Origin of the sequence: Microcoleus sp. F10-B2, assembly GCF_036704965.1 — a bacterium.
Classification (GTDB): domain Bacteria; phylum Cyanobacteriota; class Cyanobacteriia; order Cyanobacteriales; family Microcoleaceae; genus Microcoleus.
This window is the reverse complement of record NZ_JAUBTB010000060.1, coordinates 1-48009: the sequence shown is the minus strand read 5'-3', so window position 1 is coordinate 48009 and position 48009 is coordinate 1. Positions and strand designations below refer to the sequence as shown.

Here is a 48009-nt window from a genome sequence, read left to right as displayed (position 1 = left end):
CAACTAATCAAAAAACTGATTAGTGACCATTTAGACCAACACCCGCACTTAAAACAACAGCGCGAGCTGTTGACTTCTATTGGGTCGTGGCAAGGTCAAAATGCAGGTAATTGGTGCTTTGATGCGGAAATTGGTGCATTTGGCTTTTGGTATTTTAAAATCCCAAAAGCCTTTCGACCCCAATTATGTGAGCGCTACCTCTTGACTTGTCTAGACAGTATCTACCAAATCTGGGTAAAGGTATTGTGCAAAAATACCGGGTTTTCCCCCGACAAGCAGTTAAAAATTAGATTTGGGATGAAAATAACAAAATCAGATTTTGTCGATGGCAAAACGGGAAGGCACTTACTAGATTCTCTCTACGAAAAGTTTGCCAAACCCCAACTGCACGATACTTTTAAACCCAATAATCCTTCTATTTACATTCGGCACGAGTTAGGGCAAGTTATTGATGGAAATTATATCATAACAAAAGTGTTTGAAGACTCTCGCACTGGTTTTTATGCTGAAAGCCGCGTCCCCATTTCTGGCAATAATCCGCCTGTTTTAGTGATTCGCGGCTACGGTTCTTGGTATCCTTTCGATCGCGTTTTGGAAGATACGCCCGATGTATTTATGGCAAAACTAGAACGCCAGTTAAAATCGGCGCAAACTGCGGGTGCTATTGATTGGATAAAGCAGCAATTTTACAGCGGGAATCCGCCGGATGTCATCGGAGAAAGTTTGGGCGGCAAAGTTGCTCAGCAAATAGCAGCAAAATACTCGGATTATATTAGATCTACTGTAGTTTTTAATTCTTTGGGCGTTTCGCAAAAGTTAGCTAAAACTTCCACTGCTAAGAATGTTTTTCACTACTTTACTTTAGGCGAAAGGTATGCTTTTTGGGCAAATGAAGGCGATTACATACCGGGAACGATTTTTGTGATTTCCCCGAAAGGCAACAACTGTTGTTATAAAATCGAAGAGGCGATCGTCCGAATGGCGCGTTTTGAAGGCAAGTTCCTCAAAAGACGCGCGATTGTGGCAATATTGGCTCAGTTGCTTTTGCTAAACAGACACAATGCGATCGTCCTCAACAAGCGACGGCCGGTAGTCGTTCAGATCGATCGCACTCAATTGCAAATTTTCCGAAAAAAGCGCTTTGTGTAAACTCAGACAGAATTGCTTCAGGCCGCAGATGGCTGATTTTCCCGCGCTGCGACTGCCAGAACCAGACAAAGTGCTGCGATCGCTATTAGCAAAATTGTAGCATCTCGATCGCCAAACAAGCATCTAAATCTAGCTGTACATATCTGCGTAAATCTGCGTGCATCTGCGGTTAAATATTCTACACAAATTCTCCCTTAGCAACCATCACCACCTTACCGCCCACCAAAACTGCTATTTCCCCTTCATTTTGGGCTGCTTGTAACAACAGCAAAGAAGGTCGATCGATTTCATAACCCTGCTCAACTCTGACATCAATCTTTGCTGACCCATAATAATCATGTTCTACCAAATATCCAGCCAAACAGCCGTTAGCACTGCCAGTCGCCGGATCTTCAGGAATTCCTAATGAATGGGCAAAAACTCGCACGCTCAAATTATTAATGTCGCTGTATGTTTCTGGGCAAAATATCAAAATTTCTTTCGCTTCCACGGTATCAACTAGCTCAAAATATTTATCTAAGTTGACTTGAGCTTTTTTGAGCGAGGCGAGGGTTTTTAATGGGACAATTATAAACGGCACTCCCGTAGAAACTTCTTGAATAGGGAAGTTGGCATCAATTTCATCGGGTGCTAAATTCAGAACATTTGCCAGACTATCGGCTGATAAAACTTGACCAAAACTAGGCGGGTTTTGTCGCATCCACAAAATATCTGCCGATTCATTTTCATAATTAAAAGTAACTGGAATTTGACCGACGGCTAGATTGAGAATTACTCGATCGACCTTTTCGCGAATCATCTCTTGCTGCAACACAAACGCAGTGCCCAAAGTCGGATGACCGGCAAAGGGCAATTCCTTCTTGGGCGTGAATATCCGCACGTCATAGCCGCCATCTCGCGGATCGGGCGATCGAATAAACGTAGTTTCTGAATAATTGATTTCTCTGGCTATCAGCAGCATTTGGGCCTCAGATAGTTCGGCAACTCCCGCACCGCAAAATACAGCTAGTTGATTGCCAGCATATTTTGACTCCGCAAACACGTCAACTATATAAAAATTCACATTTTCCTCGTTCAACAGTAGTTTGTGTAACAGCGGTTTCAACCGCCGAGTATGATAAAAGAGGTTTTTAACTTGCTATTTCAAACAGCGAATTGCTTCCAACATTCCCCTGGCTTTATTGAGAGTTTCCTCATATTCCAGATCCGGGTTAGAATCAGCCACCAAACCAGCACCTGCTTGCACAGAAACCGAATGTTTGTCACCACCTAAAGAACGAACAACCATAGTCCGAATGGCGATCGCACTATTCAATTGCCCCTCAAAATCATAATACCCGTAAACCCCAGAATACGGCCCCCGGCGACAACCTTCCAACTCGTGCACAATCTCCATCGCCCGAATCTTCGGAGCACCGCTAACCGTACCCGCAGGAAAACCAGCTTTCAACAAATCCCAAGCTGTCTTATCCTGGGCCAATTCTCCCACCACATTGCTCACAATGTGCATGACGTGAGAATAACGCTCAATTTCCATTAATTCGTCAACTTTTACAGTACCGTTTCGGCAAACTCTGCCTAAATCGTTCCTGCCCAAATCAACTAACATGACGTGTTCCGCAATCTCTTTCGGATCTTGCAGCAATTCAGTCGCCAAAGCATCATCTTCTTGAGGAGTTTTACCCCGGCGGCGAGTGCCGGCAATCGGCCGCAAAGTTGCAATTTTCTTGCCATCAGCAGTGTTTTCCGCCTTCACCATAATCTCGGGACTCGAACCGATAATCTGCCAATCTCTGAAATTAAAATAAGCCATGTACGGGGAAGGATTAATCAGACGCAAAGAGCGGTAAAGTGCAAAAGGATCGCCGCTGTATTCAGATTCCAAACGCTGGGAAATAACTACTTGAAAAATATCTCCGGCTTTGATATAATCCTTAGCCTTTAAGACATTGGCACAATACTTTTCACGGGTAATATTGCTCGTGTAAGCCAATTCTGTATGTCCGGTTGTGGAACGGGAATCTTGCCCGTTATTGGGAGGTGTCCATTCTATGAGAGTAGATTGCTGGGAAAGCGGCGATTGCAGCTTCTGAACTAGCTTACCAACGCGATCGCACGCTTGCTGATAAGCATCGGCAAAATCAACGCCAACCTCGCGCAAATCCGCATAGGCGACGGCCCAAATTTTCCGCTTCACCTGGTCGAAAATCAGCAAATTATCAACCTGCATCCACAACCCATCGGGCAAATCATTCTCGCTGGCTGGATGCACGGGAACTCGCGGTTCTATCCACTTAATTAACTCGTAACCCCAAAAACCGAATAACCCGCCAATTCCCGGCGGTAACTGCGGCAATTTGACGGGTTTGTAAGACTGCAAACATTCAGTTAAAGCCGCAAACGGATCGCCCGTAAATACTTTTTCGGAACCGTCGCGGTAAACTTGAGTTGTGCGATCGCCCTTAGCCTCCAAAATCCACAGCGGATCGCACCCTAAGAAACTATAACGCCCAAGTTTTTCCCCACCTTCGACCGACTCCAGCAGAAAACTGTAAGGTTGACCCGCACAAACCCGATACCACGCAGACACGGGCGTATCTAAATCAGCAACCCATTCTTGATACACGGGTACAAAATTGCCTTGTTTCGCCAGTTCCGAAAATTGTGAGAAATCGGGGAATATCATATACTAACTTCGCTATACAATCAATAAACAAAAGACGGCAACCAACATCCTTCCGGCGACTGATACTCGCCAACTGCCATCACCGCCATCGGCTTGAGGGCGCGCAGCCCCTCTTGCAAGCACCAGCGAAACAAATTTGCGTACCTCAGCGGCAAGTGAAAAGAAAGCAATTCTTCGGAACTGTACGCAGCAGCCCCTAAGAGCAAAGCCTGCATATCCGCTTCAGTTTCCGCGACGCTGTGGCTCAAAGCAGACACCGCACAAGTATAAGCCACAATCTGACCTTGCCGGCAGGCAACGAAGGGAGAAAAGTCATTCAGGGCGTATTCAATCTCCGAAGTTCGATCGCACCCACACAGTTTTTCGCACAAAGCGGCACATTCAGCAACATCCTCACTTGTCATCGGCCGCACCTCAAACCCATGCTGCGGCTGGCTGCGAAACTTCCCCTCCATTAATACGAAAGGTTCCTTCACCTCAAAACCCAAAGAAGCGTACAGCGACAGCGAGGCCATATTAAAAGATTCATGAACCAAACGGATGCCCACAGCATCCCGTCCGCGTTCCAGCAAAGCTTTCATGATATCTCGTCCCGTGCCGCGGCCTTGAAAAGTGCGATCGACACTGACGGGCCCGATACCGCGAATCGGGTTGCGTTCGTCCATAAATCCGCAGCCGACAACGGCACCGGAACTCTCGGCTACTATGTCAAAAAACAACGGACTTTCGATCAGAAGGTCTATAATTTCAGTTGAAAACTCCAACGTCGGAAAATCTGTAGGGAATTGGTGGCGATCGGAAATATCTTTAAAAGCTTCATAATTAATGCGAGCGCAAACATCGATATCAGAAGGCTGCGCTCGCCTGATTGCGACATTCATTTTTAATTTAACGATTAACTTTTAATTAGATTAGAAGTTTGCAGTAGTATTTGGGCGCTGCGGGCTTAGCCTCCCGCGCCCAAATACTACTGCAAAAACAAGTTTACAAGCTGAGCCTTACAGGGAATATTACCTATGTTTTGCTCAGCCATGCAGTCATGGTCTAAGGATCGTAAGTTTTCTTACCGGTGAACTTGACTTTAATCGGATTGGGATTGCTGCCAATATTGCGGTCAATCTTACCGTTGTAGGGACGACCTTCGTTCACCTTCTCAGGGAACACGCCATCCTTGGGATGCAGGTACTCAGTAGAACCGTCGGGAAAGACGCGGTAAATTTTGTAGTTCGTGATTTTGAATTTTGCCCGCAGTTGCTGGCCGCCCAAAGCAATGCACTGCTCCTTCCGGGGAAGATGCAGCAAGTTGTCGCCTTGACGCATAATCGCAGCGCCGCCACTCGGCATTTCAAACACCTGTTCCTTGGGGCTAGTCCAAGTGATCGCGTACTTCTCTTCAACTAGCGCCTTGGTCAGCAAGCCGCCGGTGCTGCCGCCGAAAAGAGGGGGTTGTCCAGTGAGTTCTTCTGCCATAAACATATCCAAAGGATTTTTACGGCATCGTATCATCATGACGCGACACGGCTGTCGAAATTGTTAGGAAAGTTAACAGTTTTTGCGCGATCGATCTTTTCTGATAATTGATAATTAGTAATTAATAATTGATAATTGGTAATTTACACCAAAGTTAGAAAACAGAATTAAGAAGCACGAATCGCGAAAAAAAAACAGCAAGGCTTCGGCTGCTTGTGACGCACCCGAAGCATCCCAAATTTCCCGATTCTCCCCAAACGCGATCGAACAATTTACCGAGTCAACCTTAAGTCAAGAACCAATTAGGGTCATAGCCGCGCGGAATTTGACTCAAAGCAGTCCAAGTTTCTCGATCGACAATCCCGTCAGCCTCAATCCCATAGCTTTTTTGAAATGCCCGAACAGCTTTCTCCGTCAAAGTAGAAAACTCGCCATCAACTTTACCGTTATAGTGCTGGGAAATCTTGAGAACTTCCTGAACAGTAGCGACTGCTTTTCCAGAACTGCCGAATCTAACTACCGGCATATTCACTGGAGATTCACTATAAAGCGCCTGCCAAGTCAGCGGTCCGACAATGCCGTCAGGCGACAAGAAAACCCGAAACTGAAACAGTTTTACAGAAAATTCAACTCCTTTGTTGAAAATTCCTTTAGCAGGCTGCCGGTAAACGCGCAACTTCGTTAGCAGTTGTTCTAGTTCCAATACCGCTTTACCTTGAGAACCTAATTGCAGTTGCGGTTTGTTGGCGATAGCTTGGGTAGATTTCATCTGGGTTTTAGGTGACATAATCGATTTTCCTAACCTTTTGGTTTGAGTATTCTTATTGGAAAAAAGTTTTTCCGGGCGAAACATTGGCATCATAAACTTTTCACGAATCTACACTGGCGGTGACAGTGCCTCAACAGATTCGATCGACTTTCACCATCTCAGGACTTGTGTACAGGAGACTTATACCGTTTTAGATTTTAGATTTTAGATTTTAGATTCGGCATGACTGATTACTATCGGGGTTTGCAGCTTACCTACAGTTGGATTCTTTGTTTAAACTGATATTAATTTTCGGCAGCCTCTCTAGGTATTCTGTCGCCAAACCGGGTTTAAGACGGCAAGCGTATCCTGAATCTGCTTCAATACTTTCGATCCTAAAGCTGAACACCGCGTAGCCGCATCACCTTTAAGGCCTATCTCACAGGGTGAAGGTTGAGGGTGAGACGGGGTGTGGCAGCGGAGGCGGGTTCTGCCGTAAAAACTTTTCTGTGCTATCGTGTATCGTCCGATCGATTAACTCGATCGAGATTTGCGCGATCCGACACTCTGAAACCCGATTTTTTCAGTTTTTTATAACTAAAGCAGGCAAAGGTAAGGGATTGAAAATGTTGATTATGGCTCGAACAGTTACTAAAAAACCTTGGGAAATTTGGGAATATTGGTCATTGTTAGAAGGTGGAACAGAGTTGGCGATCGGTATTCCGATTGAGGGTACACCGAGGGGTAGTTTTCAGTCACCACTTATCAATAATTAGTCATTAATTAGCATTAATCAATTGAGTCTAAACAGTGGGAATAGTAAAGTGAAATTCACTTCCTCGGTCTTTTCCTGCCGAATCTACCCAAATTTTACCGCCCCAGCCGGCAACAATCTGCTTGCAAATTGCTAATCCTAAACCCGTACCGCCGGTACTGCGCCGCAAAGCTCCTTCTTCTTGATAAAATCGATCGAACACTACTTTTAAACTGTTCGCCTCTATTCCCCTCCCCGTATCGGCTACGAGCACTTCCACCATCCGAGAAGCGTTACAGTGAGCTTTAACGGTGACGCTTCCCTGGGGTGTCGTAAATTTGCAAGCGTTGTCTAGCAGTTTGGAGAGCACCTCCACCAACCACTCTCCGTCAGCTTGCACTAAAGGCAATTCTGCCGACACTTCGGCGATAATTTCCGGTAACTGTCGATCGACCGCGCGCGATCGCACGCTGCTGAGGGCCAAATCAACGCATTCTTGCAGCGTCAGCGATTCTACATTCCATTGGACTCGCCCGCTTTCTAAGTGAGAAAGAGTTAAGAAATCCTGCACGAGTTTCCGCATTCGATCGGCATCGCCGAGGGCAGTTTCTAACATGATTTGCCGCAATTCTGGGGGCATATCTGGTTCGGAGTTCAAACTTTCCAAACAAACTTGAATCGTAGAAAGCGGAGTGCGGAGTTCGTGTCCGGTGATGGCAATTAGATTGCTGCGAGTGCGGTCTAATGCTTCTAATTGTTGGTTGAGTTCTTCTAAATGAGCATAGGTTTCGGCTTGAATTAAGGCGGCTCCGAGTTGGGTGGCGATCGCCTCTACTAAAGCAATTTCGTCTTCTTCCCAAGGTAAAACCGATCGGCACTGGTGCATTTCCACCATGCCCAAAACCCGCCCCTGATAAAGCACTGGCACCATTAACCAAGAGACAATTTGCCAATTTTTTACAGTTTTTTCCAGGAATTGTGTATTGACAATCAGCGGGTGTTGTGATGTGTCTTGGATGTAAACTCGATCTTGCCGCGCCACCGCGTCGCTCCATATTTGATTTTCCTGCAACGGCCAAGTCTGATCCAGCAGGGAACTAACGCCCTGCCCCAAAAACTCGCGATCGATTTTGACCGCCACATCTGTGGCCTTGCACCGATAAATCAAACAGCGGCTTGCCGACAGGGCAGTACCCAGTTCTTGCACTGCAACTTCGACGATTTCTTGCGGGTTGAGAGACTGCCGCATTGCCGTGGTAATTAAGTTTACCAGGCGTTCTTTGCGTTCCTGAGCGGCGATCGCGCTGTATGCTTTGAGCAGTTTGTGCTGGCCTGCTTGCAAGTAGGTGACTAAGCGTTCGGTAAAAGCATCGCTCAATTTTGGATTGGGAATTTTTGAGTTTTTTGCCGTACTTATGTCGGGTTTGGTGGCTTTGGAAGTGGCGGATTTCCTCGTTTTTTTCGGTGTTTTGAGCTTGTAAGTAGTTCGCGCTCGATCGATCTTTTCGGCCAATTCCGGGCGATAATTGACAATTCTATCGAGCAACAATGCGGCAGCTTTGGAGCTGACCTCGCGATCGAACGTCCATATTCCTTCAAATCTGCGAGCTTGATCCATCAACAGCGGCCCGCGCTCGTCTTGGTTTTCGACCGGCACAATTTTTTCTTGACAAATCAGGCAAGTTGAGTAGTGTTGCCCCAGCACCACTAAGTGCCACTCTTTACTTAATCCGTCCTCCGGTGCAAACGCCACAGTTTCGTGACACTCCGAAGCATTTTTAAAGTCAGTTTCCGGTGCTGCCAGCACGTATACCTGAGAGGAGCGTGAGGCAATTCGCCGGTAGCGGTGAGCTTCCTGGCGGTAGAAGCGCTCTCGCTGAAAGCTGGCAATGACTAACGGTTCGTCGGAACCCGCCAAAACCAAGTCTTCCATCGCGTGAGACAGGGCTGTCATGGAAGATTTGAAATAAATTTGTGCCCGCAGTTGGGGCAAAGCTTGCAGAAGTTCTGCCAGTAGCGAAATAGGGACGATCATCTAGCCTTAAACGTGCATTTTTGCCGATGACAAAACAGGATCGATAGGAGGTTTAGATCGATCCCTTTTCAGTATTTGATACATTTATGCGTCATAACACGACTGTTTAAGTCATATCATGCTACCAATATCACTTAGACGAATCTAAGCGGAGGTATTCCTCCAAGACTTTGATATCATCCAAAGTCACTTACAGCAGGCTGATTTTAGGTAGGGAGAGTACACAGGTGTTAAACCCTTTTGGCAGGGCAGGTACTCACAGCAACCGCCCCTGCTCCAAACTGATTTATTTGTACTTCACCAACCAGAAAAGTGCTGTATAAACACCTATTTTAAAGTCTTGGTTTTGACGCTAACTTATCTATTCAGACCTGGATTCGGGCGTTAGCGCTCCCACCATTGAGACTTGTCAGGCACCGCAAGCGTATCTCTTGCATTATACTATTCTTCAGCTATTTCATATCACTGCCATAAATATCGCCTTTTGGCGATCGATCTCGATACTCGGCAATTAAACTTTAAAAAATCACCATTAATTGGCCATTAGTTAAAAACTAACGACCAATTGTTTTGAGGACTTATCCCAAGAAACCCGGTTTTTACCAAAAATCGATGAATAAACCGGGTTTCTGACACCGAGGGTATAAGTCCTATATTTTTTGAGCAGTTCCCCCCTGAGTATAAATGCTGTGGCTGTGGTCGCTCAGGCTAGTTCCCCCCCTTCGTCGCTGCCGCCCGGAGATGATTTGTAGAGAGCATCTAATTGTTCGCGGGCGTCTTGGACAGTCAGCGAACGCATCACTAACAGGGGTTCGTTAACAATGTTTCCGTATTCGTCTAAAAGTTCTGGATGGGGTACAGCTTGAGAGCGAGGATAGGATGGGTAGCGATTATTTGCCCTGAATTGTTGAGGGCGCTGGGACTCCATACCAACGGTGACTAGACTGCGGATTAAGTTACCGACTGCCAGAAAGGCAAGAACGGTAAAAGCTAAAATATAAAGCAGGTGCAACATTATCTTCTCCTCCGGGCTAAACAGCCACACAGCAATTTACAAATGTGTTTCAGCAAGTATTGACACTCCCGGGCGTAAACGCGGGGATTCTTGGTTCACTGACATACCTTTAAACTATTCATCCCTTCGGCAATATTTAAACCAAAAACCCGTCCAATTGAACGAAGCTTCGAGGCTAATTTGAATAGTCCCAGAGGGCTTGTCTCCCCAAGCGTTAAGGGATCATTCCCTTTGTTCCCGTATGCCCTACGGTACATCTAACTACTAAGATTTTGAGTTTTCTGGTATGGTTGCGGGATGGCTACCCTAGCTATGTTTTTGTGGTTTTCGCCACCCACGAGACATTATTGTTTCCTAGCCAGTCATTTTGGGGTTGGTTATCCAATCGATGCTCGCGGTTATTCTACCTGTATCTATTTGTAGTATAGGGTACTATTTGGGAAACTTTTAGAACTTTTTGGAAATAAAGCCTTCCTAAAAGGACGGGGTTTTAAACCCAATTTTCTGATAACTTATTAACTGGAAATCTGTTTGAGGTTGTCAAGTGGGCCGCGACATTTCCAAAAGTTTGGGATTTGACTGCAAGTTTAACTTGAACTCGCTTCCTTATTTTCCAGGGGGAGCAGACTGCAATGAGCGAAAGCGCGCCGATACTTGCCAGCATTCGGCGAGCAGTCTGTGCCACGGCATCAGGGCTGCCGTTTCAATTGCAACTTGACCTCCGGTTGCTTGAAATAGAGCTTTAGCTGCGCCTACTTCTTGCTGAGCCTGTTTGACTCGCGCCAGCAAGTCAGATTGATCTTCGCCCCTGAGAAAGGGAATTTCCTCAGTTTCTAAGAGGTTGGTCGATCGGTCGAACCAGTAATTGAAATCCTCTAACAGCGGTTCCAGTAACGCTTTGAGCAATTCTGGCTCGGGCAAATTGGAATTAAGCATGGATTAAAATGGGGTTATTTATCTATTATAGTCTTAGACGGTTTTTACAAAATGTAACATATTTTTAACAAAAATTCAATAACTTAATAACAATTAGCAGGTGGGTGTGAATAAATTTAACTGTGCCAGCAGCGATTTTTGAGTCAAAATCCCCAAATTCTGCCAAATTAGTTCGCGAACTCACGGGTGGTTAAAAAACGGGTTTGTTCAGGCAATAGTTCGTTACAGCCCACCAAAATAGTAAAAAATTCAGTTTCTGAGAGTCGCAGTGCGTCCCGCACTCAACGTCGCAACCCTGACGGGCCGTTGCTGTAATTTCCCGGAGTGTCCCCCAGCCGGAAGTCGGCGCTTGCTGTCCCAATCTGAGTAAGATAGAAGCAACTGCAACTAAATTAATTGCTAATTCAGCCGATGTCTAGCTCAGAGTCCATGTCCGCTCCAGAAGAGTCCGTTAAGATTGAGTTGCCCCGCACGAGTGAGTCGGAGGCACTAAAAAAAATTCGCCACACCACCTCCCACGTTATGGCGATGGCGGTGCAGAAGTTATTTCCCAAGGCGCAAGTGACTATCGGCCCTTGGATTGAAAACGGTTTTTATTATGACTTTGACACTCCCGAACCTTTTACGGAACAGGATTTAAAAGCCATTAAAAAAGAGATGATCAAAATCATCAACCGTAAATTGCCTGTAATTCGCGAAGAAGTCAGCCGCGAGGAAGCGGAACGCAGAATTAAGGAGATTAATGAACCTTACAAATTAGAAATTTTGGCAGGTTTGATTGAACCGATTACTCTTTACCATTTGGGTGAGGAATGGTGGGATTTGTGCGCTGGGCCTCACTTGGATAATACCAGTGAGTTGAATCCAAAGGCGATCGAGCTAGAAAGCCTAGCAGGCGCTTATTGGCGCGGCGACGAAACCAAAGCTCAGTTGCAGCGCATTTACGGCACTGCTTGGGAAACTCCCGAACAGCTAGCAGCATACAAACACCGCAAAGAAGAAGCATTAAGGCGCGATCACCGCAAACTTGGCAAAGAATTAGGCTTGTTTATTTTTGCCGATCCGGTGGGCCCCGGTTTGCCTTTGTGGACGCCGAAAGGTACTGTTTTGAGAAGTATTTTAGAAGATTTCTTGAAACAAGAACAAATCAAGCGCGGCTATTTGCAAGTTGTGACTCCCCACATTGCCAGAGTTGATTTGTTCAAAATTTCTGGACATTGGCAGAAATACAAAGAAGATATGTTTCCGCTGATGGCGGAGGATGAGGAAGCTGCAGCAAACGAACAGGGTTTTGTGATGAAACCCATGAACTGCCCTTTCCACATTCAAATTTACAAAAGCGAATTGCGTTCCTATCGCGAATTGCCGATGCGCTTAGCGGAATTCGGCACAGTTTACCGCTACGAACAATCGGGAGAATTGGGCGGTTTAACGCGGGTGCGCGGCTTTACGGTGGATGATTCCCACTTGTTTGTCACGCCGGAACAGTTGGATGCAGAATTCTTGAATGTGGTGGATTTGATTCTGTCAGTCTTCAAGAGTCTGCAACTGAAAAACTTTAAGGCGCGTTTGAGTTTCCGCGATCCGAACAATTTAGAGAAATACATCGGTTCCGATGAAGCTTGGGAAAAGGCTCAAGGTGCAATCCGCCGCGCGGTGGAAACTTTGGGAATGAATTATTTTGAGGGAATTGGGGAGGCGGCTTTTTACGGGCCAAAACTCGATTTCATTTTCCAAGATGTCTTGGATAGAGAATGGCAATTAGGAACTGTTCAGGTAGATTACAATTTACCAGAACGTTTTGATTTGGAATACGTTGCTGAAGACGGTACTCGCAAGCGTCCGGTGATGATTCACCGCGCTCCTTTCGGTTCTTTGGAACGCTTGATCGGGATTTTGATCGAGCAGTATGCGGGGGATTTTCCGCTGTGGTTGGCGCCGGTTCAGGTGCGGTTGTTGCCTGTCAGCGCGGACTTTTTGCCGTTTGCGAAAGAAGTGGCTGCGAAGATGAAAATGCTCGGAATGCGCGCGGAAGCTGATGAGAATAGCGAGCGTTTGGGTAAGTTGATTCGCAATGCTGAGAAGGATAAAATTCCGGTGATGGGTGTTGTGGGTGCGAAAGAGGTTGAGGCGAATAGTTTGAATATTCGGACTCGGGCTTCTGGGGAGTTGGGGGCGATTTCGGTTGATGAAGTGATTGGGAGGTTGCAGGGGGCTATTAGCTGTTATGGGAATTTTTAGGGGATTTTAATCGCAGATGCACGCAGATTAACGCAGATGATATTTTGATATTGTCTGCGTTTTTCTAATCGATAGGCTAAAATCATATAATTAGGTAAATTAACAGGAGTTAAATTAATGAGTAATCCGTTTCCCGGGATGAATCCTTATTTAGAAAGTCCTGAATTGTGGCCTCAAGTACATCACTTGCTAATTAGTAGCATTTTTGAATCATTAGTGCCGCAGTTGCTGCCAAAATATATCGTCGATATTGAAAAAAGAGTTTATGAGCTTAGCGGGGACAATTCCCTATTAGTGGGGATTCCTGATGTCACTGTGCAGCGTTCTCCTAGTCCAACCAACCCTACTTCTTCTAATGTTGCAGTTGCCGCACCGCCTGTGACAGCTTTGAAAGTAAGACTGCCAGTACCTGTGGAATTTAAAGAAGCATATTTAGAGGTACGAGATACAGCAACTAGGGAAGTTGTGACAGTGATTGAATTGCTGTCACCAGCCAATAAGCGCCCTGGAAAAGGGCGAGAAATGTATGAAGCAAAGCGAGAAAAGGTGTTTTGTAGTCGCACTCATCTGGTTGAAATTGACTTACTGCGAAGTTACCAACCCATGTTAGTTTTTGGTAATGATATTGAGGCAAGTTATCGGATTTTAGTGAGTCGGAGAAATCAAAGGCCTTTGGCAGATTTGTACCTTTTCAATTTACCCGATATGATTCCTCAGTTTCCCTTGCCTTTGCGCGCGGGTGATGCGGAACCAATTGTAGATTTACAAGGGTTATTAAATGGGGTTTACGATCGCGCCGCCTATGACTTTAGAATAGATTACACCGCCGCACCCGTACCTGCACTGTCCGAAACTGATGTTGCTTGGGCTGATTCTCTTCTGCGGGAAAAAGAGTTAAGGGGATGGTAACAGTGGTAGTCCTGGACGCATTAAACTCGAAGAAACCGGGTTTTTTGCGGTTTTTGCGGGCTGTAACGCATCTTCTCAGCAAAAACCCGGTTTCTGGCCACCCGTGCATAAGTCGTAAGTAGATAAATCAACAGGAGTTAAATCAATGACTAATCCGTTTCCGGGAATGAATCCTTATTTAGAAAGTCCTGATTTTTGGCCAGAAGTTCATCACTTGCTGATTGGTATGATTCAGGAGTCATTGGTTCCCCAACTGGTGCCAAAATATCGAGTGGCGATTGAAAAGCGAATTTATGAAATCAAGGGGGAACAATCTCTGTTAGTCGGGATTCCTGATGTTTCTATCCAGCGCAATCCGATTCCCAGCAATTCAAGTACATCTAATGTGGCTGTCGCTACACGAACTACCGCGCCTTTGAAAATCAGATTAGCGATGTCTGAGGAGGTGAGAGAAGGATATTTGGAGGTAATAGATATGGCCACTAAGGAAGTTGTGACGGTGATTGAGGTGCTTTCACCTGCAAATAAACGTCCGGGAAAAGGGCGCGAAATGTATGAGGAAAAGCGGGATAAGATATTCGGAAGTCGCACTAATTTCGTGGAGATTGATTTGTTGCGGGGTTGGGAACCTCTCCCGGTTTTGGACAATGATATTGCAGCCGATTATCGGATTTTGGTGAGTCGGGGCAATCAAAGACCTTTTGCAGATTTATACTTATTTAATATACCAGATGCGATTCCCTGTTTTCCTTTGCCTTTGGGTGCAGGCGATGTGGAACCAATTGTGGATTTACAGGCTTTGTTGAATACAGTGTACGATCGCGCCGCCTATGACTTTACCCTCGATTATACGGCTGAGCTAGTACCTGCGCTGTCCGAAACTGATGCTGTTTGGGCGGATGTTTTGTTGGAGGAGAGAGGGTTGAAAGGGCGATCGCAAATAACAACTGATAGTTAAGCGTCTAACCGCTTTTTCAAAGCATCCAAAAAATGAACAGACCAATATTCAAGAAATCGGCTTTTCAGGGGTTTGATGAATTTATCCCAAGGATTGATGTCAACAATATAAATACCGATTTTGATGCCAACAGGCTCTAAATGTTTGCCTTCTATTTCCTGGACTAATAAGGGCAATTTTCTATTACTTAGCTCTTCTATTAGCCAAAGTATATCGCTGTTTTTTTGTTGTTCTAAACTTTTGTTGATATCATTAGTAGAACCAGCAATATCATCTTGCTGGAACGAAATTATTGCTGTTAAATTAAACAGAGAGCTGCTAGCAATAAAGCATTGAGTTTGTTCTCTGGTTGGCAGCACTCCTAAACCGAATTGGTCTAAGAATTGTGCTAGCGATCGCACTGGAATAGCGCTCTCTGTATTGCTGATATCAGGAGCAATTAATAAGGAGGGCTGGTCTTTAATGGAAGGTCGGTCGATGCCCAGATTTTCGATTAAGCTGTGAATCTGTTCGCAGTCAGGGCGAGCGCAGAATTTATTCACAATATTTGGATACCGATCGTCGCTTAAAAATTCTAAAAGAGCAATATACTTGCATCCCAGACTGTGACCAACCCAAAAATAACTCGATAAATCCTGATAAATTTCGCTTTCATAGCCTAATCTTTGAGCAATTTTTGTCAGTTCTTTTCTCAGTATCTCCTGCTCTTTTAATAACCCAATAGCGATCGGCCAGTGACGAAAAGTAAATCTAAATGGCAAAGCAACTACGGTATAACCTTCTTCAAACAACTGCTGTAAAAAATATCGATAAAACAAAGTTGGCAAACTACCAAAAAAAGTTCCACCAATAAATTGTACAATACCTTTTGGCTGCGGGTGAACAGCTACCCAACTAAAAGAAACAGGCTGAAATCTAAATGAGTTCGACATTTTAATAAAGCTCACTGAGTGTATAAGTGGGTGTAATTAAACGTAATTAAACGTAAGGTGGGCATTGCCCACCCTACAGTTACTTACCCTTTAACAGTTCTAGATGCTAGACATTCTGACAGGAATCTCTAATCTTTCCATCAGTGTATTTATCTCGTTCAAATTGACCTCACTGGCATCGAGTTCGGCTAGCAGTTGCACTAGCATTCTAGCTTTTTCTGGATTGTCTGCTTCCAAACTAGCCAGGTCCAAAGTACCGTTGCTTAACTCTTCCAAAAGTGGCTGAAAGATTGGCGAGACGAGATTTGGTGCTGTGAGAAATGGTTCGAGTGGTCCAGGAGGAATTTCGTTCAAGCCTTTTCCACTGGCGATCGCTAAAGTGTAATTGATTTGATCGAAGTCTAGTGGAGTAGTAGGTGCTGGGAAAGGTGGTGTTGGGAAATTATTCGGCAAGAAAGTACCGCGAATTTCAGGATTCAATAATACCTTGACTGGTGAGAGGGGTCCCGCAAATCTTCTGCGCCGAAATAGTGAGACAAATCCGCGCACTTCCAACAAATTTGCAGTCAGAACGCCTGGCAGGCTAGGCAATAATTGAAAAGATGCTGTGCTGCGAGCGCGTATTCTGAAAGATGCGCGATAGTTCTCAGTTAGCCCCACGTCCGGGTCCTGAATCAGAGCTATAGGGCTGTTATTGAATGCACTATCCAAAAATATGACAGCGTTGCCGAGCAAGATTCTATTCGGGTTTGCCGGCTGGGGTTTGGGGATGGTAAACTGAATCCGATATTCCACGTCGAACGATTCGAGATTGGTGATGGTGAGAAAGTATCCCTGAACGATTCGGCGAGCAACTGAGGCGAGTTCGGGAGCACTGGGAATCGGAGGTGCGATCGGTTTTGTGAGGATTTCAAAGGTGGAAACTTCCATGTTTTTGTCAGAGCAATTTAAGTTTGTGGTTTGGTCTTTAGCCGGAAAAATTTGTTTCTGTTTTTCCGTGGCTATATCTATGAATAACTGCCGGTCGCGGTTGCTTAACAGTCGCTTTTTCTGGTGACACTCGTTTGAGTTAACTCAAGTGAGTGTCGCTTGAAAAAGCGACTTGACAATTTAAAAATTTTTGTTAAACCGCTGAGGAACGCGGATCGGGAATTTAATTTATCCTTGTGTATCTGGGGATGAAGATAAAATATCGAATCGATCGTCAGTCCGATCGCACATTAATCTCTTGGTATAATCCCCTTTTAATGGGTCCGCGACCCTCTGAAACCTAAAAAATCCTACACAAAACGTTACATATTTGTTACCATCGGGGCGAGCCTGTCTTCAGCAGCGCCTCTGTTAACCTTCTAAACTAACCGTTATGAGTCAACCTCCCTCAGCAATTCCCGCCTCGGAAGAGTCCGCCGAAACCCCGACAGCGCCGACAAATAATGCACCTCCACCGAGTTATGTCAAGCTGGCGATGCGGAACATGGTTCGCAAGCGGGCGACTTCTTTGTTTCATTTTGCCTTGACAGCGATCGGACTTTTAGGCGTACTCGTCGGTTTGGCTTTTCTCGATCGCTATTTCAATTCTTAATCGGGGATTCCAACAATCAGCCTCTCATTTCGATCTCTATTTTCATTTTTCACAAATAGGGAGTTAAGCTGATTGTTTTGCCTGCCTGTTGCAATCTCTAACAGATTACTGTATCTTTCCAGCAACAGCAAAATCCCCTGCCGCTCGATCGCGCAATTGGAATTTGTAAAAAAATTGAATATATCCCTTGACAGGAGAGCAAAAAAATGTTAATTGAGGTGAACGTCGAAGACTGTTACGGGCTCGCCCAGCAGTCAGCCGACGCTTCCAACCTCCCTGAGAGTGAAGCCAGCGGGGAGATTTGGGCCGAAACCTGGGAAAATTGGTTTAGCGTTTGGCTAGAAAACCAGGCGGCGGATGTGCCAGTGGCCCCGGGCTACGAAGTCAGTCTGCGTTTAACCGCCGATACGGAGATGCAAGCCCTCAACCTCCAGTACCGCCAGCTCGATCGATCAACCGATGTACTAGCTTTCGCAGCTTTAGAGGTAGACTGTCCTCAGCTAGAGGAAATGCAGTCATCTGAACCCCTATACTTGGGTGATATCGTCATCTCGATCGATACAGCTAACCGACAAGCTCAGCAGCAAGGACATCCCCTGAAGACCGAACTAGCTTGGCTGGCAGCCCACGGTTTTTTGCATCTTTTGGGCTGGGATCACCCGGATGAAGAAAGTCTGACTCAAATGCTCGATCGACAAGAAACATTGCTGCAGGCGATCGGTCTTGCGATCCAAACAGCATAACTGAAGTTGATGGTTATTTAACAAATCATGTCAAGCCCAACATAACTTTCTGAAATTAAACCAAAACTTTAGTAAAAACTTAGGAAAGTTACCTAGACTTGATCAAGTTAATTTGAAAAGTTTAGCTTTCATTCATCTCTGTAAATTAAAGTTGGTTGTTTATGACACTAGATAGACCCTCAATTTCATCACAAATCGCACAGTTTCTGCCCATGCCTCCCGACTCTTCTAGCCAGACAGTCCACGAGTCTAAAAAAGCCTTGAAATACAACCGAGAGCTGTCGTGGAAAATCGCATCTAGCTTAGCTACGAGTTTTAGATACGCTTGGGGGGGTCTGACTTATGCTTTTGAAACTCAGCGAAATTTTCGGATTCACACTGTTATAGGAACATTGGCGATCGGACTCGGGCTATTTTTGCAACTCAAACCTGTAGAAATATCTGTGATCGGCGTCACCATTGGCATAGTTTTAGCAATGGAACTGTTGAATACGGCGATCGAATCGGTGGTAGACTTGACAGTCGGGCAATCTTACCACGAACTAGCCAAAATTGCCAAAGACTGCGGTGCCGGAGCAGTTCTGGTATCGGCAATGGCTGCGATCATCGTCGGTACAGCACTTCTGCTTCCTCCTTTGTGGGCAGTCGTTCAAATTGCGATCGCCCGTCAGTAACTTATTGGATCGGGCAAATTTTAGGTTTTAGATGACCAATTTGAGATTTTTAGTTTTATTCGTCTATATTGCAGCTATTTTTATCTTCGACATCTATCTAAAATCTTGAAACCCTTGCTTTCAGGCAGCGAGTTAACCTAAAATCTAAAATCTAAAACCTAAAATCTAACTTAACCCGTGATTATAGTCATCGATAACTACGACAGTTTTACATACAATTTGGTACAGTATCTAGGAGAACTCGGTGCTGAGTTGCCCGTAGCAAGCGAAGTGCAAGTCTACCGGAACGACCAAATTTCCTTAGCAGAAATTCGCCAATTACAGCCTGCCGCCGTGGTGATTTCTCCAGGCCCGGGGCGGCCGGAAGATGCGGGAATTTCTCTGGAATTAATCAAAGAATTGGGCCCGACTTTACCAATTTTAGGCGTGTGCCTGGGACATCAAAGTATCGGTCAAGTATTTGGCGGGAAAATTGTTTCTGCACCCGTGTTGATGCACGGCAAAACTTCTCAGGTAGAACACGCAGGAGTCGGAGTTTTTCAGGGCGTGGAATCGCCGATGATTGCAACTCGCTATCACAGTTTGGTAATTGAAAAGCAGAGTTGTCCAGAAGTTTTGGAAATTACCGCTTGGGTTGAAGACGGAACTATTATGGGTGTGCGGCATCGGGAATATCCGCACATTGAAGGTGTACAGTTTCACCCGGAAAGTATTTTGACGACTTCGGGAAAGCAATTATTACGAAATTTCTTGGAACGGCTTTAGTTGGGTTTTGAATTTTGAGTTTTTGTCTGAATCTTTCGGGTGCGTAATGCGAGCCTGACGGTTGAAATTATCTAACTTTGTAGGGCGCGCAATGCAAACTTTACGGTAAAACTATGGTGCACATTTTCGCATCTCAGGCGTCCACAAAAGGATACAATCCCCCGAAAATCGTTGTGGTGATCCCCAAATTTTAGACGAAAGTTCCATATCCCAGATTCATCTGTGGAGTAAATCTAAAATCTAAAATCTAAAATCTAAAATCGACTGGCGGTGTTTTGTGGTATAACAACAGACGACCAACACCCGACAACCCCAACCACAAGATGAAACGGCGACAATTAATACGTTACGCACAGACGGGTTTGCTAGCAGCTTTCTTCACTGGTTTGCCATCTGGATGGGAAAGCTATCAAGCTCAAACTGCTGATTCTTTGTCGATTCAGTGGTTGGGCCACACTTGCTTCTTGTTCTCCGGAGGCGGTGCGAGGGTGCTGGTGAATCCTTTTCGCCCCCTGGGCTGTACGGCAGGCTATCGTTCTCCTAAAGTGCCAACAGATTTGATTCTGATTAGCAGCCGATTGCTCGATGAAGGGGCGATCGACGGATTTGCGGGCAATCCCGGCCTTTTGTACGAGCCTGGGTCTTACAGGTCTAACGGGCTGCGGATTCAAGGGATTCGGACGCAAAAAGACCGTGAGGGAGGAAGGCGATTTGGGGTCAATGTGGCTTGGCTGTGGCAGCAAGCGGGCGTTAAGATTTTACACTTGGGCGGAGTTGCTGGCCCGATCGGCATTGAAGAACAAATCTTGATCGGGCGGCCCGATGTAGTGCTGATTCCCGTGGGCGGCGGGCCCAAAGCTTACACTCCGGCGGAAGCGAAGCAAACTTTGCAACTTCTCAAACCGAAGATGGTGATTCCGACACATTTCAAAACCCAAGCCGCCGATGCTGCTGCGTGCGATTTAGTGCCGCTGGATGAATTCTTGGCGCTGATGGACGGTACGCCGGTGCGCCGATTGAATAATGACACGATTTCGATCAAATCTGCTGAGTTACCCCAAACTGGTTCGGTGATTGAGGTTTTGAGTTATAGATTTAGCGGTTGATGCCCGATTTCTCAGCTTGCGTTATAGTAAGGAAGTTTTGGTCGATCGGGGATGCAAGAGAATTTTCTTGCTATCTTAGCCTCTGGCAACCTTGCCTTTTGTCGAGATTTGGCTAACATAACAATTCATGTTCACTGTTTTATCTCATAAGGAAATGCAAGCAAAATGAAAAATCAAAATTTACCTAGCTGGATGAAACAACTGACAGGTTTCGCAGGAATAATCGGCGCTAGCGCCTTGATTGGTTTCCCGGCTTTGGCTCACATCACCTCCAACACCAATGTTGCTAATGCAACTCAAACTCAACAAGTTCCAGGAAAGGTGAAAACCGCTGCTTCACCGGCATCAACTACCGCTTCACCAGCACCAACTGCCGCGGCTAAGGATATTGTTGCTATTGCATCTGGCGACGCTCAATTCAAAACGTTGACAAAGGCTTTGGGATCTGCTGGTTTGGTTACAACTTTACAAGGCAAAGGCCCTTTCACTGTTTTTGCTCCGACTGACGCGGCATTTGCTGCTTTGCCAAAAGGAACTGTGGAGAATTTGCTCAAACCGGAAAACAAAGCCCAACTTACTAAGATTTTAACTTACCACGTTGTTCCTGGTTCGGTTGTATCTACTAGCCTGAAATCCGGCGATGTTAAAAGTGTTGAAGGCAGTTCGCTGAAGGTGGCAGTTAGCACAGGCAAAGTTACTGTCGGCGGCGCTAATGTTGTGAAAGCTGATATCAAAGCTAGCAACGGGGTTATTCACGTAATTGACAAGGTGCTGATGCCCCCTGATGTGAAGTAAGACTAGCGGTTTTTGCATCAATTGATGTCAGATTCGGTTAAATGAAGGCGAAGTAAGGACACAACAATGTTGTGTCCTTATTTTCATGGCAGGTAATTCTGAATTAATATAGATAAAGCTTTAGCTAGCTGCGGGTACTTACAAAAATGGCTGCCAACCCTTACCCCGATAGCCAAAATCGAAGATTTCGGGATGGAGAATTTCTGCTAAAATTTCTAACGAATCAACCAATCTCGGCCCCGGCCGATTAAAGTAAGAATTGCCGTCAGTTATGTAAACTTTCCCCGTTTTTACTGCTTGCAAATTAGCCCATTCTGCGTATTTAGTTATCTGCATTGCTTCGCTGCGAGTGCGGTTTAAATCAAAGCCGCAAGGCATGAAAATAATTACATCGGGGTTAGCTTCTACTAAAGATTCCCATTTTAACCAAGGGGAATGTTCCCCGACAATTCCAAACAGCGAATTGCCTCCCGCCATTGCCACTAATTCGGGAATCCAGTTACCCGCAGCCATCAAAGGTTCAATCCACTCGATGCAGGCTACTTTGGGAAGTCTCTCTTTTGTGGTAAAAATAGATGATGCTTGTGTTTTCGAGGTAATAGCATCGATGCGGGATTGCAAAAGGTCGATCGCACTTTTTCCATCTACGCCCAAAACATCAGCAACTCGCTGAATATCCGTCCAGATTTCTGCTAGCAGATTCGGCTGCAAAGAAATAATTTCCGGCTTGCTATTTACCAGCGTGCTTACTGCTTGTTCAACCTCTGTTAGAGAACAAGCGCAGACTTCACATTGAGCTTGAGTAATAATGTGAGTCGGCTGCAATTTTTCCAAAGTATCTATTTCTACTTTATACACGCTGAGCGCATTTTGCAACAATTCTGTCACGCGGTTGTGAATTTCGCTGCTAGTTCCTTCGGGATTGAATTTAGGCTGAGTGCAAACAGGTAAATTTTGGATTTCTGGGGGATAATCGCATTCGTGGGAACGGCCCACAATTGCATCGGTTAATCCTAAAACTGCTACAATTTCGGTGGCACTGGGAATTAGAGAGACAATTCTTCGTTGGTTCATTGGTTTTCTGTTTTTTACCGATTTAGAAGCACAGGCGTTACCGATTTAGAAGCATAGGCGTTACCGATTTAGAAGCACAGGCGGGACGCCCGTGCCACAATAAAAGAGATTGTTAAACTTTCAACTTTTTTAAGAATTGCAAATCTTGCCATGCTTGAATGAGATTACCTTGCATCAGTTCCGCTACACCGTTTAAAACTCTAATTTCCGGTAGATTGGAGTTGAGAGCAAGAGCAGGTTTTAAGGCTGTTTGAGCGGCTTTGGGATGCCAGCCGTACAGGTGTACGAAAGCGAGATAGGCGTAAGCGTAAGGGTTTTTTGAGTCGAGTTGAGTGACTTTTTCTAAGGCGGCGATCGCACTTTTGACATTCTGCTGCAATACTCTAGAAAATGCCAAAGCATAAGCCAATTCTAGATTATTTGGTTCCTGCTGCAACCGATATTCTAAGGTTTGTTCTGCTTGCACGGTATAATCTTGAATTGGATCGTACTGATTGATGCGCCCAATCTGCTCGAACACGGGTTCTAAACCGGGCAATCCTTTGGGTAAATTAACCGCCATCGCCCGCAATTGAGTCACCAAATCTAACTCAGGCTTATCTGTATTATCCTCGTTTCCCGGCTCTGTCTGAGAACGCATATCCAGAGGCTCTGCCTCGATTTTAACACTCACTGCCGGCACATTAATCGGATAAGTTTCCCCGGTTTTCCGATTTAGATAAGTAGCTTGCAGATTGTAAGTTCCCGGTGCAATATTAGCAGGAGGAAGCATCGCCGTGCGATCGACAACTCGAAACCCCACAGCAAATTTATCCGCTTGCAGCATCCCCGGATGCAAAGTCGCCTGGGCGATCGCGCGATCGTGTAAAATCCTGAAAGTCTTTCCCTGTGGAATATCGCCAGACTGCTGATTTTGCCACGTTACCAACACTAAACCCGACTGCAACTGCTGCCAAGGCCCAGACCAAGTATAAGTAACCGGCAGCGCGACTCCGGGAACTGCTTTTGCAGCGACAGTAACTTGCTCTAATTGTACTTGCGATCGCGCTTCATTCAACGGCTGTATTTCGACAGGCTGCACTCGCTTCCGATAAAGATTTAAATTAGTATAATCTGGCAAAACCCAAGTTTTTTCTAACTGAAATTTATCGCCTTTTTCAATCGCGGTTACGGCTGCATTTTGAGCTTTTTTAATCCCTTCGCGAATCGAACCTTGCGGGCCACTTTTTGTTACGAACCAAGAGAGCGATCGCACATCTTGCGGCACTTCTTTTAAATTCGTTCCTACCTGTCGCCCGTAAACCTGAAAATGAGCCAAAGCACCGTAAAAATTCAAATTGTGCTGGTTAATTTCCGGCGTCGAAGGTAACACGCCTAAAGTAGATTGCAAATAAGGTTCCCTATCAATAATTTCTGCAATTACCTCACGGTGCGGCCACTCTTTCCCCAAGTAAGGATAGTTAGAATTGCCGGGACTGATAATTTGGACTAAGCTATGTCCAAAAGCACCTCCCAGCGGCAAGATATGGAACAGCATCGCCAGAATTGCCAAGCCAATTGTACCCCAGCGAATTTGTCGTCCCCACCGAGAAGGCCACAGGGTTAAACAGTAGGCTAAGAAAATAGATAAAACTGGTAAATAAGGTATCACATATCGGTCATCTTTGTTGATATTTAGAGAATTAATTAAATAAGCTCCTACCCAGAAAACTGCCAGCCAGCGACAGGAGTTGAAATGCAAGATTGACGAACTATTTTGCCGACGATGCCAATAAAGTATCAATCCTACTAAGGGAACAAGTAACAGAGGCCAAGAAATGTGTTCCGGTAAGTGTTGACCGTAGTAAATCCAAGCGTCGATCGTATTGAGGCCCGGATCTCCTTCGGCGATCGCAGAATCCAGCGTCGCCCGTTTTCCCCCGGTCAAAATTAACAGCCAATTGGTTTTTGCCCACGGCCCAAACACCGCCGCCGACAGCAACAGAGCACCAGTTAATTGACCTAATCTCCCCCAAGCTTTTTGCCGCACAGCACCAACAGCCAACCACACAATTGGGGTAAATAGAAATAAGACGGTAGTGTGTTTAACTAATATTGATAAGCCGAGAGAAATTCCAAAGGCGATCGCCCAAAAGAAAGACGACGGGGAGAGGGGGAGAGTGGGGGAGGGGGAGAATTTATACTTTTTCTTTGTTCCTTCTTCCCACTGAGTTCTATCGGTTACATCCGTTACATCCGTTACATCCGTTACATCCGTTACATCCGTTATAAAATCCGTTGCCGAACTTCCTTCTTCCTTCTTCCTTCTTCCTTCAGAAGCCTTCCACATTGTCAGACAATAGAAAGCAAAAGTAATCGCAGCAGTGAGGGGATAGTCGAGCAAAAATTGCAAGCGGAACCGATAAAGTCCGGGTAACAAAACGCCAATAGCAGCGGCCCACAAACCGACTTGCCGGTTAAATAGTTGGACGCCCAGACTGTAGACTGAGGCGAGAAGAATTGCACTAAATAATAGATGAACGAGGGTTGCCCGATCGCCCCCAGTACCGAAAACCTGAAGAAACGGAACCGTTAAGATGTATGCCAAGGGCGGAATTTTCGTCGAAAGCAGCCAGAAGTTTGTCCACCACTCCCCGGAAAACCACTGAGGATGCTGCAACGCCTGCAAGTATTTCAGGGTGCTAGTCAGGTAATCTGCTTGATCCCACGCCGGGACAGATCGATCGAGGGCAAACCAGAGGCGATCGCTAATTGCCCCCAGCAGCCAAATTATGCCCAAGACAAGCAGACTCTTACTTCCACTGTCCCGATGTTGCTGTGCCATTGCGATTCTTGGATTTTAGGTTGCAGCTTTTAGCTTACAGGCGGGCGGTTCCGGGCGATCGAAAATTAATTGAGAAAAGTGCTTGCTAAATTCTGTATGTGTCTGCTAAGATAGTAAAGCGCGAAAAAACAAGCCGGGATAGCTCAGTTGGTAGAGCAGTGGACTGAAAATCCACGTGTCACGAGTTCAAGTCTCGTTCCTGGCACTTGAACCCCTTACAAAATAAGGGGTTTTCTTTTTGGGACAACTTTGCCGAGGGCGGCCTTTGATGTGCAGTGATGTGCAATTGATGTGCAATTGATGTGCAGATTTTGAGGCTGTCTAATTGGCTCATAGAATTACTCAGGTACATCTTCGGTAGCAATGAGGCCGGCGTAGTGTTCCCAGATGGTACGAGGGCTGTTGCCGCACCATAGGGCGACCTGTCGCACCTGGACGCCCTTGGCAAGACAGTTCGATATGAATGTGTGGCGACAGTTGTAAAGAGGCCTTGCTCTGATGCCGAGGTTCTCGATAATTGATTTCCATTGACGAGTGCCTAGGTTGTGTTCGTCCGTGATCAGTCCAGTTTTACTGGGAAATACTAAAGCCTCGCCGTCTACGGCAGCAGGTCTGATTGTCTCTAGGAGTGATCGCAATTTTGGGTTAACTGGGAAAGTACGCGATTTGCGAGTTTTGGTGCATTTAGCAATTCCGTAAACAAAGGCTTCGCAAAAAGTTATCTGAGACAGATCGGCGTCAATATGTCGCCACCGAAGCGCGATTGCTTCGCTCGGCCTGCATCCGGTGAGAAACAAAAATTCAATTAGTGGGGCATGAAACTCCTCTGTTTTCCTAAATGCGTCGATTATGCGATCTCGCTCTTGTTCTGTGAAGGGTTGGATGTCGGCGGGCGGTTTCCTGGCCTTGATTTTGATTTTCTCGAAGGGGTTGGCCTCAATCAGTCCAAATTCTGTTGCCCAAGCGCAACAGGCGTTGATTTGCATTAATGACCTCTTTGCCGATCGGATGGTTGTCTGTTCAATCAATTGCAGCCTGATTTTTTGAGCTTGGCTCAGGTCGCCGCAAGTTTTACCTATGTGCCTTGCCACTACCCTAAAATCTTTCTTGATGGTGGTTTGAGCCAAATGCTGGGATTTATACATAGTGTATTTTTCCCAGAGCTCGGCCAGAGTGAGTACATACTCTGTTTTCGGTTTTGGTGGCGACGCAGTTACCTGGTACTTTTGCAGCGAACTGTCAAATTTATCAAAGGCTATGTCGGCGGCGATGGCCCGCGCTTTTTCCTCTGCTGCCGATCGGTTGATCGGAGTGTCGGGCAATCCCAAATACAAATACTTTTGCTGTCCTCCGAACAGGTGGCGGGGTAGCCGTAGCCGAAGCATTCCTCTGAGTTCGCAAACAACTACGGAGCCTTTTTGGTTTTTGGTCATAATTGAATTCCTAAGACTGTTTAACAACCTCCGTCAATCCATTGCATCTGCCCTATCTTGCGCCCTCTTTCTCTGTATCCACTCCGCCGAAACTTCATCTGCAAAAGCCTTTAGCTCTTTCTCTACTGCTTCCCAATCAATACCGTCTTTGGGGAAGCCAGTAACCCACACATTTATAGGCTGTCCGAACGAGTTGTAAAACTGCTCGCACAAGCTCTCTGGGTCACTTATCCCGGGCATATCGGGTATTTCTTCATTCAGCCTCCCGCACCTTCGCAGGCACTCAGCAATTTTTGCTTTCTCTTTGTTCATCCATTTCTCAAATTCAATCACAGATCCCTCCTATTACTATCGACTAATGACCTAATTTCTATTCATTCTTTGGGAAACCAATAATTTTTTCTTTTGCAGTGTGGACATATCCAAGATTGGCCATCGAAAAGGATTTCAGCTTTGAAATACTGGCAGCACGTCAAACAGTTAACTGGTACAGCGCGTGGATTTGGCACGCCGTCAGGAGTCACCTTTGCATAAGTCTCTGTATTTTTCATTGGAACAAAGGTCCGAAATTTCGGACGTTTTTTGGTTTATTGAGTCGTGATCGTTTTTGCGTTTCCTCTTCCCGGTGGTTTTTTAGAAATTTTTTGGAGCGTTGGCATTTAGCTGTGGGTTTTAACTCTTCTACAACTCTTGAAATCAAGAACTTAATTAAGTAAAACTTATTGTTTAAAGTTTTGGCCTCGGCTGTTTTCAACCATAAATTTCTCTTATCTATTTTTGCGCCTGGATTCGGCTCCTTCGGCGACGGGCTGAAACTAGCCTGTGTTCCAGTAAATAGATGTTGGGATGAGGTTTCCACCAGTTATCGTGTAAGAATAGCAAGCCGTCCTCGGCGCACAAAGTGGCGGGCATTCCTGTCAATTGAGGTAGTTTTTCTAGCAACTGCTTTTTGATAATTGGGGGAATTCCCGATCGCTTTTGTCGAATCGGTGTCGGCTCCATGCGGTAATTGTTGGATAAGTGGCGGCTTACTGTCGCGGTTGAGATTCCCCGCGACAGAGCGATCGCCTTCTGGCTGCCACCGTAGAATTCAAATCCCGACTCGCAGTAGATAAACCGCGAACCCCGTGCCAGTACCCGCGCCGGTATTTCGCAGGTGTGAAGGGTTCCCGGCTGCACGATGCGGCTCAGAATTTTTTCAGGGTCTTTGCCCTGAGCTTTTATCTGTTCGATTTCCTCCTGTCGTTTGCAGTAGAGTGAAAACTTTTGTTGGTTCTGGGCTTCTATTTCTGTGGCGAGTATGTGGATCGAGCTCAGATCGTCTACGTCAATGGCTGCGATGGGGCCGATTTTTTCCAAGCCGGCGATCGCTATAACTTTCTCGAAACTTGTGTAATAGACCGTTATCCAGTCGCCTTTTTGGTGGAATTGGCGGATAAGGCCCGATTCTTTTGCTTCGCAGAGTAGGCGGCGCACCCGATGTTTGGAGCGATCTAGTATGCGGCTTGCACCTAGTAGCGAAAAGGTTCCTTGGCCGCTGCCTTTATTTTTGCCGCCGTGCTGCTGGCGCGATTTGTCGTAGCGGCGAGCTAGCAACCAGATGCTCATTTGGCGGCCAAAATAGGCGTACAATCTGGCGGGGAAGCGTACCAAATCTGGCACATCCTCACTGACATACTCGCTATGCCAGTTTTCACAGAGGTTGATGAGCCATTCCGGGGCTTGAACAGGGGGGCATTCTAGCGGGTTGTTGATCCAGGTGTAAGGTTTTCCCGTGGTGGGATGGATGCTTGGCGGCAAAACGCTCTGGTGTCCTATCCAGCGAAATTCTAAACACTCTTCCTTGCCGTCATCACCAGAAATTCCGGTTAATATTTTTTGATATTTGATGCGTTCCCAGGCTGACTCTGGGACTGAGAAAAGGCATTGTCTTCTACCAGGGCGGCCGCTAGTCCATGCGGTTGTTTTTGTGAATTCTGAAAGGTCATTTTCTCCGGCAAGTTTTTCTAGTAATTTGGCGGCCGAGTCGCCATCGATATCAACTGCCAGCAGTCCATTACCCAATTTCATTCCCACGCCAGTAGCTTTGCCGCGTTCCAATTCTTGCAGGCAGTGCAGGCGATCGACGTGGCTTTTAGTCCATCCCTTGCGATAAGGTCGTTTGCCAATCAGTGGCTCTATGATCCATGTTTCAGGTAGCTCCAAGAGGGCGGAAATATTGGTTATAGCAGTTGATTTCATCGCTACCGCTGCTCTACTTCTTGGCTAAGGTTTGTTAAAACTCTTAAAGGATGCTGATCTGTATAGGCTTCCCCGTGTTCGTTAAGCCATTCCACCCACGCGAAAGGCATTCCCGATTCTGTAAGCTCCAATCGGAGAAGGTTTCCTTTTTTTTGGGGGGCTGTGGTTTTTATTACGGTATCGCCACTTTTGAATTGCTCAAATTTGTCTATGTCTAGTAGTTGGGCTGTAAGATTTTTTAAATTACTTTTTAACTTTTGTAATTTTTTCCGGTTGTTCGTCAAAAGTATTTCGTCTTGCTCTTTTTCAATTGCTTCGGCAATTTTTTTTCTTCTCGCCGAAAGAACTTCCTTGTCTGCTGCTGATATTTCAATTGTCTTTAGTTCTGATTGAAAGTCAATTGACAATTGACCGGGACAGAAATCTTCAATTTGATTTACTATCTCCTTTGTCCACTTGATGATTTCATCTTCGTCATCTAACTCAACACTTAAAAAATGGATATCGCAACAGTAATTACCTTTCTCAGGGTGATTCAAATCAATATAGCTATAGCCCCCGTTTGGATCGATATAGATTGTCCATCCCCGATACTCTTCTGTACAATCGTCTGTATAGTGATAGTTTGACGTGAAATTGTTTGATACGAGTATTGAACGCCAGTCGGTTTGTGTACCCTCTAAAGTTGGATTTTGAGCGGTATTTTCTAGTAAGAAGTCGGAGGGCGGTGCATCTTCCCCTGGGGCTGTGTTGTCGGAGGTATTTTCTAGTAAGAAGTCGGAGGGCGGTGCATCTTCCCCTGGGGCTGTGTTGTCGGAGGTATTTTTTAGTAAGAAGTCGGAGGGCGGTGCAGACGCCAAGGCTGAGGGTGCTAAATCTGCAATCATTGACTGAATGGCGTTTTCAGATTCAGCTAACTGTGTCCGCAATTCGTCGTTTTCTATGCGTAGTTGCACTGTCTCAGAGTGCGATTTGCTGACGTTTACCTTTGCCCAGAAAGTCTCTTTCTCTTCTGGACTCATTGTGCTAGTGGCGGCTAATACCAGTGTGGCTAAATCGTCTGTAGTGAAAAGTGCGTCTGCAATTGCAACGATATTTTTTTGCCGCCATTTTTCTAGCCAATCGGAGGGACTGGATTTGGCGGGTGGTTGAAACGTTAAGTCAGGCAGGAGGAAGGAATGGATTTCCTGTCTCTTGACGTTGTAATACCAGCTTGATAGTGGGTTCCAGCTTCCAGCCCAAATTAAATCTGTGGTTTGCTCTTGAGTCTCTTCCGCTATTTCAACTTTTTCTAGCTCGGCGTAAGGTATCTCAGAATTGCCTGTTTCGACTCTAACTACTGCTATTTTGTCGTTAATTCTTGCTGCTATTTCTCCGGTTTTGCCTTTGTTCTTGTTAGAAGAAAATATGCGAACTGTATCCCCGATGTTGATGGTGTCCATCGTTGCGGGATGTTTGGGTCTGTCAGTTTCTGGGACGATTCGCAGTTCGCTAATATCCCAAGCGATAGGCATTGAGTTACCGCTGTAAAGCTCTACGTGCGCTCCTTTTTTGTCTACTTTTCGGATGATGCCGCGTTCGCCTTTGGCGCGGCCTTCGAGCACTTCGACTTCGGCTCCTTTGTCGAATCCTATTGTTTTGAAGATTTCCCTTGTCTGCTCGGTTTTTTTGGGGTTGAGTTTGTTGACAGCCGCTTGTAAGTGAGTTTTTGTGGCTTTGGTTTTGCCTTCGTTCTGGGCGAGTTTGTTGGCGTAGGCGATCGCTTCAATTTGTTGACGCGGCGTTTCTAAAACTTTTAACTCCCGGAGGTATGTTCCGGGCATTTTTAAAGATTTTATGGGCGAATCTGAAGCGGCCAGTTCGGCTGTGATGCCTTCCTCTATCTTGGCTTCTTCGATCAGTTGATACACTCTGGCTTTGCCTTTGCCAAACTCGGTGAGACAATAGCTTTCGAGCGATTGATATCCAAGGGCTAAAAAACCTTTCCGCTCTCGTACTTCGAGCAGCATTTTGCCCAAGCTGTCGAAGTTAGCGCGAATGTCGTTTGTAATTTGTTCCGCCTCTTTGCGACCCATTTGGGCCGTAAGTTTTGGTCTATCGGTTGTTGCGATTGTCATGGTTGTCCAGTGTTAAATAACGGAGTTCAACTCTTGAGTGTCTTTGTTTCCGAAGGACTAAAGCTAGTTCTTTCTTGTGACAAATTTCGACGATCGTCCCGACTCTCCATTGATCCCTTGTCCGCCTTACTCTGTCGCCGACTTTGAAAGGCTGTTGAGGATTTGTCATGATTTGATGCTCCAAAAATCGCCGATTCTGTGAACTTGTCCTGCTGCCTGCAATTCGCGGAGGCGACACAATACTGTTGCGCTAGCGATGTACTCTTCTGGCATCAAACAGGAGATTTTAAAAGCTGTTTTGGGGCCCGTGCTTAGTAGTTTGAGGATTTTTTCTCTTCTGGTTTGGTTGATATTTGTCTCGTGAAGGAAGGCTCGGCTTCTGTTCATATTTGTTAGGGGTGGGAAAGGCGATCGCTAGGTGAAAAGTGCGATCGCCAGGAGCGAATGAGATAAGGCTGTGTGATGGGCTACTGCTTCATAGGCATCTCCTCTGTTTGGTTTGAAAAATTAGCTAGCGGCCGCTGCCTCGGAATGGGTTTGGTCTGGAAATTGATGAGTACATATGCGGTGAGGGGTGATAACCCTGATTGGTGGAACCATTATTGCGAACCGATGCAACCTGAGATACAAGAAGGAAAAGCTCTCAATCGACACAACGCCTAGCGACGCTGAAGCCCGCAGGACTTACACAGTTATCCGCTTGGTGTTATTCGTTTTTGAGTGGATTTTATATTTGATGTAGACAGGTTGGGGGCCTAATCCCGACCTGTCTGTTTTTGGTGTCCCTATCGCTTTGCAAATTGTTTAGCAAAATGCTTGCAATTTGCAAATCCATTCGTATATTATGGCTAAAGAATCACAAAGTCAAGCACAAACGGACTGTCCCTTGAAAGAAATTCGAGAACAACTAGGGCTTTCGCCAGAGGAATTAGCTGGTGTAATCACCTATAAATCTGGGCAAAAGATTTCGGGTGCTACTTTTCGCAGACGTGAAGAGGAGGGCGCGAAGGGTTGGAATCGCTTGTCTATGACAGGTCTTCAATGGATCGTTTTGTGCGAGCTTGCCGGAGTTTCCCGTGACAATTTGCCTGAGTTCCTTGTTGACCCTGGAAAATTTTTGGGGGAAAGAGAGGAAGAAATGAGAGTCCTAATGAACATTGAAAACTAAATAGTTCAGCCTCCCCGGACTATTACACCTGGGGAGGCTGACACAACCACTTGAGACTAAAGTTTGGGACAATTTTGATATCCCTATCAACAACCCCCAAACTTTATGAAGATTCCACCGTGGCCCCGGTGGCTCCCCTATCCTATCTCATGGCTGAGAGGATTGCTCTTAACCAAGAGTTTTGACGTGCGGCGCGGTGAAGCAGAGTGGCAGCGCGCAGGTGAAATCCCAGAATTGTCAGCTTATCTCACCGAAAAATAGGTAAGATTTTCCACTTGGCCAGAGCGAAAATAATCAGCAAAGCTTTGAGTCAAAAGTCTAATTTATTGGACTTTTTGTTCAAAGCTTTGCTGCGTAAAGGATACGACTATCAAGGGTTAATATTGACATCCGAAATAAGTAAGTAACAGCTAGGCTACTGATGCTGATAAGTGACCTAAGAAGTAGCGCGCACCGGGATCGAACCTGGCCCTTCCTCAAGGTCGGAGCGTGACGCTGAGAACGAGAGCTAGCGTGGCATCTCGGAGAGAACGAGACGCTAAACGCCGAGCGTACCTGCTGGCGTGACGGCCCGGAGAGACGGGCAGACCCTTTGGAAAGACGAAGTGACGACGGAAAGACGGTGACAGCCGGAAAATAGCAACGGCGGCTAGCTTGCTGATTGACGGCCTTCATAATTGCCCTAAAAAGCAAGAATCCCTATGTCGCGACTAGGGAGTTACACGCCGGTTCGATGCCGGTAAGGGAAGGGCAACCCCCACCCTAACGTCGGGAGTGGCTAAACAGGGCCGGCGTTGACAGCCCGGAAAGACGGGCGTTTCCTCTGGCTGATTTTCCACTTGGCCAGAGCGAAAATAATCCCCGTAAATCCCAGAGTGTCCGAAATCTCGGACACTTTTGGTTTGGCGGGTTTTAGATTTTAGATTTACATGAAAACCAAGCTTAAGAAGTACGAACAGGCCCTCGCCATCCTCCCAGGATGCAAGGGTCTAGACCGTTCCGTGTTGTACGACAATCTCAAGAGCCTCGGCTATCGGTGGAGTGTTGGCGATCGTAAATGGAGTTTATAAATAATGGATGAGTTTAGGCCAGAGCGAAAATAATCCCCTCGACAGCCAAAAGTCTAATTTATTGGACTTTTGGCTTAAAGTCTTACCCTGCAAGGGTTGTAGGCTTTTAGGATTAGTTAAACGTCAAATTTAGCAATATAACTCTAAAAAATGAAAACTACCCTTAACGTTCCAATTGTCAAAAAAAACGAGTCTGGGTCGTGGGAACAATATCGCGCCGAGGGCGCGTTGACTATAGAAGCTGACGGTCGGTCTAGTTGGTCAGAATTTAAAGAGCTTGTCAATGAACGACTGGCTGAAATTGACGCAGAATACAAGCTTGTGTCAGAATCTCAGCGGCTTGAGGGGGATATTGTTACCGCAAAAGCAGAGCTTTCTGAAGTTGAATCACGCTTGCAGCTAGCCAAAAATCAGCTCGATCGGCTGAGTAAATTTTTGAAGGGTTTCGGTATTGACCCCCAGCGACATCACCTCATGTTTGACGAGCACATAAAGCTGGCTTCTGCTGCCCAGCCTGCGGAGGTTGTCGATTTGATCGATCGTATACCTTTTTAAATAATGAAGACACCCGCCGCAAGTGGTTTAACATCCGAAGCGGCGGGTGTTTTTTTTGTCTACGCAGATGTGCGATTGTTTTGCAATTTACACCATTTGCACAAAGTCGCCAAGCCCCTCGAATAACCCTTCTTTTACGCCTGTTAAAAGGCTTCCTAGAGCGGGATTGTCTTCTGTAACTTTTTCTAATTTCTCGTCAATTACAGTATTAATCACGTAACTCTCGCCCTCTATCAAACCCCAATTCGCAATCTTTGCGTCAATAGATTTAATACCAGTCCGCACATTAGCCCTAGCCCATTTGCGGAATTGCATATAACCAAGTTTCCCTGCCAGATTTTTAGCGTATCGAATAAATGTGTTGCAAAGATTGGACAATTCCTCTATCAATTCTTGCTCAATTTCGCTTCCCTCCATTTCTGCTTGAATTGACAAAGCAACAGCAGCCGAAACATTGATTTTCAGCTTGGGATTGTTTCGCCCCCCGCCCAAAACTAATCCTGCCAGCATCCGACCTGCCGACTCGCCAACAGTTTCTAGAAATCCATTGTAGGCGCTTTCTAAGCTAGCCAAAATTGATTTGTCGGACTCTTTCCAATCCAAGTTAATTAGCATAGATCCCCCCGTACAGATAGCACTTGTCAATGTGGGAACCATCATTCCTAACGTCAATCCCCCAATTTTTATACTGGTGGCTGTTGCCCAGAGGGAGCTTATACCGCTACTAGCCAAGGCTGTAATGCTGGAAATTGCACTGCTAGCCACTCCACCTAACCCGAGTGCACTTCCTAAAAACCATCCGCCGACAGCAACTGCTGCACCGCCAGCGAGAAACCCGATCGGGTCGTTTTTGAACCAATCAAAAAAGATGCCAATATCTCCCCTGCTGATCGCAGCTAGCAACTCTTTCCCTCCTTCGAGCATCCGGCGGCCTAAGTCGAGAACCGGTTTGACTCCATTTTTGATACCCTGCCAAATTTGCCCTGCGGTGTCTTGTATCCATTTACCGGGCGTTACTCCCGGCGTACTAAATGCTAGCGCACTATTTTCCAGCGTAACGCCCCAATTTTTCTGTTGTTCTGCCATATCAATAGTTGATGCTTTGATTAAGTTGTGAGCCATTCTGTCGCGGTTTCAATTACGCCGCCCAAACCGTTTAGTACAGTCGTGTAAGGCAGAGCGATTGTCCCGGAATATGTTAATTCGTTTGCGTTGAAGTTTAGCGTAACCCTGTTAAACCCTTGGGGATTTTTTTCCTTGGAGTTCTGCCAAACGATCGCATACTTGACACAATCCAAAAAATATTGAGCAAGAGTTTGTCCTTTAATTGTTCCCCCGGTAGGAGGTGTAAAGGTCAAACCGCCCGGCAGATAGTTACTGGCGGCGTCAGTAAAAATTCCCGTGCTGCTGTTAAAGCTTAACGATGCGGGCAGGCTCCAACTACCTGAAAGGATAAAGGTGTCATCTTTTGTAAAAGAAAATTTTTCTTGTTCGGTGATTCCGCGTTCTCCATTTTGATAATGGTGTAGACCTTCCCAAAGTTGAGCCTCAACTGAATCCCCTTTGAATGTGCCGCCGGTGCCAATTGTTATTTTAGCCATTTACCTCTCCTATTTTGGTATTTGCCGAGGCAAATATGAATTATCTGTTAGCACCTGACTTTTTCTTGAGTTTTTGGATTAATGTTCTTACAAATATTTTCATGTCTCCATCTACGGTTAGTCCCAATGTTTGTTGCTGGGTTAAAATCCCCAGCTCTAACTCCCTCAACATTGACTGTTTGCGGTTGGCAAACTCTTGTCGAAGAATAGTCTTTGAAGTTCCTTTGCCTTTGCCTTTAGGTTGTGTCGCCATAATTATTAGCTATCTCTGAGGGTTTCAATGATTGAATTGTGTTCGGGGTTAAATTGCCACGAAATTATTGGAATTTGCGAAGGGAAGAGCATTTTAGAGATGGTTTTTTCGGTTGATTCGTCTGTCTTTGTTGCTGCTGTTACATCAATTTCTTTAGGTTTTGGCGGCACTCCTTTTTTGCGCGGATCGAATCCTGTAAAGGGCTTGTGCTGTTCGTGAATAGTAAAGGGAATGGTAATTGATTTTGGTACTGGCTCTGGCTGTAGTCCGATAGCATCAGCCAAAAATTTCACCTTCTCGCTAATCTCAGCAATCATCATTGATTGTTGAGCTAAGGCGTACATCACAGCCACTTCCACCTTTTGAGATTGATTGCCATCCGACATACTCTCAGCCTGCATTTCGTACATCTGCCCCGCCCATGCGGAGGCGTTTGCACTTTCCCAAGGCAGACCACCCGGCGCGCACTTGGGATTTAAGATTAGTCCGTTGGCAAGCATTTGCACTATTGATTGAAGCAACTCATACAAGTCCATACATTTTGTGTTGCCCTGTCCTCCAGCAACTAAAAAAGCATTTGCTACGTCAAATTTATTGCGCTCAAATTTTTCGATTCCCAAAATCTTGTACATTTTGTCAATTTTTTTGCAGCATTCGTCGTTCATGTGCGGTTTTTGGGGGGGGTTTGGTAAAGGGGGAGCAAGGGTTAGTTTTGGTGGCTCGCCGGGGCATTGACACGTTTTGGCGTGTTCTGTAATAGTTGCCCGATAAATCCATTCTCCATTTATTTTGACATAAAATATATCAGTGGAGAGTACGAAGGAAATGTATCCGTTTGGATAATACCTTCCATAAACGTAACGATAAGCTTTTTGACTTGCTATGGCTTCTTTCTGTGCATCAGTTCCACTCTTGATCAGAACAGCGCTAGCATTGTGTCCGCCCGTAAAATAACCTACAAATAATAAAATGTTGTTAGGTACAAATTTTTGCGCTTCAGTTACTTTGTATGCAGGCGACCAAGCGCCAGCGGCAGGAGGGGCGGGTGTTTTAATATCAAAAGATGTAGTTAATTGGTAATTTTCAAATACTTTACCTCGATGCCAATATTCTATGTAAATGCAATCACCCACCTTAAAAGATGTATTCGGCGCTGTAGGGCTTGGCGGGTATGCCGGATCGGTAATGGGATCGGGTATTGGCTCAGGCGGTATTACTCCCTTCTTATCATCTTCGTCGGGCTTGATTGATATACAAGTGCTAACAATTCCAAAGGTGTAACAAACCTCTAACGAAGTCTTTCCCGTATCTGGATCGACTGCCGCTTCAATACTTACGCCGCCAGCTTCTACCCGACCCGTTATCGATTCTACTTCGATCGCCCCAGTATTCGGGTTAATAGAGATTTTCCCCGACGTGCTCGCGCCAAATCCACCTAAAGGGGTCGCTATCCGCCCCCCGATTCCTGCTTCTACCTCGGTAGCTCCTTCTGCTGTCTTGGTAACGCCCAAGTCGAGGCGACCGCCTGGCAGCAGTCGCCGAATGTCGGCGCTCACTTCTGCTTCCACGTCAAATCCGCCGATCGTTCCCAGTTGCCTCTCTATCCCTACGCCTAAGCCCCTACCCCCTGTTGTTGGTTGTTCGTCTTTTTTCCCTAAGTCGATCGCACCTTGCGACGGTTCGCTTGGTTTGCCGAGATTAATCCCGCTTCCGCTTCCGCGTGACTTGCTAACCATATTTTCACCCTTAGTTTATGGCCTCGTAATTGATTTGCCCCCAATACAATGCTCCATTAGTAGGGTCGTCTAGAGGTACGTTGACTGAACCCGAGACTGCTTTAAAAACAAAAAGAACATTTCCGCCTGACAGTCCCGTAGCTGTTTGTATGTTGGGACTGCCGCTAAATGGCGAATTTCCCACGAGCAGGAAACCGAAGTTATTGTCATAACCGCTTCCCGCTCGGGGCGTAAAAGGCAGTCCTGATATTATTAGGTAGCCAGATGCTGTACCCTTAGAAAAGGTATTTAATCTAATATCAAACGCAATAAATACCCTATTTCCTATTTTTTGATATCTTCCGGTGTTGCGGTGATAGCTAATACTAGCTGTACCCGGCGTTGTGTAAGTAAGTAACGGAGTCCAAGTTCCCTCTTTATAATCGTCAAGTACGTTAACATTGCTGGACGGGTTTTGAATTGCAGGAAAAATGATGTTTCCTTCTGTTGTTACTGGGCCTGTAAAAACAGGAGATTCTAGGGGTGCTTTAGCGGCTAAAGAATTAACCATTGCCGTTCCAAAGCTTGCATTGTCGTTGATTGCCGCTGATAGTTCGTCTAGCGTATCTAAAGCCCCTGGCGCGCCTCCGATTAAATTAAATATTGCCGTGTTAATATCGGCGGGTTTTGCAAAGGTACTTTGCGGAATAATTTCCACTATCCCTGCTGTTGAATTTCTGCCCAGTAAAATGTTATTTGGTAGGTTGGTCAGTTTGCCACTCAAAGCTAATTCTAGTGCTTCAATTCGGGCATTTACGGCATCTAAGTTATTTTTTTTTTCAATTTCAAGCGACAACGCGAATTCTATGTGCAACTCGTCATTAATTTTAAGCAAGCCATTTCCGTAATCAACAAGTTTAACAGCTAGCGCGTCGTTAGCTTCTAAAATCCGCACCCCAGCTTGCGCCAAGTAAAGCGGTAGAAAGTCTAAATTTTGCGACCGCCCCACATTAGTTATTATTATTTGAGTTTTTCTATTCCAGTTACCCGAATTATTTTTACGCCCGTATACTTCAAATCCTATTTTTTGGCTATCTGCTTGCGCTTTGTAAAATTTGCTTACTTTTTCTTCTTCTGACTCCGATCCGTCATACTTGGGAAATTTTTGCAACCCAAACGATTGTACATTTACCGTTGCGTAAATTGCCTCTAAATATACGCCGACTTGCTCGTCAGCATCAAAAGTCATGTCACGTAAATGACAAATTTCTAAAATGCTGTTTGCTACATAGCTAGAGTTTAAAGTTAAGGGAAATGTTTTTGTTAGTCTCATATGTGAGTTTACTCAAATATTTACCGCACTAAATACTAATTTATAAATCTTTTTTGGGTATTGGAGTTATGAGCCCTGCAACGTAAGCTATCACCGTACTAGCTAAAGCTGAAACTTGTAATGGAATGTCCCCTGTTCGTATTGCTAAATTTAAGCCGCCTATTACTAAAATTAATAATACACTGCAAACTGTAATTACAATTACTCTATAGGAAAATTTATCCATTCTTCACTTTGTTGTAGGGGTTGATTAGGCGTAAAGTCTGAAGGCAAGTAATCACTTGAGACTTGGGGACGCAATTGATATTTAAATCGACTTTCTAAAAAGCGTTCCACAGTTGTTAAACGCATTTCTCTTTCGCCGGCTTTTACTTTATAATTAGAAAGTGTTTTAAATAATTTCTCTTCAGCTTTATCAATTTTGTCGTCTTGTTCTACTCTAAAATGATGTAAATCTTGCTTGATTTCATTGCGAAATTTATCCAAATCATTATTTACACTTTGAATCATTTTGGCATACATTTTGTCAATTGCAGCCTCTTTAAGTTTGCTAGAAATAGCAAAAGCTGCGGAACCAACTAAACAACCAAAAGCAAACAATGCTTGCAAATCTCCTAATGTGAGATTGACCGGAGAATTAGACATTTAAGTGTATTCCCAAATTGAGAGGGTAAATAAGCGAACGCGAAGCCACCAACTACAAATAAATTGTAATTGATAAGTATTAGGAAAATACGGAAGGTTTACGTAGATATATTTAGATTGATTAATATTCAGTCGGTGACTGTTCACGTAAACACGACCTATTCCTTCCTCGGTCGTAAAAGGAGTTAGTAGCCCCGCATAGATTTTGATTGCAGGATTACTAAATTCAATTTTTGCAATCAGAATAGCTCCTGTAAAAGTAACGGGCAAAATGTACGGCTCTAGTCCTAACTGCAAATTATCTTCTTTGTAAACAGGAACTAGAACCATATATTTTTCTTTAAATCCTAAAACTAGCTTTGCGGGGAATCATTGCAGAAAGCACGGTTTTGCCGTCAATAATTGCACCCACTAATCCTGCTGGCGACGCCGATCGGTAAGTCAATCTTTTTTCTTTAGATATATAGAGTCGCCTGTTGGTAGTTTTTCCTGCTGTGCCATCTTTAAGTCGAACTTTCACCGCGTACATCACTCGAGCTTGAAGTAAATCTTCAATTCGATAAGGACAAGGATGTGTAGCATTAGGTAGGCTAGGCGCTGCCAAAATTCCTGTTGCTGCTGCTATAGCAGTATCTTCGTACACTTTGGCATTACTATAAAAAGCATAATCATCTCCTTCAAGTTGAACTATTAATCCTTTTAGCATTTTATTTTTGTCGCCTTAAATCAAGTATTACAGGTAATTTTCAGCGCTTAAATTCGCTGATACAGAAACAACTGCGCCCTTGCCTACCGTTTTACCGATCAAGGCGGCTTCTGCGGCTTCTACTAATTCATTTTTGCAAAGTATTTTGTAAGTTTGTCGAGTAGCGGGGGTAGTACCTACTTGACAAGCCATAACTTGCAAAATGTTCGCTGCAATCAAATCCTCAATTCTTGATAAAGGTAAAGCTTGTTGTGCTTCTGTAGCAGGATCAATCCCGACAACGGCATTTACTTGAGCATAAGTTGGGGCATAGCTTCTAAATACATAAGCTTTAGTACCTGTCCCAACAGTTGTAGTAACCGCCATTTTAGTCAATTTAGGCATTAACGCAACCTCCGGCGAGTGGAAAACCTCGCGCTGCTAATTGTTAGCTCGCCGATAGTTTTTCCAGGCAAATCAGTTATTACCGAGTCCATTTTGTCAAGCGAACAAACAACTTTACGCGTACTGCGTTTAGTTTTTGCAGCGTTGACTAAAGAAATTGTTGCTACTCCAATCAGCCCTTTTTTGACTGCGGATGCTGAAGTCTCAGAAAACGTACCAGCCGGATTTGCTCCATCTCCAGCTTTAGCTACGCCCAAAAATGTCCCTATATTTGCATAGGTTACGTCGTTGAGAAGCATGGCTAACTTGCTAGTGCCGGGCCCATCTACAAGGTGTTTAACTTTTGGCATATTTTAATAAGTGATTTCTTGCACTCTAACTTTAGACAGAAAAAACTGTCAAGGGTTTAGAAAAAAATATTTTTAAATCTAGAGTGTGGTTTATTATCGGAAACTCTACAAGTTTCCGATGTGTTATTACTGTTTTATGACTGCATTAGAATCGTTTAATAAGTTTTTTATTTGAGTATTATTGCTCCTTTGTCGATAAGCCTGATTGGTTCTGGTAGTGAAGCAAGTATTAATTCTGCATATACTAGCTGCACATCAGCTACAGGTCGCTCTGTAGCTTGTTTAACTTTCTTCTTAAGTACAATAATGTCTGGTTTATTTTTAGGGAAAGCTATTGCTTCATTTAAGGCCTTGCTTAAACGCAATTTACCTGGTAACAATGGTTGTTTAGCAATAGCTAGCAATTTGTTTAAAAGCTGTTTACCATTTTCTTCATTGTTTACTAAATACCAAGTGCGTTTAAATCCTTGCTCAGGTGCATTATAACTAAGAACTTTTTTACCTTTTCTCCAAACAAAACCTGACAAATTACTGTGTATAGATTTCGCCAATTGATTTAAATTAGCTTCTGTTAACGATGTGTCTTTTTCGTTAATTAATCTAAATGTGAGTTGCCCTTCTATTATCCTATCAGGCAAAGTCAATTTTTTCTTTTCTCTAAAATATAAGTGTAATATTGGATAGCCTTTTACACTGTTTTCGTAACTGTTAGGCTTGAACCCTTTGCCTGATGCGGCTTGTTGATGGTCAATTTGTACAATTTGCTGCACCAACATTGATGGTGTGCCAGAAATAATTACACCGTTTTCTGGCTCATCCCTGTCTCTAAAATACTTAAACGTTCTGCAACCACTTTTAGAATTGACGGGTGTAATTTCTAGTATTTTAGGAATTGTCCAATCGCTTTGTTTATCTCCAGGCACTACGGTTGCTCGTGGAAAAAACCCCGTTTTCCATTCTTGAAACCACTCGTCAAAATCTATTTGACCACCTAGTAGCTCTTGTATTGCAAAAAGCAAACTCGGCTCTTCTTTGGTAGGCTGTAAATCTTTGCCACTAATATTTTTGTTGACGCTTTTTGGGGTTGCCATAAATTAAGTTATTGTGTTTTACTATTTATAGTACACGTTGAATTATTAGCCAAGTAATATGAAGAAGGATTACAGGTTGAGTTTTCAAATGAATTTGGCTGCAAGCAACGATTTAATTTACGGCAGCCTTAATCTTCATTATCCCACTGGTGAAGAAATTGAATATTTGGCTACTTCTGGCTGCACTGGCTGGCAGCAACCAGGTGATGAATGGGCGATTGCAAGAGGCCCGTTACCAAGGGGGAATTACGAAATTCCAACTACGCCGTATTGGCTTGACACCAGAGGCGTAGAAGGTTGGTTCTTTCATATTACTCCCGATCCTGTGGTTGGCGCTGGTGGAAGTCGATCGGAATTAGGGGTGCATTTTGATGCCAACGTTCCTGGATCGGCTGGGTGTTTAGTTTTACGGAATAGAAGTGGTTGGGAGCGGTTTTGCGATCGCCTAGCTAAAATTAGCAAAAGTGGAATTGGACACATTCCGTTAACAGTTGCTTACAACTGACTTTTGAGTAAGCTGGACTGAAAATCCACGTGTCACGAGTTCAAGTCTCGTTCCTGGCATCGCAAAGCCCTCACAAAGTTGAGGGTTTTTTTTTTAGGAAAAATGCGGGCAATGCAGCTACTCAAGATGTAGGTTTGCCGGTGGCGGAGTGACAACCCCGCCGGAAACCCAAACAGAGCTGATATTTGACCGACTTGTGCTAAAAAAAACATAGGTCATATCAGACAAAAATTACACTCGAGTATAATTCTCAGATTAATAAGTCCAGTTTTGCTTGGTCTGCAAACTATAGGTTCCATCTTTCACATTCACCCGCTCAGGAATCAGATCTAAATCTCTAAACATATTTGCCTGGTGCTGTAGGGCCGTGAGCGATTGGTCGTCGATCGGGATAATAGCGCGTTCGGCACTACGTTGCTGTAAAATTTCTACAATGGATGGATCTATTTGATGGTGTTCTGCCAATCGCACAGTAGCTTCTAATTCCTGTTTCTTAGCCCAAGCTCCCGCTTCATTTACCTCTTCTAAAATCACCTTGAGCAAGTCGGGATAGTCGCGTACCAACTCTGGAATCGCGTAGTAATAGGTCGGAACTTCTAAAGAGGCTTTGTCACCAAAGATGCTCTCTAAGTCTGCAATTGAGCGCCCTGGATAAGCACTTCGGACTTGAGTTGTCGTGTAGGGAACCCAAATCACCCAAGCATCGACCTCACCCGCGCGGAATAGGGGAAGCGCCTGTGGCTGGGTCAGATAAATTGGCTCAATGTCACTAAACTCTAATCCCACTTTTGCCAGTGCTCGCACCAGCACATAATGGGCGCTTGAGCCTTTGTCAAAAACTATCTTTTTACCCTTCAGGTCGGCAACCGTCTGAATTGGCGAATCTTCTGGTACTAGAATTGCTTGACCTTTGGGAGCAGTATATTTTTCTTTAGCCACCCGCACAAACACATGATCTGCTGCTTGCGAGAAGATGCTGGCCGTACCACCGCCACCGCAGAAATCGATCGTCCCATTGCTTAATGCTTCTATCAGGGAAGAAGCTGATAAGAAGCTTGTCCAAGTAACACTCAGCCCAAATGGTCGCAAACGGCTTTCGAGCCAACCTTTAGCACGCAGGACTTCCAGATTTGTCATACCCTCTGGATAACCGATTTTGAGTTGCTTGAGCCGCCGCGCTTGCTCAGCTAAGGGTGTGTTGCCCGAATGAGCAGAACGGTTAGAAAACCAGCGATCCAAAAATACACAGAAAAGTATGCCCCCTACAAACAGTCCCACCGTTTCCAGTAACCGGATTGTTGATTCTTTAGGCAATTTGACCTGATTTACCTGACTTACTAGAGGGGAGAGTACATTGCCAGAGGCAGAAGCGGCAACAGCATGACTGTCAAAAGCGAGACTCAAGACCAAAACCGAGACAATGCCGATACAAAACAGACCTACAAACCGATAGGCGGCCGATCTACGAGTGGCCGAGGTGAGCGACCGTAAGATATTTTGACCTGCGCCTCTAGGCAGAAGGTCAATCAAACGGCTAATCATAATGACTCCTTTGATAAACACAGGTGATGGACATTCTTGGATGAATTGAAAATGGGGGAGCAAGTCAAAGCACCGATTGATACGGATAAACTACCAAATTTGCTCGCTTGTTACACCCAATATGCGATACTCACATTATCATACCGAGATTATGGTGATTCTTCACAACGGTTGAGAAATCGTTAGTTTCGGCGATCGGATAGGTATTGAGTGAGAGATGGTAATGGATTGGTTAATTGCAACAATTAAGATCGGACTGGCTGTTGCTGTCGCAACAACGTTTGACGACAACATTTATCTGACAGCTTTCTTCAGTGAGGTTAATCGTACTTTTCGTCCTAAACACATTGTGGTGGGTGAGCTTCTAGGGTTCACGGTATTGGTGATGGTAAGTTTGGTTGGTTTCTTGGTGGGGCTAGCAATTCCCTCAACTTGGACGGGGCTACTGGGGATTTTGCCGATACTCATTGGCTTGAATAATTTACTCAACCTTAACAAGGATGATTCAGCCGAAGATAAGTCAGCCAATCTGAAAAGAAACTCTAAATTTCGAGGCTTTGATTCAAGAAAGCGATCGCTCTGGGACGTAATCCGCGATCCGCAGACCTATCGCGTCTCCTCGGTCACGATTGCTAACGGCGGCAACAATCTTGGGATCTATATCCCTTTGTTTGCCACTAGCTCAATCCAAAATCTGTCCGTAATTATACCCGTTTGCTATTTTATTGTTTGCTGCTGGCTGTTTATGTCCTATACTCTGACGCATCTACCTGGTATTGCTTTGGTACTCAGCCGTTATGCGAGCAAGATTTTCCCTTTTGTGCTGATGTGGCTGGGTTTCAGAATTCTGATAGACAGCGAATCCTATCGTCTTTTTCTACCGAACTCTTGACAGACTCATGCGCTCGAAGCATGGAAAAAATCCATGACAAGAGTACCATTCTCTACAATAAAGGAAGAAAAAAGACTTTAACATAATAAATTAATACCAAAAAAAGCTAGGTCGTAAATCCAAAATTAGTGGTCTCTCAATTTAAGCTCCTTGCCATTCCCGATCTGGCAGTTCCTTTTGAGGGAGTAGCGACGTGGCTTCAATTTCTTGCCGGATTGCTGTTGTGACTTCGCAGTTACTCTTCAAGCAATCGATCGGGAGTTGAACGGAAACAGAGGTAAAAATAATCTCTGTATCGCTGGTTGTGGTAATCATTCATACCCGCCAATCCATTATCAACAGTCCGTCCGGAAAATACTTGTTTATGGCAGCGCCATCAAGCATCGGAGTGACAATAATCATTCCCTGGACTTCTTGGCAACCCTGCTCGGATTTCAACCATTGTTTTTGAGTTTTGTGCTGGTTCTGGGGGCTTTGGGTGCTGCTTGCGTTACTGCTGCCGAGAATGTGAAACGAGTCTTTTGCATTCTCGTAAAATTTTATTTGTCAAGGCGCAGCACTTATGAACTTAGACAGATATTCCTAATTTTTTGAGCAATTATCGGCTTCAGTAAGCTAGCCACGCGAGATTGCCGCTGAGTGTTCAGCGATCGCTTTACTTATCCTCCAACCTTCTAGTTGATACCAATCTATAAAATAGTTAAAGTTTATAAATTGCTGCAATTACCAACTAGAGAATAAATATAACTGTGCTTCTGTGAGTTCCTTGTCAGTCAAAAAATCATCAACTCGATTAGGCGCAATATCGCCGTATCAGCCCTAATTTCAAATCTCATAACTTGACCCTGCAAACTCAGAGCCACAATTGCTGTAGTACCGGAACCCATAAATGGACTTAAAACAATTTCGTTTAAATTCGATGCAGACTTGATGATTCGATCGACGATATCAGTCAAGCTCATGCAATATTAAGGAAATATTTTATTGACAAAGTACAATATTTATTGTAATGGAACTAAAAAATATTGTCAAACTCATCTGGACTGGGAATCGCCCTGTCGGAAACAAAAGGTTACAATCACAAATAGATTCTATTTCCATAACATTACTGTTTATAGCTTGAACTTCTCAGTGCCCAATAACAACACCTCAACACAATCATTTCAATTTGACTCGATCGACAGCGCCCTCGCAGACCTCAAAGCAGGTCGCCCCCTGGTAGTAGTCGATGACGAAAATCGCGAAAACGAAGGCGACGTGATTTGTGCCGCCCAATTCGCCACCCCCGACAACATCAATTTTATGGCCGTGAACGCCCGGGGTTTGATTTGTCTGGCATTGAGCGGCGAAAGGCTCGATCGCCTGGAACTGCCCCTGATGGTCAGCAAAAATACCGACAACAACCAAACAGCCTTCACCGTCAGCATCGATGCAGTCAACGGCGTCAGTACCGGTATCTCCGCCGAAGACCGGGCGCGCACCATCCAAGTAGCCATCCACCCGGACACCAAACCTCAAGACTTGCGCCGTCCCGGTCACATTTTCCCCCTGCGGGCGATCGACGGTGGCGTCCTCAAACGCGCCGGTCACACCGAAGCTTCGGTTGACCTCGCCAGACTCGCTGGACTGTATCCCAGCGGCGTCATCTGCGAAATTCAAAACCCCGACGGTTCGATGGCGAGGTTGCCCGAATTAATCGAGTACGCAAAACTCCACAACCTAAAAATAATCAGTATTGCCGACTTAATTAGCTACCGGCTCAAGCACGATCGATTCGTCCGCCGCGAAACCGTCGCCAAATTGCCCACTCAATTCGGCGAGTTTATGATTTACGCCTACCGCGACACTCAAGACAACTCAGAACACGTCGCCGTTGTCAAGGGCGACCCGGCAGAATTTAAAGACAAACCCGTGATGGTGCGGGTGCATTCCGAATGCCTGACCGGCGATGCTTTGGGTTCCCTGCGCTGCGACTGTCGGATGCAACTGCAAGCCGCACTGAAAATGATTGAAAATGCCGGTGCTGGCATCATAGTTTACTTGCGCCAAGAAGGTCGGGGAATTGGATTGGTAAACAAACTAAAAGCTTACTCGCTGCAAGATATCGGATACGATACTGTAGAAGCAAACGAGCGTTTGGGATTTCCCGCCGACTTGCGGAACTACGGCGTCGGAGCGCAAATGCTCAACGATTTGGGAGTTCAAAAAATTCGGTTGATTACCAACAACCCCCGCAAAATTGCGGGTTTGAAAGGTTACGGGATTGAAGTAGCCGATCGCGTTCCCTTACTAATTGAAGCCACAGATTACAACTCGATCTATCTGGCAACAAAAGCCGAAAAACTCGGTCATATGCTGCTGCAAACTTATTTAGTAACAGTGGCGATTCAGTGGGACGAAACGAAGGAAGAAGCCAGAAGCCAGAAAGCAGAAGGAAAAGAGGAAGATTCAGCTATTCAAAATCGGTACGAACACCTCGAAAAACTGCGGCATTTGGCGGCTAGCCAGCACTTGCTGCTGCAAGAAGAAGCGCGGCCGGTGGGAATAGCCCTTTTCGGAGAAGGCTCCCTCATCGTTCACCTCGGCTTCGATCAACCCGGACTCGCAGCCCCCGACTGGTACTCGGATGTAAACCATCCTTACGTCAAGGCGATCGGCAAAATTCTGGGCGAAATCAGCACCGAGCCGAATTTGGAAACATTAGAATTCATGGTTTCCTCCGGTGCAGATCCGCTCAAAACCCTGCAAGTCCAGCTCGATCGCGAGACATTCCTTTTGTCAGAATTGACTGGAATTTGCGATCGGCTCGAACCTCAAAAAATCTACAGTTTTGCCCCTATTCGCTGAAGGCAGAAGGTAAAAGGCAACCCCCCTACCCCAGCAGGGGGGAACGCAGAAGCCAAGAAAAACTGTGAATTACAGAAGAATACTTGTTGATAAGCTGCTACGCAGCTAAACCGGATAAAATAGCATTGCCTTTATTTTTGATTTTTCGCTCCCATTTAATAACCA

Annotated in this window: 49 protein-coding genes, 1 tRNA gene and 1 pseudogene; 20 read left to right on the top strand and 31 right to left on the bottom strand. The window is 45.2% G+C overall.

The features are described 5' to 3' along the window. Positions 1–85 precede the first annotated feature (85 nt). Positions 86–205, top strand: a pseudogene (locus tag QUA99_RS21975) (IS110-like element ISStma4 family transposase); the annotation flags it as partial. A 92-nt stretch (positions 206–297) separates the two neighbouring features. Next, positions 298–1149 carry a hypothetical protein gene (locus tag QUA99_RS21970; protein WP_333240865.1) on the top strand — a complete coding sequence of 284 codons (852 nt, stop codon included), beginning with the start codon at positions 298–300 and terminating at the stop codon, positions 1147–1149. A 178-nt stretch (positions 1150–1327) separates the two neighbouring features. On the opposite strand, the gene QUA99_RS21965 is transcribed toward QUA99_RS21970, so the two are convergent. From QUA99_RS21965 to QUA99_RS21945, 5 genes are all read right to left on the bottom strand, one after another. Continuing rightward, positions 1328–2212: a PhzF family phenazine biosynthesis protein gene (locus QUA99_RS21965; protein ID WP_333240864.1), complete on the bottom strand. Its 885-nt coding sequence runs from the start codon at positions 2210–2212 to the stop codon at positions 1328–1330. 75 nt (positions 2213–2287) lie between these two features. Then, positions 2288–3835: an anthranilate synthase component I gene (gene trpE, locus QUA99_RS21960; protein ID WP_333240861.1), complete on the bottom strand. Its 1548-nt coding sequence runs from the start codon at positions 3833–3835 to the stop codon at positions 2288–2290. A gap of 20 nt (positions 3836–3855) precedes the next feature. Next, positions 3856–4716 (bottom strand): GNAT family N-acetyltransferase, encoded by an 861-nt coding sequence (locus QUA99_RS21955; RefSeq protein ID WP_333240860.1) that lies wholly within the window; start codon positions 4714–4716, stop codon positions 3856–3858. Between the two features lie 163 nt (positions 4717–4879). Then, the gene (locus QUA99_RS21950) at positions 4880–5305 is read right to left on the bottom strand and encodes a photosystem I reaction center subunit II PsaD (RefSeq protein WP_041622790.1); all 426 of its coding nucleotides are present in this window, start codon (positions 5303–5305) and stop codon (positions 4880–4882) included. Positions 5306–5591: 286 nt separating this feature from the next. After that, complete coding sequence (locus QUA99_RS21945; protein ID WP_333240857.1) at positions 5592–6092, bottom strand: peptidoglycan-binding protein; 501 nt, start codon at positions 6090–6092, stop codon at positions 5592–5594. A gap of 596 nt (positions 6093–6688) precedes the next feature. Here QUA99_RS21945 and QUA99_RS21940 point away from each other — a divergent pair. Beyond that, positions 6689–6829 carry a hypothetical protein gene (locus QUA99_RS21940; protein ID WP_333240855.1) on the top strand — a complete coding sequence of 47 codons (141 nt, stop codon included), beginning with the start codon at positions 6689–6691 and terminating at the stop codon, positions 6827–6829. A 27-nt stretch (positions 6830–6856) separates the two neighbouring features. On the opposite strand, the gene QUA99_RS21935 is transcribed toward QUA99_RS21940, so the two are convergent. The 3 genes from QUA99_RS21935 to QUA99_RS21925 form a co-directional block, all read right to left on the bottom strand. Further along, a complete protein-coding gene (locus QUA99_RS21935; protein WP_333240854.1) occupies positions 6857–8842 on the bottom strand; it encodes a DICT sensory domain-containing protein in 1986 nt (661 codons plus the stop codon). A gap of 703 nt (positions 8843–9545) precedes the next feature. Beyond that, positions 9546–9857: a DUF2973 domain-containing protein gene (locus QUA99_RS21930; RefSeq protein WP_333240851.1), complete on the bottom strand. Its 312-nt coding sequence runs from the start codon at positions 9855–9857 to the stop codon at positions 9546–9548. 606 nt (positions 9858–10463) lie between these two features. After that, complete coding sequence (locus tag QUA99_RS21925) at positions 10464–10793, bottom strand: DUF2605 domain-containing protein (protein ID WP_333240848.1); 330 nt, start codon at positions 10791–10793, stop codon at positions 10464–10466. 411 nt (positions 10794–11204) lie between these two features. Between QUA99_RS21925 and thrS the strand changes: the two genes are divergently transcribed. The 3 genes from thrS (at position 11205) to QUA99_RS21910 (ending at position 14901) form a co-directional block, all read left to right on the top strand. Next, positions 11205–13034: a threonine--tRNA ligase gene (gene thrS, locus QUA99_RS21920; RefSeq protein ID WP_333240846.1), complete on the top strand. Its 1830-nt coding sequence runs from the start codon at positions 11205–11207 to the stop codon at positions 13032–13034. Between the two features lie 117 nt (positions 13035–13151). Then, positions 13152–13943: a DUF4058 family protein gene (locus QUA99_RS21915; RefSeq protein ID WP_333240844.1), complete on the top strand. Its 792-nt coding sequence runs from the start codon at positions 13152–13154 to the stop codon at positions 13941–13943. A gap of 145 nt (positions 13944–14088) precedes the next feature. Continuing rightward, positions 14089–14901 carry a DUF4058 family protein gene (locus tag QUA99_RS21910; protein ID WP_333240841.1) on the top strand — a complete coding sequence of 271 codons (813 nt, stop codon included), beginning with the start codon at positions 14089–14091 and terminating at the stop codon, positions 14899–14901. Here the strand turns inward: QUA99_RS21910 and QUA99_RS21905 are convergent. Further along, positions 14898–15833, bottom strand: coding sequence for a DUF1350 family protein (locus QUA99_RS21905; protein ID WP_333240838.1), 936 nt, complete (start codon positions 15831–15833; stop codon positions 14898–14900). The two genes, QUA99_RS21910 and QUA99_RS21905, sit on opposite strands and share 4 nt — an antisense overlap. Positions 15834–15932: 99 nt before the next feature. Then, positions 15933–16763: a hypothetical protein gene (locus tag QUA99_RS21900; protein WP_333240835.1), complete on the bottom strand. Its 831-nt coding sequence runs from the start codon at positions 16761–16763 to the stop codon at positions 15933–15935. A 433-nt stretch (positions 16764–17196) separates the two neighbouring features. Here QUA99_RS21900 and QUA99_RS21895 point away from each other — a divergent pair, with 433 nt between their 5' ends. The 6 genes from QUA99_RS21895 to QUA99_RS21870 all read left to right on the top strand — a co-directional run bounded on the left by QUA99_RS21895 (position 17197) and on the right by QUA99_RS21870 (position 21498). Continuing rightward, complete coding sequence (locus tag QUA99_RS21895; protein ID WP_333240833.1) at positions 17197–17415, top strand: DUF3285 domain-containing protein; 219 nt, start codon at positions 17197–17199, stop codon at positions 17413–17415. A gap of 206 nt (positions 17416–17621) precedes the next feature. Next, positions 17622–18158, top strand: a complete 537-nt coding sequence (gene ybeY, locus QUA99_RS21890) for an rRNA maturation RNase YbeY (RefSeq protein ID WP_333240830.1) — start codon at positions 17622–17624, stop codon at positions 18156–18158. 161 nt (positions 18159–18319) lie between these two features. Beyond that, positions 18320–18832: a diacylglycerol kinase family protein gene (locus QUA99_RS21885; protein WP_333240829.1), complete on the top strand. Its 513-nt coding sequence runs from the start codon at positions 18320–18322 to the stop codon at positions 18830–18832. Positions 18833–19009: 177 nt separating this feature from the next. Then, on the top strand, positions 19010–19597 hold the full coding sequence (locus QUA99_RS21880) for an aminodeoxychorismate/anthranilate synthase component II (RefSeq protein WP_333240826.1): 588 nt from the start codon (positions 19010–19012) through the stop codon (positions 19595–19597). 323 nt (positions 19598–19920) lie between these two features. Beyond that, complete coding sequence (locus QUA99_RS21875; RefSeq protein ID WP_333240824.1) at positions 19921–20703, top strand: MBL fold metallo-hydrolase; 783 nt, start codon at positions 19921–19923, stop codon at positions 20701–20703. Positions 20704–20868: 165 nt separating this feature from the next. Beyond that, positions 20869–21498, top strand: coding sequence for a fasciclin domain-containing protein (locus tag QUA99_RS21870; protein ID WP_333240822.1), 630 nt, complete (start codon positions 20869–20871; stop codon positions 21496–21498). 138 nt (positions 21499–21636) lie between these two features. On the opposite strand, the gene QUA99_RS21865 is transcribed toward QUA99_RS21870, so the two are convergent. Next, on the bottom strand, positions 21637–22572 hold the full coding sequence (locus tag QUA99_RS21865; protein ID WP_333240820.1) for a cobalamin-binding protein: 936 nt from the start codon (positions 22570–22572) through the stop codon (positions 21637–21639). A 112-nt stretch (positions 22573–22684) separates the two neighbouring features. Next, on the bottom strand, positions 22685–25396 hold the full coding sequence (locus QUA99_RS21860) for a glycosyltransferase family 39 protein (protein ID WP_333240818.1): 2712 nt from the start codon (positions 25394–25396) through the stop codon (positions 22685–22687). Between the two features lie 132 nt (positions 25397–25528). On the opposite strand from QUA99_RS21860, the gene QUA99_RS21855 reads away from it, so the two are divergent. Beyond that, a tRNA-Phe gene (locus tag QUA99_RS21855) sits at positions 25529–25601 on the top strand. Positions 25602–25734: 133 nt separating this feature from the next. Here the strand turns inward: QUA99_RS21855 and QUA99_RS21850 are convergent. The 5 genes from QUA99_RS21850 to QUA99_RS21830 all read right to left on the bottom strand — a co-directional run bounded on the left by QUA99_RS21850 (position 25735) and on the right by QUA99_RS21830 (position 31574). Next, positions 25735–26829 carry a tyrosine-type recombinase/integrase gene (locus QUA99_RS21850; RefSeq protein ID WP_333240816.1) on the bottom strand — a complete coding sequence of 365 codons (1095 nt, stop codon included), beginning with the start codon at positions 26827–26829 and terminating at the stop codon, positions 25735–25737. Positions 26830–26862: 33 nt separating this feature from the next. Next, complete coding sequence (locus tag QUA99_RS21845) at positions 26863–27162, bottom strand: hypothetical protein (protein WP_333240814.1); 300 nt, start codon at positions 27160–27162, stop codon at positions 26863–26865. A 438-nt stretch (positions 27163–27600) separates the two neighbouring features. Next, a complete protein-coding gene (locus tag QUA99_RS21840; RefSeq protein WP_333240811.1) occupies positions 27601–29070 on the bottom strand; it encodes a bifunctional DNA primase/polymerase in 1470 nt (489 codons plus the stop codon). Positions 29071–29072: 2 nt separating this feature from the next. After that, the gene (locus QUA99_RS21835; RefSeq protein WP_333460416.1) at positions 29073–31187 is read right to left on the bottom strand and encodes a hypothetical protein; all 2115 of its coding nucleotides are present in this window, start codon (positions 31185–31187) and stop codon (positions 29073–29075) included. 165 nt (positions 31188–31352) lie between these two features. Then, positions 31353–31574, bottom strand: a complete 222-nt coding sequence (locus tag QUA99_RS21830; RefSeq protein ID WP_333064181.1) for a hypothetical protein — start codon at positions 31572–31574, stop codon at positions 31353–31355. A gap of 457 nt (positions 31575–32031) precedes the next feature. Here QUA99_RS21830 and QUA99_RS21825 point away from each other — a divergent pair, with 457 nt between their 5' ends. The 4 genes from QUA99_RS21825 to QUA99_RS21810 all read left to right on the top strand — a co-directional run bounded on the left by QUA99_RS21825 (position 32032) and on the right by QUA99_RS21810 (position 33980). Beyond that, positions 32032–32355, top strand: a complete 324-nt coding sequence (locus tag QUA99_RS21825; RefSeq protein WP_333240805.1) for a hypothetical protein — start codon at positions 32032–32034, stop codon at positions 32353–32355. Positions 32356–32460: 105 nt separating this feature from the next. Then, positions 32461–32616, top strand: a complete 156-nt coding sequence (locus tag QUA99_RS21820) for a hypothetical protein (RefSeq protein ID WP_333240804.1) — start codon at positions 32461–32463, stop codon at positions 32614–32616. 668 nt (positions 32617–33284) lie between these two features. After that, entirely contained in the window at positions 33285–33425 is a 141-nt protein-coding gene (locus QUA99_RS21815; protein WP_333240801.1) for a hypothetical protein, read from the top strand. Between the two features lie 150 nt (positions 33426–33575). Then, positions 33576–33980, top strand: coding sequence for a hypothetical protein (locus QUA99_RS21810; RefSeq protein ID WP_333240798.1), 405 nt, complete (start codon positions 33576–33578; stop codon positions 33978–33980). 87 nt (positions 33981–34067) lie between these two features. Here QUA99_RS21810 and QUA99_RS21805 read toward each other — a convergent pair whose 3' ends face one another. The 11 genes from QUA99_RS21805 to QUA99_RS21755 all read right to left on the bottom strand — a co-directional run bounded on the left by QUA99_RS21805 (position 34068) and on the right by QUA99_RS21755 (position 42058). Continuing rightward, complete coding sequence (locus tag QUA99_RS21805) at positions 34068–35102, bottom strand: hypothetical protein (protein WP_333240797.1); 1035 nt, start codon at positions 35100–35102, stop codon at positions 34068–34070. Further along, positions 35087–35581 carry a hypothetical protein gene (locus QUA99_RS21800; protein WP_333240794.1) on the bottom strand — a complete coding sequence of 165 codons (495 nt, stop codon included), beginning with the start codon at positions 35579–35581 and terminating at the stop codon, positions 35087–35089. Before QUA99_RS21800 ends, QUA99_RS21805 begins: the two co-directional genes overlap by 16 nt. Positions 35582–35621: 40 nt before the next feature. After that, on the bottom strand, positions 35622–35834 hold the full coding sequence (locus tag QUA99_RS21795; RefSeq protein ID WP_333240792.1) for a hypothetical protein: 213 nt from the start codon (positions 35832–35834) through the stop codon (positions 35622–35624). Positions 35835–35839: 5 nt separating this feature from the next. Beyond that, entirely contained in the window at positions 35840–37570 is a 1731-nt protein-coding gene (locus QUA99_RS21790) for a hypothetical protein (RefSeq protein WP_333240790.1), read from the bottom strand. Between the two features lie 10 nt (positions 37571–37580). Further along, a complete protein-coding gene (locus QUA99_RS21785) occupies positions 37581–38882 on the bottom strand; it encodes a hypothetical protein (RefSeq protein WP_333240787.1) in 1302 nt (433 codons plus the stop codon). A 201-nt stretch (positions 38883–39083) separates the two neighbouring features. Further along, complete coding sequence (locus tag QUA99_RS21780) at positions 39084–39527, bottom strand: hypothetical protein (RefSeq protein WP_333240785.1); 444 nt, start codon at positions 39525–39527, stop codon at positions 39084–39086. Further along, on the bottom strand, positions 39528–39857 hold the full coding sequence (locus QUA99_RS21775; protein WP_333240783.1) for a hypothetical protein: 330 nt from the start codon (positions 39855–39857) through the stop codon (positions 39528–39530). Positions 39858–39867: 10 nt separating this feature from the next. Beyond that, positions 39868–40233: a hypothetical protein gene (locus QUA99_RS21770; RefSeq protein ID WP_333240780.1), complete on the bottom strand. Its 366-nt coding sequence runs from the start codon at positions 40231–40233 to the stop codon at positions 39868–39870. 27 nt (positions 40234–40260) lie between these two features. After that, the gene (locus QUA99_RS21765) at positions 40261–40617 is read right to left on the bottom strand and encodes a hypothetical protein (protein ID WP_333240777.1); all 357 of its coding nucleotides are present in this window, start codon (positions 40615–40617) and stop codon (positions 40261–40263) included. After that, the gene (locus QUA99_RS21760; protein ID WP_333240776.1) at positions 40617–40967 is read right to left on the bottom strand and encodes a hypothetical protein; all 351 of its coding nucleotides are present in this window, start codon (positions 40965–40967) and stop codon (positions 40617–40619) included. Before QUA99_RS21760 ends, QUA99_RS21765 begins: the two co-directional genes overlap by 1 nt. 167 nt (positions 40968–41134) lie before the next feature. Next, positions 41135–42058 (bottom strand): hypothetical protein, encoded by a 924-nt coding sequence (locus QUA99_RS21755; protein ID WP_333240773.1) that lies wholly within the window; start codon positions 42056–42058, stop codon positions 41135–41137. Positions 42059–42146: 88 nt separating this feature from the next. Here QUA99_RS21755 and QUA99_RS21750 point away from each other — a divergent pair, with 88 nt between their 5' ends. After that, positions 42147–42563, top strand: a complete 417-nt coding sequence (locus QUA99_RS21750; protein WP_333460414.1) for a hypothetical protein — start codon at positions 42147–42149, stop codon at positions 42561–42563. 255 nt (positions 42564–42818) lie between these two features. On the opposite strand, the gene QUA99_RS21745 is transcribed toward QUA99_RS21750, so the two are convergent. Continuing rightward, positions 42819–44105: an aliphatic sulfonate ABC transporter substrate-binding protein gene (locus tag QUA99_RS21745; RefSeq protein WP_333240770.1), complete on the bottom strand. Its 1287-nt coding sequence runs from the start codon at positions 44103–44105 to the stop codon at positions 42819–42821. Between the two features lie 223 nt (positions 44106–44328). Here QUA99_RS21745 and QUA99_RS21740 point away from each other — a divergent pair, with 223 nt between their 5' ends. Continuing rightward, positions 44329–44997 carry a cadmium resistance transporter gene (locus QUA99_RS21740; protein WP_333240767.1) on the top strand — a complete coding sequence of 223 codons (669 nt, stop codon included), beginning with the start codon at positions 44329–44331 and terminating at the stop codon, positions 44995–44997. Positions 44998–45138: 141 nt separating this feature from the next. Here the strand turns inward: QUA99_RS21740 and QUA99_RS21735 are convergent, their stop codons facing one another. Continuing rightward, positions 45139–45312 (bottom strand): hypothetical protein, encoded by a 174-nt coding sequence (locus QUA99_RS21735; RefSeq protein ID WP_333240765.1) that lies wholly within the window; start codon positions 45310–45312, stop codon positions 45139–45141. Positions 45313–45770: 458 nt separating this feature from the next. Further along, complete coding sequence (locus tag QUA99_RS21730) at positions 45771–45959, bottom strand: DNA methyltransferase (RefSeq protein WP_333240764.1); 189 nt, start codon at positions 45957–45959, stop codon at positions 45771–45773. Between the two features lie 169 nt (positions 45960–46128). Between QUA99_RS21730 and ribBA the strand changes: the two genes are divergently transcribed. Beyond that, on the top strand, positions 46129–47844 hold the full coding sequence (ribBA, locus tag QUA99_RS21725) for a bifunctional 3,4-dihydroxy-2-butanone-4-phosphate synthase/GTP cyclohydrolase II (RefSeq protein ID WP_333240762.1): 1716 nt from the start codon (positions 46129–46131) through the stop codon (positions 47842–47844). The last annotated feature ends 165 nt before the right edge of the window (positions 47845–48009 follow it).

What these genes read in the sequence shown, in the direction of transcription:
- QUA99_RS21970 (WP_333240865.1), top strand. Translation starts at nt 298, where the DNA reads ATGAAAATAACAAAATCAGATTTTGTCGATGGCAAAACGGGAAGGCAC.
- trpE (WP_333240861.1), bottom strand. Translation starts at nt 3,835, where the DNA reads ATGATATTCCCCGATTTCTCACAATTTTCGGAACTGGCGAAACAAGGC.
- QUA99_RS21955 (WP_333240860.1), bottom strand. Translation starts at nt 4,716, where the DNA reads ATGAATGTCGCAATCAGGCGAGCGCAGCCTTCTGATATCGATGTTTGC.
- QUA99_RS21950 (WP_041622790.1), bottom strand. Translation starts at nt 5,305, where the DNA reads ATGGCAGAAGAACTCACTGGACAACCCCCTCTTTTCGGCGGCAGCACC.
- QUA99_RS21945 (WP_333240857.1), bottom strand. Translation starts at nt 6,092, where the DNA reads ATGTCACCTAAAACCCAGATGAAATCTACCCAAGCTATCGCCAACAAA.
- QUA99_RS21940 (WP_333240855.1), top strand. Translation starts at nt 6,689, where the DNA reads ATGGCTCGAACAGTTACTAAAAAACCTTGGGAAATTTGGGAATATTGG.
- QUA99_RS21935 (WP_333240854.1), bottom strand. Translation starts at nt 8,842, where the DNA reads ATGATCGTCCCTATTTCGCTACTGGCAGAACTTCTGCAAGCTTTGCCC.
- QUA99_RS21930 (WP_333240851.1), bottom strand. Translation starts at nt 9,857, where the DNA reads ATGTTGCACCTGCTTTATATTTTAGCTTTTACCGTTCTTGCCTTTCTG.
- QUA99_RS21925 (WP_333240848.1), bottom strand. Translation starts at nt 10,793, where the DNA reads ATGCTTAATTCCAATTTGCCCGAGCCAGAATTGCTCAAAGCGTTACTG.
- thrS (WP_333240846.1), top strand. Translation starts at nt 11,205, where the DNA reads ATGTCTAGCTCAGAGTCCATGTCCGCTCCAGAAGAGTCCGTTAAGATT.
- QUA99_RS21915 (WP_333240844.1), top strand. Translation starts at nt 13,152, where the DNA reads ATGAGTAATCCGTTTCCCGGGATGAATCCTTATTTAGAAAGTCCTGAA.
- QUA99_RS21910 (WP_333240841.1), top strand. Translation starts at nt 14,089, where the DNA reads ATGACTAATCCGTTTCCGGGAATGAATCCTTATTTAGAAAGTCCTGAT.
- QUA99_RS21905 (WP_333240838.1), bottom strand. Translation starts at nt 15,833, where the DNA reads ATGTCGAACTCATTTAGATTTCAGCCTGTTTCTTTTAGTTGGGTAGCT.
- QUA99_RS21900 (WP_333240835.1), bottom strand. Translation starts at nt 16,763, where the DNA reads ATGGAAGTTTCCACCTTTGAAATCCTCACAAAACCGATCGCACCTCCG.
- QUA99_RS21895 (WP_333240833.1), top strand. Translation starts at nt 17,197, where the DNA reads ATGAGTCAACCTCCCTCAGCAATTCCCGCCTCGGAAGAGTCCGCCGAA.
- ybeY (WP_333240830.1), top strand. Translation starts at nt 17,622, where the DNA reads ATGTTAATTGAGGTGAACGTCGAAGACTGTTACGGGCTCGCCCAGCAG.
- QUA99_RS21885 (WP_333240829.1), top strand. Translation starts at nt 18,320, where the DNA reads ATGACACTAGATAGACCCTCAATTTCATCACAAATCGCACAGTTTCTG.
- QUA99_RS21875 (WP_333240824.1), top strand. Translation starts at nt 19,921, where the DNA reads ATGAAACGGCGACAATTAATACGTTACGCACAGACGGGTTTGCTAGCA.
- QUA99_RS21870 (WP_333240822.1), top strand. Translation starts at nt 20,869, where the DNA reads ATGAAAAATCAAAATTTACCTAGCTGGATGAAACAACTGACAGGTTTC.
- QUA99_RS21865 (WP_333240820.1), bottom strand. Translation starts at nt 22,572, where the DNA reads ATGAACCAACGAAGAATTGTCTCTCTAATTCCCAGTGCCACCGAAATT.
- QUA99_RS21860 (WP_333240818.1), bottom strand. Translation starts at nt 25,396, where the DNA reads ATGGCACAGCAACATCGGGACAGTGGAAGTAAGAGTCTGCTTGTCTTG.
- QUA99_RS21850 (WP_333240816.1), bottom strand. Translation starts at nt 26,829, where the DNA reads ATGACCAAAAACCAAAAAGGCTCCGTAGTTGTTTGCGAACTCAGAGGA.
- QUA99_RS21840 (WP_333240811.1), bottom strand. Translation starts at nt 29,070, where the DNA reads ATGAAATCAACTGCTATAACCAATATTTCCGCCCTCTTGGAGCTACCT.
- QUA99_RS21835 (WP_333460416.1), bottom strand. Translation starts at nt 31,187, where the DNA reads ATGACAATCGCAACAACCGATAGACCAAAACTTACGGCCCAAATGGGT.
- QUA99_RS21830 (WP_333064181.1), bottom strand. Translation starts at nt 31,574, where the DNA reads ATGAACAGAAGCCGAGCCTTCCTTCACGAGACAAATATCAACCAAACC.
- QUA99_RS21825 (WP_333240805.1), top strand. Translation starts at nt 32,032, where the DNA reads ATGGCTAAAGAATCACAAAGTCAAGCACAAACGGACTGTCCCTTGAAA.
- QUA99_RS21820 (WP_333240804.1), top strand. Translation starts at nt 32,461, where the DNA reads ATGAAGATTCCACCGTGGCCCCGGTGGCTCCCCTATCCTATCTCATGG.
- QUA99_RS21815 (WP_333240801.1), top strand. Translation starts at nt 33,285, where the DNA reads ATGAAAACCAAGCTTAAGAAGTACGAACAGGCCCTCGCCATCCTCCCA.
- QUA99_RS21810 (WP_333240798.1), top strand. Translation starts at nt 33,576, where the DNA reads ATGAAAACTACCCTTAACGTTCCAATTGTCAAAAAAAACGAGTCTGGG.
- QUA99_RS21805 (WP_333240797.1), bottom strand. Translation starts at nt 35,102, where the DNA reads ATGGCTCACAACTTAATCAAAGCATCAACTATTGATATGGCAGAACAA.
- QUA99_RS21800 (WP_333240794.1), bottom strand. Translation starts at nt 35,581, where the DNA reads ATGGCTAAAATAACAATTGGCACCGGCGGCACATTCAAAGGGGATTCA.
- QUA99_RS21795 (WP_333240792.1), bottom strand. Translation starts at nt 35,834, where the DNA reads ATGGCGACACAACCTAAAGGCAAAGGCAAAGGAACTTCAAAGACTATT.
- QUA99_RS21790 (WP_333240790.1), bottom strand. Translation starts at nt 37,570, where the DNA reads ATGGTTAGCAAGTCACGCGGAAGCGGAAGCGGGATTAATCTCGGCAAA.
- QUA99_RS21785 (WP_333240787.1), bottom strand. Translation starts at nt 38,882, where the DNA reads ATGAGACTAACAAAAACATTTCCCTTAACTTTAAACTCTAGCTATGTA.
- QUA99_RS21780 (WP_333240785.1), bottom strand. Translation starts at nt 39,527, where the DNA reads ATGTCTAATTCTCCGGTCAATCTCACATTAGGAGATTTGCAAGCATTG.
- QUA99_RS21775 (WP_333240783.1), bottom strand. Translation starts at nt 39,857, where the DNA reads ATGGTTCTAGTTCCTGTTTACAAAGAAGATAATTTGCAGTTAGGACTA.
- QUA99_RS21770 (WP_333240780.1), bottom strand. Translation starts at nt 40,233, where the DNA reads ATGCTAAAAGGATTAATAGTTCAACTTGAAGGAGATGATTATGCTTTT.
- QUA99_RS21765 (WP_333240777.1), bottom strand. Translation starts at nt 40,617, where the DNA reads ATGCCTAAATTGACTAAAATGGCGGTTACTACAACTGTTGGGACAGGT.
- QUA99_RS21760 (WP_333240776.1), bottom strand. Translation starts at nt 40,967, where the DNA reads ATGCCAAAAGTTAAACACCTTGTAGATGGGCCCGGCACTAGCAAGTTA.
- QUA99_RS21755 (WP_333240773.1), bottom strand. Translation starts at nt 42,058, where the DNA reads ATGGCAACCCCAAAAAGCGTCAACAAAAATATTAGTGGCAAAGATTTA.
- QUA99_RS21750 (WP_333460414.1), top strand. Translation starts at nt 42,147, where the DNA reads ATGAATTTGGCTGCAAGCAACGATTTAATTTACGGCAGCCTTAATCTT.
- QUA99_RS21745 (WP_333240770.1), bottom strand. Translation starts at nt 44,105, where the DNA reads ATGATTAGCCGTTTGATTGACCTTCTGCCTAGAGGCGCAGGTCAAAAT.
- QUA99_RS21740 (WP_333240767.1), top strand. Translation starts at nt 44,329, where the DNA reads ATGGATTGGTTAATTGCAACAATTAAGATCGGACTGGCTGTTGCTGTC.
- QUA99_RS21735 (WP_333240765.1), bottom strand. Translation starts at nt 45,312, where the DNA reads ATGATTACCACAACCAGCGATACAGAGATTATTTTTACCTCTGTTTCC.
- QUA99_RS21730 (WP_333240764.1), bottom strand. Translation starts at nt 45,959, where the DNA reads ATGAGCTTGACTGATATCGTCGATCGAATCATCAAGTCTGCATCGAAT.